49 protein-coding genes are annotated in these 41228 nt (G+C 74.9%); 24 read left to right on the top strand and 25 right to left on the bottom strand.

Annotation, left to right across the window (positions count from 1 at the left end):
* Window positions 1-117: 117 nt before the first annotated feature.
* From AL2_RS26780 to AL2_RS37710, 6 genes are all read right to left on the bottom strand, one after another.
* Complete coding sequence (locus AL2_RS26780; RefSeq protein ID WP_067638287.1) at window positions 118-369, bottom strand: hypothetical protein; 252 nt, start codon at window positions 367-369, stop codon at window positions 118-120.
* 80 nt (window positions 370-449) lie between these two features.
* A complete protein-coding gene (locus tag AL2_RS26785; RefSeq protein ID WP_067638288.1) occupies window positions 450-1526 on the bottom strand; it encodes an NAD-dependent epimerase/dehydratase family protein in 1077 nt (358 codons plus the stop codon).
* A 116-nt stretch (window positions 1527-1642) separates the two neighbouring features.
* Window positions 1643-2422: a methylated-DNA--[protein]-cysteine S-methyltransferase gene (locus tag AL2_RS26790; protein WP_067638290.1), complete on the bottom strand. Its 780-nt coding sequence runs from the start codon at window positions 2420-2422 to the stop codon at window positions 1643-1645.
* Window positions 2419-3138: an RNA polymerase sigma factor gene (locus AL2_RS26795; protein WP_067638292.1), complete on the bottom strand. Its 720-nt coding sequence runs from the start codon at window positions 3136-3138 to the stop codon at window positions 2419-2421. Before AL2_RS26795 ends, AL2_RS26790 begins: the two co-directional genes overlap by 4 nt.
* A 37-nt stretch (window positions 3139-3175) precedes the next feature.
* Window positions 3176-3841, bottom strand: coding sequence for a response regulator (locus AL2_RS26800; protein WP_067638294.1), 666 nt, complete (start codon window positions 3839-3841; stop codon window positions 3176-3178).
* Window positions 3838-3987: an ATP-binding protein gene (locus tag AL2_RS37710; protein WP_157438386.1), complete on the bottom strand. Its 150-nt coding sequence runs from the start codon at window positions 3985-3987 to the stop codon at window positions 3838-3840. Before AL2_RS37710 ends, AL2_RS26800 begins: the two co-directional genes overlap by 4 nt.
* A 210-nt stretch (window positions 3988-4197) precedes the next feature.
* On the opposite strand from AL2_RS37710, the gene AL2_RS26805 reads away from it, so the two are divergent.
* Both AL2_RS26805 and AL2_RS26810 read left to right on the top strand, forming a co-directional pair.
* Window positions 4198-5907 carry a histidine kinase gene (locus AL2_RS26805; RefSeq protein ID WP_067638296.1) on the top strand — a complete coding sequence of 570 codons (1710 nt, stop codon included), beginning with the start codon at window positions 4198-4200 and terminating at the stop codon, window positions 5905-5907.
* Complete coding sequence (locus tag AL2_RS26810) at window positions 5904-6569, top strand: response regulator (RefSeq protein WP_067638298.1); 666 nt, start codon at window positions 5904-5906, stop codon at window positions 6567-6569. Before AL2_RS26805 ends, AL2_RS26810 begins: the two co-directional genes overlap by 4 nt.
* A gap of 21 nt (window positions 6570-6590) precedes the next feature.
* Here AL2_RS26810 and AL2_RS39865 read toward each other — a convergent pair whose 3' ends face one another.
* From AL2_RS39865 to AL2_RS26825, 3 genes are all read right to left on the bottom strand, one after another.
* Window positions 6591-7229 (bottom strand): NADPH-dependent F420 reductase, encoded by a 639-nt coding sequence (locus AL2_RS39865; protein WP_067638300.1) that lies wholly within the window; start codon window positions 7227-7229, stop codon window positions 6591-6593.
* A gap of 180 nt (window positions 7230-7409) precedes the next feature.
* Window positions 7410-8195: a phosphatase PAP2 family protein gene (locus AL2_RS26820; protein WP_067638364.1), complete on the bottom strand. Its 786-nt coding sequence runs from the start codon at window positions 8193-8195 to the stop codon at window positions 7410-7412.
* Window positions 8196-8307: 112 nt separating this feature from the next.
* Window positions 8308-8976, bottom strand: a complete 669-nt coding sequence (locus AL2_RS26825) for a DedA family protein (protein ID WP_067638302.1) — start codon at window positions 8974-8976, stop codon at window positions 8308-8310.
* 259 nt (window positions 8977-9235) lie between these two features.
* On the opposite strand from AL2_RS26825, the gene AL2_RS26830 reads away from it, so the two are divergent.
* Window positions 9236-9874, top strand: coding sequence for an HAD family hydrolase (locus tag AL2_RS26830; protein ID WP_157438387.1), 639 nt, complete (start codon window positions 9236-9238; stop codon window positions 9872-9874).
* 34 nt (window positions 9875-9908) lie between these two features.
* On the opposite strand, the gene AL2_RS39870 is transcribed toward AL2_RS26830, so the two are convergent.
* A complete protein-coding gene (locus tag AL2_RS39870; protein ID WP_281181620.1) occupies window positions 9909-10895 on the bottom strand; it encodes a tyrosine-type recombinase/integrase in 987 nt (328 codons plus the stop codon).
* Window positions 10896-11009: 114 nt separating this feature from the next.
* Here AL2_RS39870 and AL2_RS26840 point away from each other — a divergent pair, with 114 nt between their 5' ends.
* The 8 genes from AL2_RS26840 (at window position 11010) to cydC (ending at window position 20121) form a co-directional block, all read left to right on the top strand.
* Window positions 11010-11465, top strand: coding sequence for a hypothetical protein (locus AL2_RS26840; protein ID WP_067638306.1), 456 nt, complete (start codon window positions 11010-11012; stop codon window positions 11463-11465).
* Window positions 11466-11500: 35 nt separating this feature from the next.
* Window positions 11501-12232, top strand: coding sequence for a DUF72 domain-containing protein (locus AL2_RS26845; RefSeq protein WP_067638308.1), 732 nt, complete (start codon window positions 11501-11503; stop codon window positions 12230-12232).
* 564 nt (window positions 12233-12796) lie between these two features.
* Complete coding sequence (locus tag AL2_RS26850; protein WP_168444845.1) at window positions 12797-13387, top strand: TIGR03086 family metal-binding protein; 591 nt, start codon at window positions 12797-12799, stop codon at window positions 13385-13387.
* Between the two features lie 167 nt (window positions 13388-13554).
* The gene (locus AL2_RS26855; protein ID WP_245666965.1) at window positions 13555-14640 is read left to right on the top strand and encodes an MFS transporter; all 1086 of its coding nucleotides are present in this window, start codon (window positions 13555-13557) and stop codon (window positions 14638-14640) included.
* A gap of 123 nt (window positions 14641-14763) precedes the next feature.
* Window positions 14764-16017: a cytochrome ubiquinol oxidase subunit I gene (locus tag AL2_RS26860; protein WP_067638314.1), complete on the top strand. Its 1254-nt coding sequence runs from the start codon at window positions 14764-14766 to the stop codon at window positions 16015-16017.
* Between the two features lie 25 nt (window positions 16018-16042).
* Window positions 16043-16789: a cytochrome d ubiquinol oxidase subunit II gene (locus AL2_RS37715; RefSeq protein WP_245666966.1), complete on the top strand. Its 747-nt coding sequence runs from the start codon at window positions 16043-16045 to the stop codon at window positions 16787-16789.
* Between the two features lie 18 nt (window positions 16790-16807).
* Window positions 16808-18409 carry a thiol reductant ABC exporter subunit CydD gene (gene cydD / locus AL2_RS26870; protein WP_245666967.1) on the top strand — a complete coding sequence of 534 codons (1602 nt, stop codon included), beginning with the start codon at window positions 16808-16810 and terminating at the stop codon, window positions 18407-18409.
* A gap of 17 nt (window positions 18410-18426) precedes the next feature.
* Window positions 18427-20121 carry a thiol reductant ABC exporter subunit CydC gene (gene cydC / locus AL2_RS26875; protein WP_157438388.1) on the top strand — a complete coding sequence of 565 codons (1695 nt, stop codon included), beginning with the start codon at window positions 18427-18429 and terminating at the stop codon, window positions 20119-20121.
* A gap of 7 nt (window positions 20122-20128) precedes the next feature.
* Here the strand turns inward: cydC and AL2_RS39455 are convergent, their stop codons facing one another.
* The 9 genes from AL2_RS39455 to AL2_RS26920 all read right to left on the bottom strand — a co-directional run bounded on the left by AL2_RS39455 (window position 20129) and on the right by AL2_RS26920 (window position 24450).
* The gene (locus AL2_RS39455; protein WP_245666968.1) at window positions 20129-20623 is read right to left on the bottom strand and encodes a gas vesicle protein K; all 495 of its coding nucleotides are present in this window, start codon (window positions 20621-20623) and stop codon (window positions 20129-20131) included.
* Complete coding sequence (locus AL2_RS26885; RefSeq protein ID WP_067638318.1) at window positions 20620-20823, bottom strand: gas vesicle protein; 204 nt, start codon at window positions 20821-20823, stop codon at window positions 20620-20622. The genes AL2_RS39455 and AL2_RS26885 overlap by 4 nt, the downstream gene beginning before the upstream one ends.
* Window positions 20820-21722: a GvpL/GvpF family gas vesicle protein gene (locus AL2_RS26890; RefSeq protein WP_067638320.1), complete on the bottom strand. Its 903-nt coding sequence runs from the start codon at window positions 21720-21722 to the stop codon at window positions 20820-20822. Before AL2_RS26890 ends, AL2_RS26885 begins: the two co-directional genes overlap by 4 nt.
* The gene (locus AL2_RS26895; RefSeq protein WP_067638321.1) at window positions 21719-22162 is read right to left on the bottom strand and encodes a gas vesicle protein; all 444 of its coding nucleotides are present in this window, start codon (window positions 22160-22162) and stop codon (window positions 21719-21721) included. Before AL2_RS26895 ends, AL2_RS26890 begins: the two co-directional genes overlap by 4 nt.
* Before the next feature lie 6 nt (window positions 22163-22168).
* Window positions 22169-22429 (bottom strand): gas vesicle protein GvpO, encoded by a 261-nt coding sequence (gvpO, locus tag AL2_RS26900; RefSeq protein ID WP_067638323.1) that lies wholly within the window; start codon window positions 22427-22429, stop codon window positions 22169-22171.
* Between the two features lie 11 nt (window positions 22430-22440).
* Window positions 22441-22692: a gas vesicle protein GvpG gene (locus tag AL2_RS26905; protein ID WP_067638325.1), complete on the bottom strand. Its 252-nt coding sequence runs from the start codon at window positions 22690-22692 to the stop codon at window positions 22441-22443.
* Window positions 22693-22697: 5 nt separating this feature from the next.
* Window positions 22698-23486 carry a GvpL/GvpF family gas vesicle protein gene (locus tag AL2_RS26910; RefSeq protein ID WP_067638327.1) on the bottom strand — a complete coding sequence of 263 codons (789 nt, stop codon included), beginning with the start codon at window positions 23484-23486 and terminating at the stop codon, window positions 22698-22700.
* On the bottom strand, window positions 23483-23920 hold the full coding sequence (gene gvpJ / locus AL2_RS26915; RefSeq protein WP_067638329.1) for a gas vesicle protein GvpJ: 438 nt from the start codon (window positions 23918-23920) through the stop codon (window positions 23483-23485). The genes AL2_RS26910 and gvpJ overlap by 4 nt, the downstream gene beginning before the upstream one ends.
* Before the next feature lie 200 nt (window positions 23921-24120).
* Window positions 24121-24450 carry a hypothetical protein gene (locus tag AL2_RS26920; RefSeq protein ID WP_067638331.1) on the bottom strand — a complete coding sequence of 110 codons (330 nt, stop codon included), beginning with the start codon at window positions 24448-24450 and terminating at the stop codon, window positions 24121-24123.
* 304 nt (window positions 24451-24754) lie between these two features.
* On the opposite strand from AL2_RS26920, the gene AL2_RS26925 reads away from it, so the two are divergent.
* The 8 genes from AL2_RS26925 (at window position 24755) to AL2_RS26960 (ending at window position 30492) form a co-directional block, all read left to right on the top strand.
* A complete protein-coding gene (locus AL2_RS26925) occupies window positions 24755-25369 on the top strand; it encodes a hypothetical protein (RefSeq protein ID WP_157438390.1) in 615 nt (204 codons plus the stop codon).
* A complete protein-coding gene (locus AL2_RS26930; RefSeq protein WP_157438391.1) occupies window positions 25366-25632 on the top strand; it encodes a monovalent cation/H+ antiporter complex subunit F in 267 nt (88 codons plus the stop codon). The genes AL2_RS26925 and AL2_RS26930 overlap by 4 nt, the downstream gene beginning before the upstream one ends.
* A 24-nt stretch (window positions 25633-25656) precedes the next feature.
* A complete protein-coding gene (locus tag AL2_RS26935) occupies window positions 25657-25950 on the top strand; it encodes a monovalent cation/H(+) antiporter subunit G (RefSeq protein ID WP_067638336.1) in 294 nt (97 codons plus the stop codon).
* Window positions 25951-25957: 7 nt separating this feature from the next.
* Window positions 25958-26326: a Na(+)/H(+) antiporter subunit B gene (locus tag AL2_RS26940; RefSeq protein ID WP_245666969.1), complete on the top strand. Its 369-nt coding sequence runs from the start codon at window positions 25958-25960 to the stop codon at window positions 26324-26326.
* Window positions 26323-27036, top strand: a complete 714-nt coding sequence (locus AL2_RS26945) for an MnhB domain-containing protein (protein ID WP_067638338.1) — start codon at window positions 26323-26325, stop codon at window positions 27034-27036. Before AL2_RS26940 ends, AL2_RS26945 begins: the two co-directional genes overlap by 4 nt.
* Entirely contained in the window at window positions 27033-27386 is a 354-nt protein-coding gene (locus AL2_RS26950; protein ID WP_067638339.1) for a sodium:proton antiporter, read from the top strand. Before AL2_RS26945 ends, AL2_RS26950 begins: the two co-directional genes overlap by 4 nt.
* Window positions 27383-29200 carry a complex I subunit 5 family protein gene (locus AL2_RS26955; protein WP_218003713.1) on the top strand — a complete coding sequence of 606 codons (1818 nt, stop codon included), beginning with the start codon at window positions 27383-27385 and terminating at the stop codon, window positions 29198-29200. The genes AL2_RS26950 and AL2_RS26955 overlap by 4 nt, the downstream gene beginning before the upstream one ends.
* A gap of 158 nt (window positions 29201-29358) precedes the next feature.
* Window positions 29359-30492: a glycoside hydrolase family 183 protein gene (locus tag AL2_RS26960; protein ID WP_067638341.1), complete on the top strand. Its 1134-nt coding sequence runs from the start codon at window positions 29359-29361 to the stop codon at window positions 30490-30492.
* Between the two features lie 7 nt (window positions 30493-30499).
* On the opposite strand, the gene AL2_RS26965 is transcribed toward AL2_RS26960, so the two are convergent.
* Together AL2_RS26965 and AL2_RS26970 are read right to left on the bottom strand one after the other, a co-directional pair.
* Window positions 30500-31129 carry a hemerythrin domain-containing protein gene (locus tag AL2_RS26965; protein ID WP_067638342.1) on the bottom strand — a complete coding sequence of 210 codons (630 nt, stop codon included), beginning with the start codon at window positions 31127-31129 and terminating at the stop codon, window positions 30500-30502.
* Between the two features lie 79 nt (window positions 31130-31208).
* Entirely contained in the window at window positions 31209-31637 is a 429-nt protein-coding gene (locus tag AL2_RS26970) for a VOC family protein (protein WP_067638344.1), read from the bottom strand.
* Window positions 31638-31738: 101 nt separating this feature from the next.
* Here AL2_RS26970 and AL2_RS26975 point away from each other — a divergent pair, with 101 nt between their 5' ends.
* On the top strand, window positions 31739-32734 hold the full coding sequence (locus AL2_RS26975) for a helix-turn-helix transcriptional regulator (protein ID WP_067638346.1): 996 nt from the start codon (window positions 31739-31741) through the stop codon (window positions 32732-32734).
* Here the strand turns inward: AL2_RS26975 and AL2_RS26980 are convergent.
* A complete protein-coding gene (locus tag AL2_RS26980; RefSeq protein ID WP_067638348.1) occupies window positions 32731-33231 on the bottom strand; it encodes a MarR family winged helix-turn-helix transcriptional regulator in 501 nt (166 codons plus the stop codon). The genes AL2_RS26975 and AL2_RS26980 overlap by 4 nt on opposite strands.
* An 80-nt stretch (window positions 33232-33311) precedes the next feature.
* Window positions 33312-34067 (bottom strand): helix-turn-helix domain-containing protein, encoded by a 756-nt coding sequence (locus AL2_RS26985; RefSeq protein ID WP_067638351.1) that lies wholly within the window; start codon window positions 34065-34067, stop codon window positions 33312-33314.
* A 219-nt stretch (window positions 34068-34286) separates the two neighbouring features.
* Here AL2_RS26985 and AL2_RS26990 point away from each other — a divergent pair, with 219 nt between their 5' ends.
* Both AL2_RS26990 and AL2_RS26995 read left to right on the top strand, forming a co-directional pair.
* A complete protein-coding gene (locus tag AL2_RS26990; protein WP_067638353.1) occupies window positions 34287-35237 on the top strand; it encodes an ATP-binding cassette domain-containing protein in 951 nt (316 codons plus the stop codon).
* On the top strand, window positions 35234-36007 hold the full coding sequence (locus tag AL2_RS26995; protein ID WP_067638355.1) for an ABC transporter permease: 774 nt from the start codon (window positions 35234-35236) through the stop codon (window positions 36005-36007). The genes AL2_RS26990 and AL2_RS26995 overlap by 4 nt, the downstream gene beginning before the upstream one ends.
* A gap of 86 nt (window positions 36008-36093) precedes the next feature.
* Here AL2_RS26995 and AL2_RS27000 read toward each other — a convergent pair whose 3' ends face one another.
* Window positions 36094-37206, bottom strand: coding sequence for an ABC transporter substrate-binding protein (locus tag AL2_RS27000; RefSeq protein ID WP_067638357.1), 1113 nt, complete (start codon window positions 37204-37206; stop codon window positions 36094-36096).
* A gap of 222 nt (window positions 37207-37428) precedes the next feature.
* Window positions 37429-38007, bottom strand: coding sequence for a CPBP family intramembrane glutamic endopeptidase (locus AL2_RS27005; RefSeq protein ID WP_067638359.1), 579 nt, complete (start codon window positions 38005-38007; stop codon window positions 37429-37431).
* A 180-nt stretch (window positions 38008-38187) separates the two neighbouring features.
* Here AL2_RS27005 and AL2_RS27010 point away from each other — a divergent pair, with 180 nt between their 5' ends.
* Together AL2_RS27010 and AL2_RS27015 are read left to right on the top strand one after the other, a co-directional pair.
* Window positions 38188-38628: a helix-turn-helix transcriptional regulator gene (locus tag AL2_RS27010; protein ID WP_067638360.1), complete on the top strand. Its 441-nt coding sequence runs from the start codon at window positions 38188-38190 to the stop codon at window positions 38626-38628.
* A gap of 217 nt (window positions 38629-38845) precedes the next feature.
* Window positions 38846-41228 (top strand): ATP-binding cassette domain-containing protein (locus AL2_RS27015; RefSeq protein ID WP_067638362.1); only part of this gene is annotated, 2383 nt, incomplete at its 3' end.

A 41228-nucleotide genomic window follows, 5' to 3' on the forward strand; every position in this document is an offset into this window, starting at 1 on the left:
ACACCAGCCACCGCCGCCGCGTCCGCGCGTCCGGCGGCTCCGGCGGGCGGAGCGCGACGTCACCCGGCGCGGACGAGTCCGGCGCCGGGTGACGCGAGGGTGACGGCGGGAGGAGGGTCAGCCGCCGAGGCTCTCCAGGGCGACGTCCAGGCGCTGGGCCAGGGCCTCGATCTGCTCCTCGTTGGCGCCGGTGTCCAGTTCGGCGATGACGGCGTCCCGCGTGGTGATCACCAGGGCGTCCTCGGGCCCGCCGCCGCGGCTGGGATCGGCGGGGACGACGGTGGCGCGTCCCCCGACGACGACGAGCGCGGCGTCGCGGTCGGCGGAGGCCAGCAGGGTGTGCAGGTGGTCGGAAGTGATCGTCGGCATCGGGTGGCCTCCAAGCGTGCGGTGGACTGCGGTGGACGGTGACGTCGGACGAGCAGGTCGGGGTCTCGGTCGGGGTCTCGTCAGGGTTTGCGGCCCGCGCCGGTGGCGAACTCGCGGGCGCGGGCCGGGCCGCCGGTGCCGGGCGCCAGCGGCGGCGTGTCGCGCCCCGAACCGGCGCGCAGCCCCTCCAGGAACTCGGTGAAGGCCTGGCGGGCACTGTGCTCGGGCGTCCAGCCCAGCTCGGTGCGGGCCCGCGACGTGTCCATGACGGGGATCTGCATCGCCAGGTCGAACAGGCCGGGCGAGGCGGGCACCAGGTGCAAATTCCACGCGGCGGCGATCGCGGCCCGCACCCCGCGCTCGGGGACCCGGACGGTGCGGGCGCCCAGCACGTCGGCGAGCTCGGCCGCGTCCATGACGGGGTCGGCGGCGAGGTTGAACGCGCCGCGGACGTCGCGCGTCGCGGCGAGCCGGAACGCCTGCCCGGCGTCGGCGGAGTGCAGGAACTGCATCCGCAGGCCCGGCATGTCCGGCACGACCGGGATGATGTCGGGGCGGGCGAGCCGGCCGGGCAGCAGCGGCCCGGCGAACAGCCGCCGCTGCTCGCTGGCGCTCTGCCGCTCGAAGATGAACCCCGGCCGCATCCGCACCACGCGGCAGCCCGGGGCGGCGGTCTCGAACGCGTCCAGCAGCCGCTCGACGTAGGCCTTCTCCCGGGAGTAGGCGGCGCCGGGCCAGCCGTGCGTCGGCCACGACTCGTCCACGGCCCGGTCCTTGGGGCCGGGGGAGTAGGCGCCGACGGACGAGGAGTACACCAGCGCCGGCACCCCCGCCTCGGCGACGGCGTCGAACACCCGGCCGCTGCCGATCACGTTGGCGTCCCAGGTGACCGCGGGCCGGTGCGTCGGCTGGAACAGCCACGCCAGATGGATCACGACGTCGGCGCCGCGCACCAGCGGGACCAGGTCGCTGTCGGTGACGTCGGCCTCCGCCCACTCGATCTTGCCGGTGCCGGCCGGGTCGGTCTCGCGCGCCGCGCCCGGCCCGGGCTCGCGGCGCGCGAGGCCCGTGATGGCGGTGACGGCCGGGTCCGCGGCCAGCGCGCGCAGCGTGCTGGTCCCGATGTTGCCGGTGGCGCCGGTGACGACGACGCGCATGGCGATCTCCCCTTCGTCGGCGGTCCTCGGTGCGGGACGCAGGCGTCCCCGCAGGTGGACGGCCCATTCCCGGACTGCGCCGATCTATGCGCACGCCGGCGGGAGCGCCCCCGCGGTCAGGCGGGCTGGGCGTCGCCCGGACGGCAGTGCAGGCACGGCCGGTACCCGGCGGCCCGCGCCGCGGCCAGGTCACGGAACCCGCGCCGGTGACCGGCGGTGATCCGGCGCGCGTCACCGCACGTCGGGTAGCACACGATCCCGGTGGTGTCGGAGCCGACCAGCCGCACCCCCCGCCGCGCCAGCTCGGTGACCTCGTCGACGTCGACGTCCTCGGCGCGCAGCAGCCGCTCCTTGGCGTCCGCGCCGAACACGTAGTCGCCGAGCGAACCGTCCGAGCGGGTGACGCGGTGGCAGGGGATCAGCAGCGGGACGGGGTTGCGCCCCAGCGCCGACCCGACCGCGCGGACCGCCTTGGGCCGTCCCGCCAGCCGCGCCACCCACGCGTAGGGGCGGGTCTGCCCGCGCGGGATCCGCGCCGCGGCGCCCAGCACGGCGGCCTCGAAGTCGCTGAGGCCCCGCAGGTCCAGCCGCAGACCGCCGAGCCGGCCGGTGCGCAGCGCGGGCACCAGCCCCGCGGGCGGACGGTCGGCGGGCAGCAGCGGCCGCGCGAACCGGTCCCGCCACGCCTCGGCGAACTCCCGCTCGCCCATCCCGGCGCGCAGATAGGCGACGCCGTGGTCGGTGAAGGCGACCTGCAGGTCGCCCAGCGGGCCGGGCACGCGGGCGCGGCGGGCGGCGATGCGGTCGAGCAGCGCCGGCGGCGCGTCGGCGGCCAGCCCCGCCAGTTCCCGGGTCAGCGGGTCGTGCGCCTCACCGGCCGGATCGGTGCGGGTCATCGGATCTCCCCTCTCCGACTTCGAGGGCCGGGGGCGCGCGGCGGCGCCCCGTGCGGGTCCTCACGCCGGTCCTCGTGCGGGTCTTCCTGCGGGCTTTCGTGCGGGGCGGGACGGGGCAGGGCGCGCAGCCGTCGCAGCCGCGCCAGCCCCCGGGACACATGCGACTTGACGGTCCCCTCGGGCACGCCGAGGACGACGGCGACCTCCGCGACGGGCAGATCCGCGACGTGCCGCAGCACGACGGCGACGCGCTGGGCCTCGGGCAGCTCGGCCAGCAGCGCCGCCAGCTCACGGCCGGTCTCGTGGCGCACGGCGGCCTCCTCCACCCCCTCGCCCGGATCGGGCGGGTCCGGGGCGTCCTCGACCGGGCCCGCCGGCGCCGGGCGCCGCGCCGCCGACCGCAGGCTGTTGCGCCACACGTTCGTCAGGATCGCCAGCAGCCACGCCCGCGGCCGCAGCTCCGCGATCCGGGCCGCCTCGTACCCGGCCAGCGCCCGGTAGGCGCGCAGGAACGCCTCCGCCGACAGGTCCTCGGCCTCGGCCCACCGCCCGCACAGCCGCAGCGCCGTCGAGAACACCGCGCCCCGGTACGCCTCGTACAGGTCCGCGAACCCGGCGTCCAGGTCCCGCGCCAGCGACGCGGCGATGTCCGCGCCCGCCGCGTCGCCCGCACCCCCGGCCGGGGTGCGGGGGAGAACTTCGTCCGTAACCGTCACTTCCGTTCAACACCGCGCCCGCCCGACCCGTTGCGGTTCAGCCGAGCCAGCCGGGACGGATCACGCCCGTCTCGTAGGCCAGCACCACCAGCTGCGCGCGGTCCCGCGCCCCCAGCTTGGCCAGGATACGGCTGACGTGCGTCTTCGCCGTCGCCGGCGACAGCACCAGCCGCCCGGCGATCTCCTCGTTCGACAGGCCCGCCGCGACCAGTTCCAGCACCTCCCGCTCCCGGTCGGTGAGGGAGTTCAGCTCCACCGCGGGCGGCGGCGCGGCGATCCGCGACGCGAACTCGGCGATCAGCCGCCGCGTCACCGTCGGCGCCAGCAGCGCGTCCCCCCGCGCCACCACCCGCACCCCGTGGATCAGCTCCGGGGGCTCGGTGTCCTTCACCAGGAACCCGCTCGCCCCCGCCTTGATCGCCCCGTACACGTAGTCGTCCAGGTCGAACGTCGTCAAGATCACCACCCGGACGCCGGCCAGCCGCGGATCGGCGATGATCCGGCGCGTCGCCTCCAGCCCGTCCAGGACCGGCATGCGGATGTCCATCAGCACCACGTCGGGCCGCAGCTCGCCCGCCCGCGCCACCGCCTGCTCCCCGTTCCCGGCCTCGGCGACGATCTCGATGTCGTCCTCGCCCTCCAGGATCGACCGGAACCCCGCCCGCACCAGCGTCTGGTCGTCGGCCAGCATCACCCGGATCACGCGCCCTCCTCCATGTCCGCCACCCCGTTCGCCGCCCTTTCCGCCACCTGGCCGTCCAGCGGCAGCCGCGTCCGCACCCGGAACCCGGCCCCCGAGCCCGGGCCAGGGGTCAGCTCCCCGCCGACCGACGCCGCCCGCTCCCGCATGCCCCGCAACCCGTTCCCCTCCGCCGCCGGCGCGACCCCACCGGCCGGGCCGCGCTTCAGATCCCGCAGGCCTACCGGGGTCCGGACGCGGGGGCGCCGTCACGGGCCCAACCGTAGTTCAGCCCACCCCGCCCCCGCGATCTTCACCACCGCCCGAACCCTGACTTTCGTCAGTAACACCGCATTTCACTCGCCACTAGCGTGGAGCCCGTGAACGACTCCGCGGCCGCCCGGGCACGCCACACCGCCGCCCGCACGGCCGCCCGCACCGCCCGCGCCCTCCGCCCGCACGCGCTGCGCACCGCGATCCGGCGGCCCACCCGCGCCGCGCTGGCCAAGGACGCCCTGCTCTACGCCGTCCTGGCGTTCCCCACCGCCGTCACCATGATCTCCCCCCTCCGCCCCGGGCAGGCGTCCTGGTGGCTCCAAGGCGCCGGCCTCGCCGCCCTCGCCGCCGCCGTCGCGGTGTGCCGCACCCATCCCACCGCCGCGCTGCTCACCGCCATCTCCCTGACCGCCCTCCACGGCAACTTCGCGTTCGCCATGCCCGTCCTGTCCTACCTGACAGGCCTGCGGACCCGCCGCGCACAACCCGTCCTGTGGGGATTCACCGCCGTGCTCATCGGCGGCGTCCTCCTGTCGATCGCCCGCGGCCTGGCCGTCACCACCTGGTTCCCCTCCACCGTCTGGCTCGTCCTGCTCGGCGTCCTGCCCTGGCTCGTCGGCCGCTACTGGCGCCAGCACCAGGAACTCCTGCGCGCCGGCTGGGAACGCGCCGAACGCCTCGAACACCAGCAGCGCATCATCGCCGAACGCGAACGCCTCCGCGAACGCGCCCGCATCGCCCAGGACATGCACGACTCCCTCGGCCACGAACTCGCCCTCATCGCCGTCCGCGCCGGCGCCCTCCAGGTCGCCCAAGGACTGGACGACCGGTACCGCGCCGCCGCCGCCGAACTGCGCACCGGCGCCGCCGACGCCACCGACCGCCTCCGCGAGATCATCGGCGTCCTCCGCGAAGACGCCGGCGAAGACACGGGGGAGGACCCGGCCGCACCCGTGCGGCCCACCCGCGAAACCATCCCCGACCTCGTCGACCGCGCCCGCGCCTCCGGCGTCCCCGTCCACCTCACCGGCACCCTGCCCGACCTCGCGCCCATGGCCGCGCTCACCGCGCACCGCGTCGTCCAGGAGGCCATCACCAACGCCGCAAAACACGCACCCGGCGCCGCCGTCACCGTCACCCTCACCGGCCCCGGCGACGGCACCGGCACCGTGACCGTCGCCAACGACCCGCCGCCCGGACACCCCCCGCCGCTGCCCGCCGGCGGACGCGGCCTCACCGGCCTCACCGAACGCGTCCGCCTCCTCGGCGGCACCCTGCACGCCGCACCCGCCCCCGGCGGCGGCTTCACCGTCACCGCCGACATCCCGAACACGGCACCGGCGCCACGCCCACGCCAGCAGGCGCCGCCCACCACGCCGGGGGAGTGGCCCTCCGAATCCGCCCGCCACCTCGCCCGCGAACGACTCCAAGTCCGCCGCGGCCTCATCACCGCCATCACCGTCCCCGCCGCGCTCATGGCCCTCCTCGGCGCCATCACGGCCGGCTACCACGTCTGCGCCGCCCTCAACTCCGTCCTCCCGCCCGCCCACTACGCAGCCCTGCGCATCGGCACACCCCAGCACCAGGTCGAGCAGAACCTGCCCCGGATGGAGACCACCGACTCCGGCGTCGTCCACGCCGTCGTCCCCGAACCCGCCCACGCCGACTGCCGCTACTACCGCCCCGACGCCGACCTCCTCGGCGTCTCCCGCATCTACCGCCTGTGCTTCAGCGGCGGCCGCCTCACCGCCAAGAACAGCTACGACACCAGCCGGCTCAGCACCGCGCACCGCACCGACCAGGAGAACGAGTGATCAGGGCCCTGCTCGCCGACGACGAGACGATGATCCGCGCGGGCGTCCGCGCCATCCTCACCGCCGACCCCGGCATCGACGTCGTCGCCGAGGCCGCCGACGGCCGCGAGGCCATCGACCTCACCCTCCGCCACCGCCCCGACGTCGCCCTCCTCGACATCCGCATGCCCCGCCTCGACGGCCTCGCCGCCGCCGCCGAACTGCACCGCGCCGCCCCCGCCACCGGCATCATCATGCTCACCACCTTCGGCGAGGACGACTACATCGCCCGCGCCCTGTCCGGCGGCGCCAGCGGCTTCCTCCTCAAATCCGGCGACCCCCGCGAACTCATCGCCGGCGTCCGCGCCGTCGCCGGCGGCGCCGCCTACCTGTCCCCGCAGGCCGCCCACCGCGTCATCACCCAGATCGGCGGCGGCCTCGCCGGCGGCGCCCGCGCCCGCCGCCGCACCGCCGGCCTCACCCCCCGCGAACGCGACGTCCTCGCCCTGCTCGGCGCCGGCCTCCCCAACGCCGAGATCGCCGCCCGCCTCCACCTCGTCGAAGGCACCGTCAAGGCCTACGTCAGCGCCATCCTCACCCGCCTGGACGTCCGCAACCGCGTCCAGGCCGCCGTCCTCGCCCACGAAGCCGGCCTCGTCGACCGCACCGCCGGCACCCCCTGACCCGCCCCGCCGCGGCCCGCGTCAGCGGTGCACACCGAAATTGAACGACGGCGTGCCCAGCCGCCCGAACAGCACCAGCCACAACGACACCAGCTGCTCCACCGCCCGAGCCGTCGACAGCGGCCCCAGATCCACGATCCGCTCACCCGGCCACCCGAGACCGCCCAGCAGCTCCGCCGCCACCTTCTTGGCGCCCTCGTCGTCCCCCGACACGAACACCACATGCTCACCCGGCACGGACGACGGCCGCACCATCACCGCGCTCGTCATCGTGTTCAGCGTCTTCACCACCCGCGCGCCCGGCAACGCCTCCTGGATCCGCTCGGCCAGGCTCAGCCCGCCCGGCGCCATGACCGCCGGCGGGAACCCGGCGGAGAAGTCCAGCGGATTCGCCACGTCCACCACCACCCGGCCCGCGAGATCACCGGCGGCCCCCAACGCCTCCAGCGACGCCGCCCCGTTCGTGGCGTTCACCACCACCTCCGCGTCCCGGCACACGCCCGCGAAATCCCCATGCCGGCCGCCGTGCTCCCGCGCCCACTCCACCGCCCGCGCGTTGTCCGCAGTCCGCGACCCCACCGCCACCTCGTGCCCGGCGCCCACCAGCGCCGTCGCCAGCCCGCGCCCCACCTCGCCCGTCCCCAGCACCGCGATCCGCATCCCCGTCCGCCTTCCATTCGCCGTCACACCCGTGCGAACCCATGCTCAGCGGACGACCCCGGCACCGTCCAATACCCACGGTGATAACCAACGGCTATGAAACCCCGCCCCGAAGACGCGCAACGGCCGCCCCCGGCGGCGACACAACACCACCAAGGACGGCCCGGCCGGCCCCTCCGGCTAGCGGAGAGGACCAGGGCGGCGCGTCACGCCGCCCATCACATCCGGCATCGTCACCGACGCCTCATCCAGAGGAGCGTCCATCGGAGCGGCACCGGCCGCCACGCCCATACCGGCGTGCCGCACCGGCAGCCCGAGCGGCCCGCCCATCCCCGGCGAGCCCGCCGCACCCGCGCCGGACGCCACCGGACGCGCACCCAGCAGCACCGCACCCGCCGCCACGCCCCGCAACGACTCCACCAGCGGCCCCAGCACCCGCACCAGCACCAGCGCCACCAGCGGAGCCACCACCACCCCCACCAGGAAACCCGCCGCCACATCATGCGGGTAATGCACGCCCACGAACACCCGCGAGAACGCCATCAGCGCCGCCAGCGGCAGCACCAGCGGCGCCATCGCCCGCCACGCCACCACGATCGCCGCCGCAGACGCCGCCGCGATCGTCGCGTGATTACTCGGGAACGACCAGTCGCCCTGCGGCGGGCACGCCGCGATGTGCACCGCCCCCGCCACCGCCCGGCACGGCCGCTCCTCCTCGATGAAAGTCTTCGACACCTCACTCACCAGATACGCCGACACCACCGCGAACGGCGCCGCCAGCGCCAGCCCCATCGCCCGCGCGTCCAGGCCCCGCGCCCGCCACCAGCCCACCACGAACAACACGGCGAACAGCAGCAGCCCGCCATCGGTCCCCACGTCCGCCGCCTCATGCACCCAGGACGGCGTGCCCTGCGCGAAATCGGTGATGTCCCGGTACAGATCGGCGCTGAAATCCGGCGCTCCCATGCTCTCCCTCACGCTCACGGGCGACCTACGCCCGACACCCTTGAGACACCGGGCCGACCGCCGAAGTTCACCCTACGGCCACCTTCACCAGAAGCCTGTCACTTTCCCGCCATCACCCGCCGGACAACGGCCCCACCCGCGCCACCGCGTCCCCCTCCCGCCGCCGCTCCCGCTCCACGACGGCCGCACGACGGCGCCGCCGAACGAAACGCGCACCCTCCACCACACCCGCCACCGACAACGCCGCCCCCAGCCCGACCACCACACCCTTCAGCGGGTCGTCCTCGAACGCCACCCCGCCCACATAACCCAGCAACGCCCCGTACAACCCCCACGACACCGCCGCCACCCCCGCGAACACCGAGAACCACCGCAGCCGGTAACCCACCGCCCCCATCGTCACCGTCACCGCCGTCCGCCCACCCGGCACATACCGCGCCACCACCAGGATCAGCCCGCCCCGCTCGGCCATCGTCCGCCGCGCCCAACCGAACGCCGCATGCCGCCGCGACCCCGCCCGCAGCCCCCGCACCAGCCGCCCACCCGCCCGGCGCCCCAGCAGAAACGACACATGATCACCGGCGAACGCGCCCAGCGCCGCCGACACCACCACCGCCGCCAACTCCGGCTCACCCGACGCCGCATACACCCCCGCCGTGATCACCAGGCTCTCGCTCGGCACCACCGGGAAGAACCCGTCGATCGCCGCGACCGCGAACAGCACCAGGTAGAACCACGGCGACGTCACCGCCGTGTCCACCACACCCAGAAACCCGTCCATGCCCAGGACGCTAGAAAACGATCACCACCCAGCGGATCCCGCGAACGGCCACCACCACCCCCGACTTTCGACGGGGGCCCACCGGCGCCCCCTGCCGAGGACGTACGACCCGCCCCTCATACCGAAGGACGACCCGCCACCCCACGGTCGTCCCCGCCCGCCATCTGGGCCGCAGCCCTCATCTCTGACGCGCCAACCGGCCCTCCGCACCGAAAACCGTTCGCGGTGCAGCCTCCACGTCCGGCACACTCCACACCCTGTGGGACACCTGCACATCTTCGACATGGACGGCACCCTCCTCGCCGGCACCACCGCCAACCTCGAAATCGCCCGCCACCTCGGCACCCTCCCCGAACTCCACGAACTCGAGGCCCGCTTCACCGCCGGCACCCTCGACACGCGCGGCTTCTCCATCGAGATCCACCGGCTCTGGCGCCACCTCACCCCCGACGTCGTCGCCGCCGCCTACACCGCCGCCACCTGGCTCACCGGCATCGCCGACGTCTGCGCCGACATCCGCACCCGCGGCGAACACTCCGCCGTCATCACCATGTCGCCCGACTTCTTCGCCCGCCACCTCACCGACCTCGGCTTCGACGACGTCGTCGCCTCCCGCTTCCCGCCGATGCCCTTCACCGGCACCCTCGACCCCGCCGGCATCCTCACCCCCGCCGACAAGGTCCGCATCGCCGAGGAACTCCGCGCCCGCCACGGCCTCAGCACCGCCCAATGCACCGCCTACGGCGACTCCATGTCCGACGCGCCCCTCTTCAGGCACCTCGCCAACACCGTCGCCGTCAACGCCGACCACCACCTCGCCGACATCGCCGCCCTCGACTACCGCGGCACCGACCTCACCGAGGCCTACGCCCTCGCCCGCACCCTCCCCGCCATCTGACCGTCCGGGGGAACGCGGCAGGGGAGCGGGCCGGTCAGCCGCCCCCGCGCCCCTCCACCGGACCCAGCAGCGGATGCACTCGCATCGCCGCCTCCAGCTCACCCGGCAGCTCGTCCCGGTAACGGCCCAGCGTCGACAGATCCGCGTGCCCCAGCACCCGCCGCACCGCGTCCATGTCCGTCGCCGCCGCCAGCAGATGCGTCGCCGTCGTATGCCGCAGCCCGTGCGGCGTCACACTCCGCCGCCGCACCGGCTCCACCCGCTCCAGCACCCGGTCGATCACCCCCTGCACATCACCCCGCGCCAGCCGCCGCCCCCGCCACGACAGCAGCAGCGCCTTCGGCTCCCGCCCCCGGTCCAGCAGCCGCCGCCCGTCCGCCAGGTACGCGTCCAGCACCTCCACCACCGGGCGGGGGAGCGGCACATCACGCGTCCGCCCGCCCTTACCGAAGATCCGCCAGTACCGCGTCCCCCCGTTGACGAAGAAGTCCTCCGTGTTCGCCGCCGTCAGCTCCGACACCCGCGGCCCCACCGCCGCCAGCAGCAGCACGATCAGCCCGTCCCGCAGCTCCGTCCGCTGATCCCGCCGCCGCGCCGCCACCGGCTCCTCCGCCAGATCACGCGCCGCCCCCAGCAGCCCCTCCGCCTGCTCCACCGTCAGCGAGCGCCGCTCCGCCCGCAGCCCGCCCCGCTGCTTCGGCCGCACCGTCACCGCGTCCATCGGATTCAGCTGCACCCACCCCGCCACCACCGCATACCGGAAGAACGCCGACACCGAACGCCGGAACCGCGCCTGCGACGCCGCGCTCTGCGACGGCGCACCCCCCGGCTCCGCCGTCCGCACCCGCCGCCGCTCATCCGGCTTGCGCGCGAACCGAAGCAGCACCTCGTCGACGTCCTCGCCCGTCAGATCGTCCAGCACCCGCTCCGCACCCGCCAGCGCGGCGAACGTCACCACGTCCCGCGCGTACACCTCCGCCGACGCCGGCGCCAGCGCACCCGTCGACGTCTTCGCACGCACCAGCTCCCCATACCGATCCACGCACTCGGCCACCGTCAGACGCTGAACACCGGAAGGACGCACCCGCCGGACGCTACCGCCCGCCGCCGACACAACGCCCGTAAGATCGGCACGATGACGGACCGCGCACTGTTCGACCAGGTCGGCGAGATCATCCGGGGATCGACGCCGCCCGCCCTCGGACGCCCCCACGTCCAGGTCCGCCACAACGGCGTCAAAGCATGGTTCGGCGACCCCGCACCCCAGCGCGAGCACTACGAGGCCCAGGTCATCCCCGCCGACCTGGCCCCCGGCGCCCGCACCCACGCCGTCGAGATCGGCTTCCACGCCGAACACCGCGACGAGCCCGCCAACGAGGCCGCCCTCACCCGCCTGCTCACCACCGAGCCCCGCTGGCGCGCCGAACTCGGCGACGACCCCGCCACCGGGCCCTTCCTCGGCCGCGGCACCTGGCGCCGCATCTCCGAGACCTGGCCCGACCTCGACCTCGACGGCCCGGACGTCGCGTTCGACATCGGCGTCCGCCTCGTCGACTACATCCGCGTCCTCGAACCCCACCGGCGGGTATGACCGGCGGCACGCGCCGCCGGGGGAGAGGAGGGCCGATGCTGATCGGCACATCGGGATGGCAGTACGCCGACTGGCGCGGCGTCCTGTACCCGCCGGGCGTCCCGCAGCGGCGCTGGCTGCACCGCTACAGCGAAATCTTCGGCACGGTCGAGAACAACAACGCCTTCTACCGGCTGCCCGGCCGCGAAACGTTCGAGCTGTGGCGCGGCAACACCCCGCCCGGTTTCGTCATGGCGGTGAAGGCCAGCCGCTACCTGACCCACATGAAACGCCTCATCGAACCCGCCGAACCGGTCGCGCGCCTCATGAACGCCGCGGCCGGCCTCGGCTCCAAGCTCGGGCCGGTCCTGCTGCAGCTCCCGCCGACCCTGCGGGCCGAGCCGGGCCGCCTCGCCGCCTGCCTGGAGGAGTTCCCGCAGGACGTCCGCGTCGCCGTCGAACCCCGGCACCCCACATGGTGGACGGACGAGACCCGCCGCGTCCTGGAGGACCACCGCGCCGCCCTGTGCTGGACCGACCGGCTCGGCCGTCCCCAGACGCCCCTCTGGCGGACCGCCGGGTGGTTCTACCTGCGCTTCCACGAAGGCCCCGCCGAACCCTGGCCGCACTACGACGACGAGACCCTCGAGAGCTGGGCGGACGAGCTCGCCGGCGCCGACGACGCCTACGTGTACTTCAACAACGACCCCGGCGGCGCCGCAGTCCGCAACGCGCTCCGCTTCGCCGACCTCACCGCGGCGAACGACACACCACCCCAAACGGACTAAATGGTACAAACCAGACAGAATTCAGCTTCTGTCCGGTTTGTCATCCGGAGTGGTACAGCCTCCGTCGGAGGAGGGGCGGCACCACTGCGCCGCCACTTATGCCATAGCTGCGGTGACCTGCCGCCGGTTCCGGCAGACCAGGCGCATGAACGACTCGTCCCAGTGCGTGAAGTCGTTCCCGGCCGGGTCCACGGTGAAGACCGTTTCACGCTCGGTTCCGCGGAACACGGTCCGTGACGATGCCCGGAGGCTGCACAGAATGGTCGCGGCGTCACCGGGGTGTCGGGGCGCAGCGGTCCAGCGTCACGACGCGACCCGGATTGTCGGCGGCAAGCGCGCGCGTGCGCGAAACGCAGAACACGCGTTCCGTGCCCGGATTGCTCCGTTTCCAGCAGGTCTGATCGTTGGTCGATAATGTACATTATGTTAAGTAGAGCAGATGGGACGCTGCGGAAGCAGAGTCCGCCCTCGGCGTACGGCGATGTACGGCGCGGGCGGGGCGACTCCGAAGGCTCCCGGGTTTCATTGGCCGGGATTGCTCGTTACGTTGGCGGGGTCCCTGCGATGGTGACCGATCCCGGTGGTGTCGGCATGGTTCCTGAGGCTTTTGTTCGGGCGTTGGACGGGTTCGAGGCGGTCCTGGGCGGGGTGCCCGCGGATCGGTGGTTGTCGCCGTCGCCGTGCCAGGGGTGGGCTGCGGTCGATGTCGCGGGGCATGTCACCGCCGGGCTGCTGGTGATCGAGATGCGGGCGGCCGGGCGGCCTCTCCCCCAGGACGATCCGGATTGGCGGGAGGTCGCCGGTGCGGATCCGGTGGAGTCGTGGCGTGCGGTGCGGGCCCGGATGATGGCGGAACTGACGCCCCAGGCGCTGGACCGGACGATTCCGCTGGCGTTCGGGGACGTCACGACGCTGCGGGAGTGGATCGAGGAGTATCCGTTGGAGCTCCTGGTGCACACGTGGGATCTGGCGCGTGCCACCGGCCAGGCTGCGGAGTTGGACGCGGATCTGGTGCGCGCCGCTCTGGGGACGGCGGAGCGGATGGTGCCGCGCGGGCGCGAGGTGGGAAAGGTGGGGCCGGAGGTCGGTGTCGGGGACGGTGTCTCTGAGCAGGCGCGGCTGCTGGCGTTGTTCGGGCGGGATCCCGCGGCCTGAGCCACTCCCCTCCCCCGGGCGGTTTTTCGGGTGCGCGGACGTGACGCGGCGGCTAGGGTGCGGGTATGCGTCGACGACATTGATCTTCACCTGAGGCGGGGCTCGCGCGGAGGCTGTATGTCTACGCGTTCCTTGAGGATTTCGTCCTTCTCTATCCGGTTTATTCGGTGTTGTTCGCTGATACCGGCCTGTCCCCCGCTGCGATCTCGTCGCTGTTCGTGATCTGGTCGGTTACGACGTTCTCGCTGGAGTTGCCGTCCGGTCTGTGGGCGGATCTGGTCTCGCGCCGGCTGCTGCTGGTGGCCGCTCCCCTGCTCGCGGGGACGGGTTTCTGTTTGTGGTCGTTCTTCCCCTCGTATCCCGTGTTCGCCGCGGGTTTCGTGTTGTGGGGCGCCGGGTCGGCGCTGCGTTCGGGGACGATGCAGGCTCTGGTGTACGGGGAGCTGGAGCGGGCCGGGGCGGCGGGCGCGTACGCGCGGCTGATCGGGCGGTCGGAGGCGGTGTCGCTGCTGGCGGTGGTCGCGGCGTCGGCGGTGGCGTCGCCGGTGCTGGCGGCGGGTGGCTACCGGGGGCTGGGTACGGCGAGTGCGGCGTCGTGCGTGCTGTGCGCGGTGGCCGGGTGGTTCCTGCCGGAGTCGCGGGGCCGCGACGCCGAGGAGGAAGAGGAGCCGTCGCTGGTTGCGGTGGTGCGCGAGGCGTGGGCGCAGGTGCGGCGGGAGCCGGCGGTGCGGTGGTCGCTGGTCCTGGTGATGGTGCTGGAGGGGGTGACGGCGCTGGACGAGTACGTGCCGCTGCTGGTTCGGTCGACGGGTGCGGCGGAGACGTCGGTGCCGGCGCTGGTGGCGGTGGTGACGGCCGGTGACGCGGTCGGCGGCTGGCTGGCGGGGCGGCGCGCCGGGTGGCTGGCTCCGGTGCTGGTGGTCGGTGCGGTGTGCCTGGCGGCGGGGTCGCTGAGCGGGCGTCCGGCCGGGCTGGCGGGGGTGGCGGTGGCGTTCGGGGTGTTCCGGTGGGCGATGGCGGCGGCGGACGCGCGGCTGCAGGCCCGGATCGGGGACGGTGCGCGGGCGACGGTGACGTCGGTGGCGGGGTTCGGTTCGGAGACGGTGGCGGTGCTGGTGTTCGCGGGGTGGGCGCTGGGGTCGCGGTGGGCGGACGCGGGGGTGCTGATGGGGGCGGCGTCGGTGCCGTACGTGGTGGTGGCGTTCGTGCTGGGGTCGGGGGCGCGGCGGGGGCGTGTACATCGGGGGATGTAGGCGGCGGGGGGCCGCTACGCCAAAGGCGCAGGGCGGTTGCACGCTCGCGCCCGATTCGCCGGTCGAGGGTGTGCGCCGAGGATCGTGGAGTCGTTTTCGGACCGATTCTTGGGGCGTGTGCCGATGGGTGGGGATCCGCTGATGCTGGCGCGGGTGCAGTTCGCGTTGACGGCCGGTACGCATTTCCTGTTCGTGGCGTTGACGTTGGGTTTGGCGACGCTGGTGGCGTTGACGCAGACGCGGGCGACGGTGTCGGGGAGTGCGGTGCATGCGCGGATGGTGCGTTTCTGGGGCCAGTTGTACGTCGTGAACTATGCGGTGGGGATCGTCACGGGGCTGGTGATGGAGTTCCAGTTCGGGTTGAACTGGTCGGGTCTGTCGCGGGTGTCGGGGAGCGTGTTCGGGGCGCCGCTGGCGCTGGAGACGATCGTCGCGTTCTTCGTGGAGTCGACGTTCCTGGGGCTGTGGATCTTCGGGTGGGATCGGCTGAACCGGTGGGTGCATCTGGCGCTGATCTGGGTGGTGACGCTGACGGCGTACCTGTCGGCCTATTTCGTGCTGGTGGCGAACGGGTGGCTGCAGCGTCCGGTGGGGTTCGAGATGGTGGACGGCACGGCGCGGCTCACCGATGCGGGGGCGCTGCTGGCGAATCCGACGGCGCTGCTGGCGTTCTTCCACGTCCTGTTCGGGGGCCTGCTGACGGCGGGTTTCTTCATGGCGGGGGTGAGTGGTTTCCATCTGCTGCGGCGGACGGCGGAGGTGGAGTTCTTCCGGCGGTCGATGCGGATCGGGTTGCTGGCGGTGATCGTGTCGGTGATGCCGGTGGTGGTGTTCGGCGGGATGCAGTTCCGGTACGCGCAGCCGACGAAGACGGGCGGGGACGGCGCGGCGGCGGCGGCGGTGGCGGGCTTCACGGCGCGGTTCGGGCCGGGCGATTACGTGGCGCCGGCGGCGGCGCGGGTCGGTGAGGGCTTGATGGTGACGATGTGGCTGCTGATGGTGCTGGTCGCGGTGGTCGCGCTGGTGAAGTTCCCGTTCGGGGGGTGGCTGGTGCGGGGCCGGGTCTTCCATGTGCTGGTGATCGCGGCGGTGCCGCTGCCGTATGTGGCGATGATCTCGGGCTGGGTGTTCCGGGAGGTGGGGCGGCAGCCGTGGATGGTGTACGGGGTGCTGAAGACCGAGGACGCGCTGTCGCCGGGGGTCGGGGCGGGGACGGTCGCGGTGTCGTTCGCGGTGTTCTCGGTGCTGTTCGCGGCGCTGTTCGGGGTGAACGCGTGGCTGCTGGCGCGGTTCGCGCGGCGGGGGCCGGGGGGTGCGGGGCTGGGCGCCTCTCCCCCGGTGGAGCCGGCCGCGGCGGTGCTGAATCCGACGTTCTGACGTGTGACGTTTCGACAGGAGCCTGATGATGGACTCTCTTGCGGTGGTGTTGCTGGCGGTGTTCTCCGGCGGGTATCTGGTGCTGGCCGGTGCGGACGTCGGGGTGGGGATGCTGCTGCCGTGGCTGGGCCGGGACCAGCGGGAGCGGCGGCTGGTGATCGCGTCGTTCGCGCCGTTCTTCCTGGGGAACGAGGTGTGGCTGGTGGCGGCGGCGGGCCTGGTGGCGGGTGCGTTCCCGGGGCTGGAGCACCGGCTGCTGGAGGAGCTGTATCCGGTCTTCGCGGTGCTGCTGGTCGGCTGGGTCGTGCGGGACATGGGGTTGTGGCTGCGGGGGCGGGTGGACGCGGCGGGGTGGCGGTCGGTGTGGGACGGCGCGATCGTGGCGGGCAGTTGGGCGCTGGCGGTGGCGTGGGGTTCGGTGCTGGGTTCGCTGCTGGGCGGCGGCGGGCTGAACGCCGGGAGTGTGCTCGGTCTGCCGCTGGCGGCGCTGTTCGCCTGGCATGGGGCGGGGTTCGCGCGGTGGCGGCTGCCGGTCGGGCTGGCGGTGCGGGCGGGCCGGTTCCCGGCGCGGTACGGGCTGTCGGCGCTGGTGATGGGGTGTGCGCCTGTGGTGGCGGGTGTGGAGGTGCCGTGGTCGGAGGTGGTGGCCGAGGGCGGCGGGCTGGCGTTGACGGTGGTGGGGACGGTGGTGGTGCTGCCGTTCCTGTTGGGGTCGCAGGCGCTGGTGTGGTGGACGTTCCGGGGGCGGGTCGAGGCCCCGTCCTACCTGTAGGGGGTTTGGGTGAGGGCGGTGGAGCGGCGACTGCTGCGGCTGGTGCCGCGGCGGGTGAGTGTGCTGCTGGGGGTGCTGGCGGCGGGGCAGGGCGTCCTGCTGATCGTGCAGGCGGAGCTGCTGGTGCGGGCGGTGGCGGGGCTGGACGCGGGCCCGCTGCCGTGGCTGGCGGGTGCGGTGGCAGGGCGGGCGGTGCTGGCGTGGGCGGTGACGCTGGTGGCGGGCCGGGCGGCGGCGCGCGCGAAGCGGGGGCTGCGGGAGGGGCTGCTGGAGGTCCCGGCGGGTGCGGCGGGGGCGCGGGTGACGCTGCTGACGCGGGGTCTGGACGCGGTGGATCCGTTCTTCACCGGGTATGTGCCGCAGTTGCTGGCGGCGTGCGTCGTCCCGCCGCTGGTGCTGGTGCGGCTGCTGGCGGCGGATTGGGCGTCGGCGCTGGTGGTGGCGGTGACGGTGCCGCTGGTTCCGGTGTTCGGGGCGCTGGTGGGGATGCGGGCGGCGGCGCTGACGGGTCGGCAGTGGGGGCTGCTGCAGCGGCTGGGCGGGCATTTCCGGGACGTGCTGGCGGGGCTGGGGACGTTGCGGGCGTTCGGCCGGACGGAGCATCAGTCGCGGGTGGTGCGGGAGCTCGCGGGTGAGCATCGCCGGGCGACGGTCCGGGCGCTGCGGGTGGCGTTCCTGTCGTCGCTGGTGCTGGAGCTGGTGTGCGCGCTGTCGGTGGCGCTGGTGGCGGTTCCGGTGGGGTTGCGTCTGCTGGACGGCCGGATGGTGCTGGCGGCGGGGCTGCTGGTGCTGGTGCTGACGCCGGAGGTGTATCTGCCGTTGCGGGCGCTGGGGCAGCGTTTCCATGCGAGTGCGGAGGGGGTGGCGGCCGCGGAGGAGGCGTTCGCGGTGCTGGACGCGCCCGGGGCCGCGCCGCGCGGCGGGGTCGTTCCGGCGGGGTCGGCGCCGGAGATCGTGCTGGAGGAGGTGACGGTCCGGTATCCGGGTGCGGCGGTGGCGGCGCTGGAGAGGGTGTCGCTGCGGGTGGCGCCGGGTGAGCGGGTGGCGGTGACGGGCCCGTCGGGTGCGGGCAAGTCGACGCTGCTGCTGGTGCTGGCCGGGTTGGTCTCCCCCGGTTCGGGGCGGGTCCTGGTCGACGGGGTGGATCTGGCGGATCTGGACCTGGCGGCGTGGCGGGCGCGGCTGGGGTGGGTGCCGCAGCGTCCGCACCTGTTCGCGGCGTCGGTGGCCGACAACATCCGTCTCGGTGCGCCGGGTGCGGGCGATGAGCGGGTGCGGGAGGCGGCGCGGGCGGCCGCCGCCGATTTCGTCGATGATCTGCCTCGCGGGTACGCGACGGTGCTCGGTGAGGGCGGTGCGGGGGTGTCGGCGGGGCAGCGGCAGCGGCTGGCGATCGCGCGGGCGTTCCTGGCGGGTGGTCCGGTGATGCTGCTGGACGAGCCGACGGCGCGGCTGGACCTGCACAGCGAGCGGGTTCTGGTGGACGCGGCGGCGCGGCTGCTGGCGGGCCGGACGGCGGTGCTGGTGGCGCATCGTCCGGCGCTGCTGCGGGTCGCGGACCGGGTGGTGCGGCTGGAGGGCGGCCGGGTGTGCGAGCCGGCCGGGACGGGGGCGGTGTGAGGGGCGTGTGGGGTGCGGTGCGGCCGCAACTGGTGCGGCTGGCGGGCGCGGGGCTGGCGGGTGCGGCGGCGGAGCTGTGCGGGCTGGGGTTGGTCGCGTCGGCGGCGTGGCTGGTCGCGCGGGCGGCGCAGCGGCCGGAACTGGCGGCGCTGTCGCTGGCGATCGTGGCGGTGCGGGGGTTCGCGCTGGCGAAGGGGTCGCTGCGGTATGTGGAGCGGCTGGCGGGGCATGACGCGGCGCTGCGTGCGCTGGCGGAGCTGCGGGGCCGGGTGTTCGACGCGCTGGCGGCGGCGCGCCCGTCGGCGCGGGGGCGGGTGCGGGATGGTGATGCGTTGTCGCGGATGGTGTCGGATGTGGATGCGGTGCAGGACCTTGTGCTGCGGTGCGTCCTGCCCGCGGTGGCGGCGGTGGCGTGCGGGGTGGCGGGTGTGGTGGTGTGCGCGGCGGTGTGCGTGCCGGCGGGTGCGGTGCTGGCTGCGGGCGTGTTCGCCGCGGGTGTGGTGGTGCCGGTGGTGGCGGCGGCCGCGGGCGGCCGTGCGGCGGTGCGGGCTGCGGCGGGGCGGGAGGAGCTGGCCGTGTGCGCGCTGGACGTCCTGGAGGGCGCGGCGGATCTGGCGATGTTCGGTGCTTCGGGCAGGTTCGCGGCGCGGGCGGTGGGTGCGGCGGGGCGGCTGGAGGGTGCGGAGCGGTCGGCTGCGCGGGTCGCGGCGCTGGTGGCCGCGGCGGGGTTCGCGGTGCAGGGCGTGACGGTGGCGGCGGTGGTGTGGGCGGGGTTGCGGGCGGGGGTGGACGGGGTCGGTGCGGCGGTGCTGGCGCTGACGGCGCTGGTGGCGGTGGAGTCGGTGCTGCCGCTGGCGGGGGCGGCGCTGCGGCTGCGGGAGGTGTGGCCGGCGGTGCGGCGGGTCGGTGCGGTGCTGTCCGCTCCCCCGGAGCTGGCGGTGTCGCGTCCGGTGGCGGTGCCGCGGGGCCCGCTGGGGGTGGAGCTGTTGGGAGTCCGCGTCTCCTACGGTGCCGGGGCCGCGCTGGACGGCGTGGACCTGCGGGTGGGGCGGGGCCGCCGGGTCGCGGTCGTGGGGGCGAGCGGTGCGGGGAAGAGCACGCTGCTGGCGGTGGTGTCGGGGGAGGTCGCGGTGGCGTCGGGCGCGGTGGTGCTGGGCGGGCGGGCGCTGGCCCGGTACGCGCCCGGGGACGTGCGGGCGGCGGTGCGGGGGCTGGCGCAGGACGCGCACGTGTTCGCCGGGACGGTCCGCGCGAACGTGCTGCTGGCCCGGCCCGGTGCGAGCGGGGAGCAGGTGGAGGCGGCGGCGGCGCGGGCGCGGTTCACCGAGGTGGTGGAGGCGCTGCCGGACGGGTGGGACACGGTGGTCGGCGCGGGCGGGCGGGGCCTGTCGGGCGGGCAGCGGCAGCGGCTGCTGCTGGCGCGGGCGCTGCTGGCCGATCCCGCGGTGCTGCTGCTGGACGAGCCGGCCGAGGCCCTGGACGCGGGGGCGGCGGACGCGCTGACGCGGGACCTGCTGGAGGCGCCGGGCGGTGGGACGCTGCTGCTGGTCACGCACCGGCTGGCCGCGCTGGCGGCGGCCGACGAGGTGATCGTCATGGATCGGGGGCGGATCGTCCAGCGGGGACGGCACGGTGAGCTGCTGGCGGTGCCGGGCGCCTACCTGGATCTGTGGGAGGCCGAGCTCCTGGCGGGCGGGGTGAACGCGGGTTGAGGTGCGCTCAGTCGTCGGGGAGGAGGGGGCCGAGGGGCCCCAGGTCGAGGTTGAGGTCGTGGTCGTCGAGGTCGAAGTGGTCCTTGAGGCGGGTCATCGCCTCGTCCAGCCGCATCAGCGCCAGTCCGAGGTCCTCGACCTGCCGGTCGGTCAGGTCGCCGCCCTCGGCGCGGCGCAGCGCCTGCCGCTCCATCAGCTGCCGGATCAGCTCGACCAGCGTCAGGACGAGCTTCACCAGGTCCCGCTCGACGGTTTCGGGGTCGGCGCGCAGCCGCTGCATGGTGCGGGACGAGCGTTCCCGCAGGTCGCGCTCGCGGGCGGGTGCCGCCCGCACCGGCGCGCCGTGCGAGGGGGTGCGGCCGGCGAGGATGTCGTCGGTGAACGGGTCTCCCGCCGCGGGGTCGCGCACCGACACGTCCCCGGTCACCGGCCGCCGGTCCCAGGGGTCGTGGGGGGCGCGGTGGTCGTGGGGGGTGCGGGGCTCGTGGTCGGGTCGGGTCACGTGTCCTCCTCGGGCAGCAGCTCGTCGCGGACGGTGGTGATCAGGGCGCGCAGCGACACCTGCACCAGGTCGACGCCGGCGATGGAGATCACCAGGTCGCCGGTGATGACGACGCCGCCGGCCAGCAGCCGGTCGAGCAGGTCCACCAGCGCGATCCGCTGCATGGGGGCGTCGCCGCCGTGGTCCAGGACGGCCGTCACGCGTCCCCCGGGACGCGCGCGGGCGTGGTGTCGGCGGTGTCGATGAAGGAGTACGGCGGCCACGGCCCCGTCACCTCCACCTCGATGCCGGCCAGCCGCTCCCCGGCCGCCCGGGTCACCGCCAGGAATCCCGGCACCTGCTCCTCGTCCAGCAGGTAGGCGGCGTTGAGGATCTGCGCGCCGGACCGGCCCGACAGGCGCGGGTCCTGCGGCGGGTGGTGCCGGGACGCCACGGCGTGGTCGGCGAGTTCGGTGTGCACGGCGTCGGCCTGCTCGCCCGCCCGCCGTCCCGCGTCGGCGCGGCGGCGGCGCTCCTCCTGCCGGCGCCGCAGGTAGGCCGTCCCGACGCCGCCGGTGGCGGATTCGGGTCGGGGGCCGGTGAGGGGCTCGGCTCTGGGCGCGAGCCCCCCACCGGGATCCGTGCCGCCGGCGTCGGCGGAAGCGGGGGCGGGGGTGTCGCCGCGCATGGCCTCGGCGGAGGCGTAGGCCTTCACGCCCCACTCCGACCTGCCGGCGATCAGGTCGAGGATCTCGGTGAACCGCGCGCCCTGCGCGGCCAGCACCTGCGCGACGCGCTCGTCGTCGCGGTAGATCGTCGCGATCCGCACCGGCGCGGTCGGTGCGGCGTGCGCGGCCCGGTCCACCACGTCGTGGTGGGCGCGGGCGGTGGCCTCCAGCCACCCCAGGTCCTCCAGGTTGGCGCGCAGTGCCGCCTCCCCGTACTCGGCGAGCGCGACGGTGCTGACCAGCGCGGTCAGCCCGTCGGCGACCACGCCGCGCACGGGGGCTCCGGCGACGCCGGCGGCGCCGCCGAGCGCGGCGGGGTCCAGGCCGCGCGCCACCCCGTACAGGTAGACGGCGGTGTCGGCCGGGTCGCCGGCCGTCCGGGCAGCGGTCATGGTGTCGGCTCCTTCCCCCGCGCCGGCGGGGCCGCCTCGCTCGTCGCGCCGTCCCCTGCGCTCGCACCGGTGTCGCCGCCGTCGGGCGGGCCGGCCTCCAGGGCGGCGAGGCGCTCGCGCAGCCGCCGGTTCTCCTCCAGCAGTTCGCGGTCGGCGTCGCGCGCGCCGTCGGTCTGGTTCTGCCGGGCCTTGGACGACAGCGACGGGTCGTGCTCCCACCAGTCGATGCCCATCTCCTTGGCGCGGTCCACCGAGGCCACCAGCAGCCGCAGCTTGATGGTGAGCAACTCGATGTCGAGCAGGTTCACCCGGATGTCCCCGACGATCACGATCCCCTTGTCGAGGATGCGCTCCAGCAGGTCCGCCAGGTTGGCCGAGGTCCGCTCGCCGGCCATCGACCGTGCCGGGGACCGCTGCCCGGTCCAGGAGATCTCGCTCACTGCGTCTCAGTCCCTCTCCACTCGTCCGCGGGGGTAGCGGCGGGCGCGGCGGTAGGCGACCAGCTCGCCGTCCGCGTCCACCTCGGTGTCGTAGCAGGCGAGGATGTCGGCGGAGTCGGGGATGCGGCGGGTCTCCACGACCTCCACCGCGACGCGCCAGCCGTCCTCGCCGGTGCGCTCGATCCCCACCACGGACTCGGCGCTGCGGCCGGTCATGGCGGTGACGTGCTCGGCCGCGCGTTTGGCGGCCTCGGACGCGGACATCATCGGCGGCCTCCCTACCGGCCCGGCTGGTAGCCGCGGGCGCGGCCCTCGTTGAGCCGGCGGATGAGTTCCTCCTCGCGGACCGCGGCCTCGTCCTCGGTGATCTCGCCGTTGGCGACCTCGTCGGCGATCTGCTGCATCTCCGCGGCGATCCGGCCGGGGTCGTACAGCTGCGCCTCGGCCTGCTCGGTGAGGGTCTCGGCCAGCCACACCACGCCCTTGACGGGCGCGAGCGGCAGGGTCACCAGGCCGCTGAACAGTCCCATGGCCCTCACGCCTCCGGGACGAAGTCGTAGGGCGGCAGCGGCCCGATGAGCCGGATCCGGATCCGGTCGGCGTGCGCCTGGCCGAGTTCGTCCACGGCCTGCTCGAACTGCTCGCGCCGGTCGGCGGCCACCAGGAAGGAGGCGTCCAGGACGTCCTCCTCCCGGGCGGGCGTCTTGCGTGTGAACGCCTCCGCCGCCGGGGCCGCGGCGTCCAGCAGGATCTGGCCGTCGTGTTCGCGGCGCCGCTCCATCGCCTGCGCGATCAGCTCGCCGAGGCGGATCCGGTCGTAGTAGACGGCGTCGGCGGCGTCGGGCGGGACCTCCCGCAGCCGCCGCGACAGTTCGGCGATCTCCGGTTCGGCCGCCATGATCTCGCCGAGGACCTCGTCCTGGACGTAGGTGGCCTTCAGGCGCAGCTCGATCCGGCCCTCCAGCTGGTCCAGGACCTGCCCGAGGCGGTCGGAGTTGCCGGCGAGCAGTTCCTTCTCCACGGCCTCGCGGTCGGCGAGCGCGGCGCCGAACCGGAACGGCAGCACCACGGTGCCGGCGTCCACCAGCGCGTTCAGCACCCGCTGGTGCGCCACCAGGTCGGCGCGTTCGCCGAGGGCCCGGCCGGCCGGCAGGTCGCTGACGACGGCGGCGCACACGCCGCCGTCGCGCACCAGCGACACCGGCCGGTCGTCCAGGCCGTTCACATCGGCGGGCAGTTCGGCGTCCGCGCGGGTCACGCCGTACACGTACTGCGGGACGCGGACACCGGGCTCCTGGCCGCCGGGGGGTTGCGGCGTGGTCATTCTTCCTCGTCCTCCTTCTTGCGGGACGAGCGGCGCCGCGCGGGCTGCTTCTCCTCGTCGGAATCATCGGAGTCGCCGCCGAAGGTCTCCTTCAGCCGCTCCCCGGCGCCCTCCAGGGCGCCGCGGGTCTTCTTCTTCGCGCCCGACTCCTGCATGCCCTCCACGAACTGCGGCAGCCCCTGGGAGGTGCCGTCGTGGGCGATGTCGAGCCGGTTCACGGCCTCGGCGAACCGCAGGTAGGTGTCGACGCTGGCGACGACGATCCGCACGTCGATGGTGAGGATCTCGATGCCGACCAGCGACACCCGCGCGTACAGGTCGATGACCAGTCCCTTTTCCAGGATCAGGTCGACGACGTCGGCGAGGCTGCTGCCGGTTCCGCCGCGCTGGACTTGGTTGCTGCCCGAAGTCTGCTGGGCGATCGGCCCAGTCATGTCATCTCCTCGATCGGGGGTTTGCTCTGGGGGTTTGGCACGCCCCCCGGTGTACCCACACTGATCTCTCTAAACGGGCGATCCCGTTTCGGTTACCCGCTGGTCAAGCGGCGCGGGCCGGACGCGCGGGGTGCGGGCATGCCGGGACGCCCCCGGCGGGCCGGGGGCGTCCCGGGGCGAAGGCCGGCCGGGGCCGGCGGTCAGCGTTTGCGGGCGGTGATGCGGCCCACGACGACGCCGGCGACGGCGGCCGCCGCGACCGGCGCGGCGCGCAGGAACCGCCGCAGGTTCACCAGCTTGACCAGGGCCGTGGCCCGGCCGGGCAGGGCCGCGACCTGCCCGCCGGCGCCGGCGGCGGCCCGCCCGGCCGACTGCGCGGCCGACCCGGCGGCGCCGGCCGTCTCCTGCGCGCCTCCGGCGGCCTTCCCCGCGGCCTGCCCGGCCGCCTTGCCGGTCGCCGTGCCTGCCTTGCCGGTGGTCGCGGTCACCTTGTCCGTCCCGTTTCCGGGAACCGAGGGGGTGTTCATCATGTGTCCTTTCGTCGGGGGAATCGTGTCGGCCGGCTGGTCAGCCGCCGCGCCTGCCGGACGAGTTCGGCGGGCCCGTGCTCCTCGGTCGCCAGGAAGCACCCGTACCTGGTCATCGGCGCCTCCCCCTGTGCGGTCGGGATCGGTGTGCCGTCGGTTCGGTGCGCGTGGCCCGTACCGCGCTGTACCCGCGCGGGCCACGGCAAACATGCCCGCCGCCCGTCCCGAGGCCCGTGCGGGCGGCGCTGCGGGCGGCGGGACGGGCGGCGGGACGGTTGGAACCGTCGCTCCGGGTATGCCGGAGGTCATGCCCGCCCCAAGACGCGCCCCCGAGCCCGGCGCGCACCGCCCGCACGCGCACCGCATGCTGCTGCTGCGGCCCGGTCCCGCCCGCCGCGCCGCCGAGCCGCTGGCCTGGTGGGCGGGCCTGCTGGCGGTCTACCTGGGGCTGGTGTCCACGATCTCCGTCACCGAGATCACCGTCGCCGCGGTGGCCGCGGCGGCCGGTGCCGCCGCCGCGGTGGCCGCCCGCCGCGCCCTGCTCAGCACCGGCACCGCCCGCGACCTCGAGGGCGGGCGCGAACCCGCCGCCGACCGCGTCCCGGCCGTGCGGCCGGTGCCCCCGGCCCGGCTCGCCGCGCCGCTCGCGCGGCTGCCCGGCCAGGTCGTCGCCGACACCGCCCGGGTCATCGTGCGCGGCGCGGGCGGCGGGGACTGGACGGTCCTGGCCGTCGCGCCGGGCCCCGCCGACCGCGGCGCCGCCACGCTGCTGATGTCGGTGTCGCCGGGCACCTACGTCGGCGGCGTCGATCCCGAGCGGGGCCTGCTGCGGGTGCACCGCCTCGCCCCCGGCGCCTCCCCGTTCGAGCGGCGGCTGCGCGCGGCCGCGCTCGTCGGCGGCCCGGACGGGGAGGCGCCGTGACCACCGGCGCGGTCGGCACGGCGGTTCCCGCGCTCGCCGTCATGGCCGGCGGGCTGCTGCCGGCGCTGCTGGCCACGCTGCGCGGCCGTCCCGCCGGCCGGCTCGCCGGGCTCGTCGTCACCGGGCCGCTGGTCACCCTCGTGCTGGTGCTGCTGGCCGCCGCCTACGGCCGGCCCGCCTACCTGGACGTGGCGCTGGTGCTGGCGCTGCTGTCGTTCGCCGGGTCGCTGGTGTTCGCCCGGTTCCTGAGCCGGACCCTGTGAGAGCCACGTGGAAGGGGATTCCCGATGAGCCTTGACCTGCTCGCCGACGCGCTGACGTGGGCCGGTGCGGCCGTCGCGGTCGCCGCCGGGCTGCGGCTGCCCTTCACCCGCGGCGCCGCCGCCCGCCTGCACGCCGTCGCGCCCGTCACGGCGCTGGCCGCGCCGCTGCTGATCGCCGGGGTGGCGCTGCGGCCCTGGTCGTCGTGGCACGACGTCGCCAAGCTCGCCGTGATCGCCGTGCTGCTCACCGCGACCGGCCCGCCGGCCGTGGTCACCGCGGGGCAGGCCGTCGCACGCGCCGCCGGCGGATCGGAGTGAACCCGCCGTGACCCCTTCCCCCTTGGGCTCCCTGGCCCCGGACGCCCTGTCATTGCGGGCGCTGTCCCTGAGCGCGCTGTCCGGGCCGCTCGCCGACGCGCTGATCGTCACCGCCCTGGCCATGGCAGCGCTCATGGCCACCGCGGTCGTGCTGACCCGCGGCACCGTCCGGCAGGCGATCGTGCTGTCGGGCTACGGGATGGTCCTGGGCCTGCTGTTCCTCATCCTGCAGGCCCCCGACGTCGCCATGTCGCAGATCGCCGTCGGCACCGTCCTGCTGCCGCTCATCGTCGTGCTGGCCCTGCACGCCACCCGCCGCCACCGCGACACCGGCGGGGGCGGGGACGGCGGCGGGGAGCGGGAGGCGCGGCGGTGAGGGCGTCCGCGCGCACGCTGCTGTTCGCCGCCGGCGCCGCCGGCACCGCCGCGCTGTTCACCGCCGGGACCCTCGGCCTGCCCGGCTTCGGGAGCGCCCTGCACCCCTACGCCGACCGCGCCGTCCACCGGGCCGTCGAGCAGGGCACTCCCAACGCCGTCGCGTCGGTCACCTTCGACCAGCGCGCCTTCGACACCCTCGGCGAGGAGCTCATCCTGCTGTCGGCCGCGCTCGGCGCCGTCGTGCTGCTGCGCGCCGTCGGACGCGAGCGCGAGGACGACGGCGGCGCCCACCGGCACGGCCCCGCCGAGGTGTCGGACGCGCTGCGGATCATCGGGTACCTGCTGCTGCCCCTCACCCTGCTCGCCGGCGTCTACATCGTCGCGCACGGCCACCAGTCCCCCGGCGGCGGATTCCAGGGCGGCGTCGTCCTCGGCACCGCCGTCCACCTGCTCTACCTCGCCGGCGACTACCCCGCGCTGGAGCGGCTGCGGCCCATCCCGCTGCTGGAGTCCGCCGAGGCCGTCGCCGCCGCCGCGTTCGTGCTGCTGGCCCTGGCCGCCGCCGGGCAGGCCGCCGCCGGCCGCGTCCCCGCCCTCAACACCGCCGTCGGCGCCGAGGTCGGCTGCGCCCTGGTCCTGCTCACCGGCAAGTTCTTCGACCAGGCGCTCCTCGTCCGCGGCACCGGCCGGTCGAAGGAGTCCCCGTGAGCCCGCTCCCCTACCTGGCCGCCGGCTGGATCATGCTCGCCGGCATCTACGGGATCGTCACCAGCCGCGACCTCATCCACGCCGTGGTGTGCCTGTCGGTCACCCAGTCCGGCACCTACGTGCTGCTGCTGGCCATCGGCCACCGCTACGGCGCCACCGCGCCGGTGTTCTCCGACCGGCCGCCGCCGCCCGCCGCGGGCCCCGTCACCGACCCCGTCGTGCAGGCCATGACCCTCACCGACATCGTCGTCGGCGCCACCGTCACCGCGCTGCTGCTCGCCCTGGCCGTGCAGGTCGCCAAGCGGCGCGGCACCCTGGACCCCGGCGCGCTGCGCTCGCTCGAATCGTGATCCTGCAGGCCACCGTCGCGCTGCCGGTCCTGGTCGCCGCGCTGCTGGCCGCCGCCGGGCGGTGGCTGCCGCGGCCGGCCGTGGACGCCGCCGCGCTGCTGGCGGCCGCCGCCGTCACCGTGCTCACCGCGCTCACCCTCGCCCGCTCCGGCCGCGACCCCCAGGTCACCTGGCTCGGCGGGTGGGGGCCCGGCACCGGCGTCGGGATCCCGCTGGCCGCCGACCCCCTCGCCGCCGGCCTCGCCTGCGTCGCCGCCGCCCTCACCCTGGCCGCGCTGGTGTTCTCCTGGCGGTACTTCACCGAGATCCAGGCGATCTTCCACGCGCTGATCCTGCTGTTCCTGGCGTCGATGTGCGCGTTCGTGTACACCGGGGACCTGTTCGACGCGTTCGTGTTCTTCGAGCTGATGAGCGTCGTGGCGTTCACGCTGACCGGGTACCGCGCCGAGGAGCCCGCCACCGTCCACGGCGCCCTGAACTTCGGGATCGTCCAGTCGATCGGCGCCTATCTGTCCCTCGCCGGGATCGCCCTGGTCTACGGCCGCACCGGGCAGCTGGGCCTCGCCGCGATCGGGCGCCACCTCGCCGTCCCCGGCGCCGGGACCCGCCACGGCGGCGCCCCCATCACCGCGGCGTTCGTGCTGATCTGCACCGGCTACCTGGTCAAGGCCGCCGCCGTCCCCTTCCACTTCTGGCTCGCCGACGCCCACGCCGTCGCCCCCACCCCCGTGTGCGTGCTGTTCTCCGGCATCATGGTCGAACTCGGCGTGTACGGGGTGGCGCGGACGTACTGGGCGATGTTCGCCGGGCTCGTCCCGCTGCGCGCCGTCGCCGTCCTCGGCGCCGCCGCCGCGCTGCTCGGCGCCGTCATGTGCCTGCTGCAGCACCACATCAAGCGGCTGCTGGCCTACTCCACCATCAGCCACGTCGGGCTGCTGCTGGTCGGCGTCGCCGCCGGCACCCCCGGCGCGCTCGGCGGCACCGCCTACTACCTGGCCGGGCACGCCGGGGTGAAGGGCGCGCTGTTCCTGGCCGCCGGGGTGCTGCTGAACCGGCACGAGACCGTCGACGCGCGGGAGCTGCGCGGACGGGGCCGCGGCCTGCCCGTCACCGGCGCCACGTTCCTGGTGGGGGCGCTGTGCCTGGCGGGGCTGCCGCCGTCCGGGCTGTTCGCCGGGCACGCGGTCACCGAGCACGCCGTCCTGGAACTGGGCTGGTGGTGGTACCCGCCGCTGTCGGCCGCCGCGTCCGCGCTCACCGCCGGGGCCGTCCTGCGGGTCTGGCTCACCGTGTGGCGCGCGACCCCCACCGAGCAGGACGCCGGGGGGCCCGGCGGGGACAGCGGGCACGAGGATCCCGAGACGCCCGGCGGGCTCCGGTCCGTCCCCTGGACGATGATCCTGCCGGGCGCGGTGCTGCTGGCGGCCGGAGTGGCGGCGGGGCTGATGCCAGGCGGGCTCGTCTCGGGTGCCGCGCACCTGTTCGCGAGCCGGGACGCCTACGCCGGACTCGTCCTGGACGGGCAGGTCACGTACCCGCACGCGCCGCCCGCCGACCCGTGGACCGCGGCCGGCCTCGCCGGATCCGCCGTCACGCTGCTGCTGGCCGCGGCGGTCGCCGCCGCGGGCGTCCGCCGTCCCGCCGCGGCCCGTCCGCGCTCCGCGGCCCCGGCCGGCGGCGCCCGCGCCCTGGGCCGCGCCGCCGGCGCGGTCGCGGCCCGCCTGCATGCGCTGCACTCGGGCCACATCGGCGACTACGCCGCCTGGCTCACCGCGGGCGTCGCCGTCCTGGCCCTGCTCACCGCCCGCTTCTGAGCGGCCGCCCCCGGATCGGCCGGCCGCGGGATTTGATCGCGGACGGGTCAGGGGCCACGCTGTGAGGTCCCGACGCCGCCCTCCCGGGAGTCCCGCTGACCCGCAGCCGTCCCCGCAGCCGTCCCCGTCCCGCGACCGCCGCCATCGCGGCGGCGGGCGTGCTGGCCGCGGTCCTCGCGGCCGCCGGCGGCGGCACCCCGGCCCCGCCGCCGGGAGGGGCGCCGGGAGCGGCGCCGCCCGCCCGCGTCCTGTCCCGCTACGAGACCGCCGCGCCCGGCAACGCCATCGACCGCGACTGCGGCTACAGCGCGCCGCTGCCCGGACGGCCCGGCCGCAGCCTGTGGCTGTTCTGCGACTCGGTGTGGAAGGGCGCCCGCCCCGGGCTGTGGCTCGGCGCCACCGCCGCGACCGGGCCCGCCGTCCCCGGCCGCGTCCCCGCCGCCCTCACCGAACTCCCCACCCCCTCCGGAACCGCGCCCCAGCCGGCTCGCGGGCCGGATCGCGGGGCGGCGCGGCCGCCGCAGGGGCTGCTGGGCACGCCGCCCGGCCTCGTCCTGCCCGGCGGGCGGCCCTGCCACGTCCCCGGCACCGCCTACAGCGCCTCCTGGGTGTCGGGCGCCGCCCGCCCGCCCGGCACGGGCGCACTGCTGATCACCTACACCGACGTGTGCGTCACCGCCGCCGCCATCAGCACCCAGGGCTTCGGCCTGATCGAGTACCGGCCCGGCCGGGGGGCCCTCACCGGCCGCGCGACCCCCTTCACCGCGCCCGGCGGGCTGCCGTTCCAGCAGAACCTCGGCTCGCCCGTCTTCGCCCGCGGGCACCTGTACCTGTTCGCCGCCGGCTGCGACGCCCACGGGTTCGGCGCCTGCGACGGCGGCCGCGTCACCCTGGCCCGCGTCCGCGCCGACCCCGCCGCCTGGCGCGACCCGGCCGCCTACGAGTACCGGACGGCCACCGGATGGGCGCCCGACGCGTCCGCCGCGGCGAGCGTCGTCCCAGGCGCCGCGCCCTACGCCGTGCACGTCGCCGACTTCACGCGCCTCGGCAGGGGCCTGGTCATGATCGAGCAGCGCGGCCTGGACGGCCGGTACCGGCTCTGGCGCGCCCCCGCCCCCGAAGGGCCGTGGCGCCCGGCCGGGGGCGGCACCGTCGGCTGCACCGGCGGGACCGGGCTCGACCAGTGCCGCGCCCTCATCGGCCACCCCGAGCTGTCCACCCGCGACGCGCTGCTGCTGTCGTACTACGACCCGGGCGACGACCACGTCCGGGTCCGCGCCGTCCCCTGGTGACGCCCGGTCAGGTGCTCCACAGGCGGCGCTTGCGGTAGAGGGGCTCCCACATCACCCGGTTGCGCTCGCGCACCGGCCGGGGCAGCGCCGCCAGGAACCGGCTGCGGTCCACGGGCGCGATGGCGTCCACGACCCACGGGACGTACAGCGGCGCGTCCGCCGCGCAGCGGCCCTCGGCGTCGGCGGCCAGCGACCGCCACTGCCCGGCCCGCAGCACCGACTCGGCCAGCGGCAGCGCCGTCGCCTCCTCGTGCCGCAGATGCGCCTCCAGCGCCTCCCGCAGCGCCCGCACGGCCGCCACGCCGTCGCCGCCGCCCGCCAGGGCCGCGTCGACACCGGTGACCGGCGCGCCGATGCCGGAGTGCTCGGCGCGCATCTCCGCCAGCACGGCCAGGTCCGCCGGGCGTCCCGCGACCGCGCGCTCCACGCGCGGCCACAGCAGCCGGTCCTCCAGGTCGTGGTGCATGCGCAGCTGGTCCTTGAGGTTGTCCCAGCCGGCGCGCACGTGCGCGGCCCCGCCCTTGCCCGCCGCCACCGCCGCCGCGAGCCGGTCCAGGTCCCGGCGGAACGCGTCGTGCGCGGCGTACAGGAGGGCGTGGCAGGTCGTGTCGCGCGGCCGGACCACGAAAGTCTCCATGCACACATGACGGCCGTGACCTCCGCGGACGTGACGTCCCCGGCCGGGAAGAGACGCACCTCACAGCCGGGCGGCGCGGCTAGGCCGCCGGTGCGGCCTTGGCCAGGATCTCCAGGTAGTGCGGGTTGGACATCACGCCGAGGACGTTGCCGAACGGGTCGGTCACCGACGCGGTCGCGAACCCCGTCCCCTCGCCCCGCTCGGTGATCCTCTCGTGCTCGCGGGCGCCCATCGCCAGCAGCCGCTCCACCGCCGCCTCCAGATCGTCGACGTGCCAGTACATGATCGCGCCGCCCGGGGCGGCGGCCGGGCCGCCGGGGCGGAACCGCGCGTCGATCAGGCCCAGCTCGTGCTCGTAGTCGCCGACCCGGAACTCGTAGTAGCCGGCGCGGCCGTCCGGTCCGGGGACACTGAAGTAGGGCGGGACGCCCAGCAGCCCGGCGTACCAGTCCTTGGCGGCCTCCAGGTCGTCGGCCCACAGGCTGATGGTGGCGAATCCGCGCAGCATGGTTCCTCCGTTCGCGAAGCCCGGTCTCTCCGGCCCTCGGCACCGACGCTAGACCGCCGATAGGTCACCCAACGTCCTAATGGGCGGGCAGGATGGAGGGCATGCGCGACCCGTCCGGGCGGCTGCTCCGCCTGCTGTCCCTGCTGCAGACGCCCCGCGAGTGGCCGGGCGGCGAGCTCGCCGAGCGGCTCGGCGTCACCGCCCGCACCGTCCGCCGCGACATCGACCGGCTCCGCGAGCTCGGCTACCCCGTGCACGCCACCCGCGGCGGCGCCGGCGGCTACCGGCTCACCGCCGGCACCGCGATGCCGCCCCTGCTGCTGGACGACGACGAGGCCACCGCCATCGCCATCGGCCTGCGCACCGCCGCCGCGGGCGCGGTCAACGGCGTCGAGGACGCCTCGCTGCGCGCCCTGGCCAAACTGGAGCAGGTCCTCCCCCACCGGCTGCGGCCCCGTGTCGCCGCGCTCACCGAGGCCGCCGTGTCGCTGCCGCCGCAGGACGCCGGCCCGCCCGCCGCCGACCCCGGCGTCCTGGCGCTGCTGGCCGGCGCCTGCGTCACCCGCGAGCACGTCCGCTTCACCTACACCGCCGCCGGCGGCGGCGAGACCCGGCGGCTGGCGCAGCCGCACCGGCTCGTCGCCGCCGGCCGCCGCTGGTACCTGCTCGCCCACGACGAGGACCGCGCCGCCTGGCGCACCTTCCGCGCCGACCGCATCACCGGCCCGCACCGCACCGGCGTCCGCGGCCCCGAACGCGCGCTGCCCGGCGGCGCCGACCCCGTCTCCTGGACGATGGACGCCCTGGCCGGCGGATCCGGGGCCATCCGGGCGCGGCTGCTGCTGCACGTCCCCATCGCCGAGGCCGCCGGGCGGATCACCGCCTGGCACGGCGTCCTGGAACCGGCCGGCGACCGCACCTGCCTGCTGCACACCCGCTCGGACTCACTGCGGTTCCTCGCCCACCGCGTCGCGCTGCTGCCCGTCGACTACACGCTGCTGGACCCGCCCGAACTCGCCGGGCACCTGGCAGCCATCGCCGGCCGCGTCACCCGCGCCGTCCGGGACTTCCCGGCCCAGCCGGCCGAGCCGGTCTAGCCGAGGGAGGTGTCGCCGAGGGACTCCAGCAGCGTGCGCAGCGCCCCGGCCAGCCGCTCGCGCCCGGCCGGGCCCAGCGCGGCCAGCAGCCGGTCCTCGTTGGCGGCGTGCAGGGCGACCAGCTCGTCCACGGTCTCCAGGCCGCGCGGCGTCAGCCGGATCCGCACCGACCTGCGGTCGCCGCCGTCCCGGACCCGCTCGACCAGGCCCTTGGCCTCCATCCGGTCGATCCGGTTGGTGATCGCGCCCGACGTCACCATCGCCGCCTTCAGCAGCGCGCCCGCCGTCAGCTCGTAGGGCGCGCCGTGCCGGCGCAGCGTCGCCAGGACGTCGAACTCCCAGCTCTCCAGGCCGTGCGCGGCGAAGAAGCCCTTCAGCTCCCTGCCCAGCAGCAGCTGCGCCCGCGTGATCCGCCCGACGACGCCCATCGCGGACACGTCCACGTCCGGACGCTCCCGCGCCCACTGCGCCAGGATCGCGTCCACCGCGTCCGCCATCGCCCCTCCCCGGATCATCTCAACGTTGAGATTATCAACCGGCGCCCCGCCCGGTCGGCCGTGGCCGCCGGGACGGGCGTCTATCCGCGATCGGAGCCCGGCTCGGCGGCGCCGTCCGAGGCGGCTCCGGGCGGCGCGTAGAGGACGTCGCGGGCCTGCTCGGCGGCGCGGGCGAAGCGTTCCCCGACGTAGTCGAGGTAGCGGGCGATGTTCTCGAGGCGGACCGCGGCCGGGGTGCCGGGACCGAGCACGCCCACCCCCTGCCGCGCGACCTCGACCTGGTCGGCGATGTCGCGGGCGCTGGCCATCATCGACTGGTAGTAGAGGTCGTTGTCGACGCTGTAGCGCTCGCGCCGGCGTTCGTCGCGTTCCCGGCGGACCAGGGTGTGCCCCTCCAGCGAGGCGATCGCCTTGGAGATGGACGCCGGGCTGACCTGGAGCCGCTGGACGAGCTCGGACGCGGTGAGGCTGCCGGAGTCGGTGGTGTAGAGGCAGACCAGCACCCGCGCCATCATCTTGGGCAGGCCCGACCGCATCATGACGGTGGCGAACGCCTCCTCGTACTCGCGGACGGCCTCGGCGTCGCGCCCGTACGGCAGGGGCGCCGAGGCGCTCCCCCGGGACGCGGCGGGCGCCCGGCGGCGGGCGCGCCGCTCGGTGGCGCGGTGGGCCAGGTCGGCGCGGTACCCGGTGGGCCCGCCGTTGCGCATCACCTCGCGCGTGACCGTCGAGGTCGGACGGCCGAGCCGCCTGGCGATCTCCGCGTAGGCGAGGCCGTCGGCCAGCCCCGAGGCGATCTGCCGCCGTTCCTGCTGGGTGAGCCTGCCCCCTGGCATTCCGTTCTCCTTCGCGCTCCCTGATACCCCCACCATAGCGTTCACTTCTCATTCATTGCAACGCTTCGAGTGCTGTCTCGTTGCATTATCCGCATCGCTGTTGCAACACTTTTGACGCTATGACGTGCGTTTACGTAGGCATTATGCAACGACCGTGTTGATGAATCTATGAACGCAACGTAGCTTTTCCAGTATCAGAAACCTCTGAAGGAGCCCGCCATGACGACCCTGGCCATCGCAGCCGAGGGGCTGCGCAAGTCCTACCCCGGCAAGGACGGCGACAAGGTCGTGCTCGACGGCGTCGACCTGGCCGTCCCCGAAGGGACGGTCTTCTCCCTGCTCGGCCCGAACGGCGCCGGCAAGACCACCACCGTGCAGATCCTGTCCACCCTGATACCGGCCGGCGGCGGCACCGTCCGGGTCGCCGGCCACGACCTGGCCACCAGGCCGGACGACGTGCGCGGCGCGATCGGCGTCACCGGCCAGTACTCGGCCGTCGACAAGCTGCTCACCGGCGAGGAGAACCTGCTCCTCATGGCCGACCTCAGGCACCTGTCCCGCCGGGACGGCAGGCGCAGGGCCGCCGAGCTGCTCGACCGCTTCGACCTGGCCGACGCGGCGCGCAAGCCGGCGAGCGCCTACTCCGGCGGCATGCGGCGGCGGCTCGACCTGGCGATGACCCTGGTCGGCGACCCCCGCCTGATCTTCCTGGACGAGCCCACCGCCGGCCTGGACCCGCGCAGCCGCCGCACCATGTGGGACATCGTCCGCGAACTCGTCGCGGGCGGCGTCACCGTCTTCCTCACCACCCAGTACCTGGAGGAGGCCGACGAGCTCGCCGACCGCATCGCCCTGCTCGACCACGGCCGGCTGATCGCCGAGGGCACCGCCGACGAGCTCAAGCGGCGCATCCCCGGCGGCCACATCCAGCTCACCTTCGCCGGCGCGCACCTGCTCGACGCCGCCCGCCGCGCCCTCGGCACGGGGACCGCCGACCCTGACGCGCTCACCCTGCAGGTGCCCGGGGACGGCAGCGTCCGCGCGATCCGCGAACTGCTCACCCTCCTGGACGAACGCTCGATCGACATCGCCGAGATGAGCGTCCACACCCCCGACCTCGACGACGTCTTCCTCACCCTCACCGGCCGGCAGAAGGAGACCACCCGATGAGCACCCTCACCCTCGCCGCGCGCGACTCCGCCACCATGGTCCGGCGCCAGCTCAAGCGCCTTCTCCGCTACCCGTCGATGACCGTGCAGCTGATCGTCACGCCCGTCATCCTGCTGCTGCTGTTCGTCTACGTCTTCGGCGGCACCCTCGGCACCGGCCTCGGCGGCGGCCGCCAGACCTACGTCGACTACATCGTCCCCGGCATCCTGCTCATGGCGGCCGCCACCGCCGCCACCGGAACCGCCGTCATGGTCGCCACCGACATGACCGAAGGCATCATCGCCCGCTTCCGCACCATACGGATCTCCCGCGCCTCCGTCCTCACCGGCCACGTCGTCGGCAGCGTCGTCCAACAGCTCCTCGGCATGGCCGTCCTCATCGCCATCGCCCTGGCGATCGGGTTCCGCCCTAACGCCACCGCGCTCGAATGGCTGGCCGCCGCCGGGCTGCTCACCCTGTTCGCCGTGGCCGTCACCTGGCTCGCGGTCGCCCTCGGCCTGAAATCCCCGACCCCCGAGGCCGCCAGCAACGCGCCCATGCCCCTGATCCTGCTGCCCTTCCTCGGCAGCGGCTTCGTCCCCACCGACTCCATGCCCACCGCCCTGCGCTGGTTCGCCGAATACCAGCCCTTCACCCCGATCATGGAAACCGTCCGCGGGCTCCTCCTCGGCACCCCGATCGGCGGCAGCGGCGCCGCCGCCACCGCCTGGTGCGCCGGCATCGGCGTCCTCTCCTATCTCTGGGCGAAGAAGACCTTCGACAAGCCGTGACCACGCCCCGCCCGCCGAGGGCCGCCGGGTCCAGCGGCCCGGCCCTTCCCGCCCGCACTGAGGACGCGGGCGGGTCGGCGCGCCTCTCAGCCGGAGTGCAGGATCCGGAAGCGACCGGGTTCCGCCGGATCCCGGTCGACGACCTGGACGGGCGCCCAAGCCCATTGCCAGACGCTGACGCCCGGCGTGCGGGAGAACCGGATCGTGCCGCGGGTGCCCTCGACCTCGACGCGCGGCCACGATCCGGCGGTGCGCGCCCGGTCCGGGCCGTGAGACCGCAGCACCTCGGCGAGGACGGCGACCGTGTCGTAGCCCTCGAAGGCGACGAACGAGGGCGCCTGCCCCAGCCGCTCGCGCAGAGCCCTCTCCACCCGTGCGCCGAGCGGGCCGAGACGTTCCGGCAGGTAGCGCAGGAAGGGCACCCCGGCGCCGTCGCCGCCCAGTGCCGCCGCCCATCCGGCGAACTCCGGCTGCCCGGCCGGAGCACCGATCACGACGTCGGCGAGGCGCCGGTCGCGGCGGACGGACTCGACGATCGGCACGGCGGGCTCCGGGTGGCCGACCAGAAGCAGGAGGGCCGTCGCGCGCCCGCCGGCGAGTTCCTCGCACACGGCCGCGGGGTCGAGCGCGCCCATGTCGAGCTCGGTGAGGGCGCCGCCGCCTGCCGCGAGGTGCTCGCGCAGGATGCGGGCCCCCGACGCCCAGTACGCGCTCGGCTGGGTCGCCGCGGCGATCCGGCGGTGCCCCGCGCCGAGCAGGAAATCGGCGTAGATCCGCCAGCCGTGCGACTGCGCCGGGGCCAGGCGCGCGACACCTTCCGCCGGCCGTTCGGTGAGCGCGTCCAGGACGGCCGACGAACACAGGAACGGCAGGCCGAGGGCGTCGGCCCTGGCGGCCGCGGCGCGGGCGACGACGCTGTGGTACTCCCCCGCCAGGGCGGCCACGCCCAGGCCGGCCAGTTCGTCCACGGCCGCCGTGGCCCGCCGGGGATCGGCCGCGGTGTCGCGGACCACCAGTTCGAGCGGTCTGCCGGCGATCCCGCCGGCGTCGTTGACCTCGCCGGCGGCCAGTTCCAGTCCGGCGAGCAGGTGCCGGCCCGCATCGACCCAGCCGGGCCGGGTCAGCGGGACCAGAGCGCCGATCCGGACGGCCGGGCCGCCGGGCCGCTCCGCACCAGGCGGCGATGGTGGCGTTCTCATACGTCGGCGTCTCCCGTGTCGCGCAGTGGCGGGGCCAAGCACAGTGGCACTGCCCAGTAGTACACGTTCCCGGGGCGGCGGCTCAGGTGTCCGCCGGGTCCGGGGCCGTCCGCGCGGGGACGGCGGAGGGCCGGCGGGCGGTCACCGCCAGCGTCATGGCGATGATCGCGACGCGCAAGACTAGCGACAGCACGCTGCCCTCCGGGCCGTACGCGCCGCCGGTCAGCCAGTCCGCGCCCTCGGTGACCGGGCGCAGCAGCGCCCCGCTGAAGGACGTCTCGTCACTGATCGGGAAACCGGCCACCGGGCCCTGCGCGAAGTTCCAGGCGAATTGACCCCGCCGAGCGCGTTGCTCAGGACCGAGACGGCGGTGGCGTCCGGGCTTCCGGTGATGTGGACGAGCCCGAACACCGCGCCCGCGCCCAGCAGCGCCACGGCCGGGCGGCGGGTCAGCCGCGCCAGGCCGCCCAGCATGAGCGCCCGGTACACGACCTCCTCGCCCACCGCCGCCGCGGCCAGGACGGCGGTGGCGTAGGCCAGCTTCGCGGCGTCGAACCGCACGTCGTGGACGCCGGTGGGGGTCAGCGCCACGACGGCGGCCACGGTCGCGGCCATGCCGGCCGACCCGATCGCCAGCCCGGCCGACCCGATCGCCAGCCCGGCCGCCAGCTCGCGGCCCGCCCCGCCGCGCATTCCGAGCCCCAGCGGCGCGCCCCGCCGTAACCGTCCGTGCAGCGCGGCGGCCGCGCTCACCGCCAGAATGATCAAGAACAGGACGCTGATCACCATGTCCGCGTTCATGGCGCTCCCAGGTGGGGTTCGGGCTCGGACGCTCCTCACTCTCCGCCGCCGCCCCTCCCCCTGCCATGCGGCCAGGCCCGCGGAAGGCGTCCTGCCGCCGTGTGGTTCCGGGCCGCGGTGGTCACGGGCCCGCCGCTCCACCCGGTCTCTTTGTCGTAGTGGTGTGGCACGATTTCTGAGATGAGCAGCAGATCTGACGAGGCGCAGCACCTGCGCGACCTCGCCCGGCTGCGCCGGGTCCGGGACCGCATCGACCGCGAGTACGCCCAGCCGCTCGACGTCGAGGCGCTGGCCCGCGGAGTGCACATGTCGGCCGGGCACCTCAGCCGCCAGTTCCGCCGCGCCTACGGTGAATCCCCCTACGGCTACCTGATGACCCGGCGCATCGAACGGGCGATGGCGCTGCTGCGGCGCGGCGACCTCACCGTCACCGAGGTGTGCTTCGCGGTCGGCTGCGCGTCGCTGGGAACCTTCAGCACCCGCTTCGCCGAACTGGTCGGCATGCCGCCCGGCGCCTACCGCCGCCAGGTGGCCGGCGCGACGGCCGGAATGCCGTCCTGCGTCGCCAAGCAGGCGAGCCGGCCGGTCAGGAATCGAGAAGCGCCGGCCGGCCTGCGATGACTAGCGTGTCCGCCGAGGACGCCGTCCCGCGCCGCGGCACCTCCCCGGCGTCCTGCCGCGGGAGCCGGGAGCGGGCCGCCGTCCGGCGGGGGCGCGGGGCGCCGCCGAGAGGTGACGCGGGCCCTGACGGACGAAGTGCAGGAAAGCCATGGGTACGGGGCGGGACTGGTGAGAGCCAGGCGACGTCGACGCAGACCGCGAAACAGATGGAGACATGATGAGCATGGCCACGGGGACCGGCGCGCAGCCGCCTGCGCCGCACGCCGCCGACAGCCACGACCTGATCCGGGTGCACGGGGCGCGTGAGAACAACCTCAAGGACGTCAGCATCGAGATCCCGAAACGGCGGCTGACGGTGTTCACCGGCGTCTCCGGCTCGGGCAAGAGCTCGCTGGTGTTCAACACGATCGCCGCGGAGTCGCAGCGGCTGATCAACGAGACCTACAGCACGTTCGTGCAGGGCTTCATGCCGACGCTGGCGCGGCCCGAGGTCGACGTCCTCGAAGGGCTGACGACCGCGATCATCGTCGACCAGCAGCGGATGGGCGCCGACCCCCGCTCCACCGTGGGCACCGCCACCGACGCCAACGCGATGCTGCGCATCCTGTTCAGCCGGCTCGGGAAGCCCTACATCGGGCCGGCCAAGGCGTTCTCGTTCAACGTCGCCTCGATCAGCGGCGCGGGCGCGGTCACCGTGGAGCGCGGCGGCAAGCAGGTGAAGGAGAAGCGCACCTTCAGCATCACCGGCGGCATGTGCCCGCGCTGCGAGGGACGCGGCTCGGTCACCGACTTCGACCTGACCGCGCTGTACGACGACGCCAGGTCGCTGCGCGAGGGCGCCCTCACCATCCCCGGCTACAGCATGGACGGCTGGTACGGCCGGATCTTCATGGGCTCGGGATTCCTCGACCCCGACAAGCCGATCCGCGAGTACACCGGCACCGAGCTGCACGACCTGCTCCACAAGGAAGCCACCAAGATCAAGGTCGACGGCATCAACGTGACCTACGAGGGGCTGATCCCGCGGATCCGCAAGTCGTTCCTGGCCAAGGACCGGGAGGCGATGCAGCCGCACATCCGCGCGTTCGTGGACCGGGCGATCACCTTCACCGCCTGCCCCGACTGCGGCGGCACCCGCCTCACCGAGGCGGCCCGCTCCTCCAAGATCAACGGGATCAGCATCGCCGACGCCTGCGCGATGCAGATCAGCGACCTCGCCGCGTGGGTGCGGGAACTGGACGAGCCGTCCACCGCGCCGCTGCTGGCGACGCTGCAGCACACCCTGGACTCGTTCGTCGAGATCGGGCTCGGCTACCTCAGCCTGGAACGGCCGTCCGGGACGCTGTCGGGCGGCGAGGCGCAGCGCACCAAGATGATCCGCCACCTCGGGTCGTCGCTCACCGACGTCACCTACGTCTTCGACGAGCCGACGATCGGGCTGCACCCGCACGACATCCAGCGGATGAACGGCATGCTGCGGGAGCTGCGCGACAAGGGCAACACCGTCCTGGTCGTCGAGCACAAGCCGGAGGCGATCGCGATCGCCGACCACGTCGTCGACCTCGGCCCGCACGCCGGCACCGGGGGCGGCGAGGTGGTGTTCGAGGGGACCGTCGAGGGCCTGCGCGCCAGCGACACCCTCACCGGGCGGCACCTGGACGACCGCGCCTCCCTCAAGCCGTCGGTGCGGGCACCGTCCGGGGCCCTGGAGGTGCGCGGCGCGAGCACCCACAACCTGCAGGACGTCGACGTCGACATCCCCCTCGGCGTGCTCGTCGTCGTCACCGGCGTCGCCGGTTCCGGCAAGAGCTCGCTGATCGGCGGGTCGGTGGCGGGACGGGACGGGATCGTCACCGTCGACCAGGCCCCCATCAAGGGGTCGCGCCGCAGCAACCCGGCCACCTACACCGGGCTGCTCGACCCGATCCGCAAGGCCTTCGCCAAGGCCAACGGGGTGAAGCCCGCCCTGTTCAGCGCCAACTCCGAGGGCGCCTGCCCGAACTGCAAGGGCGCCGGCGTCGTCTACATGGACCTGGCGATGATGGCGGGCGTCGCCACCACCTGCGAGGAGTGCGACGGCAAGCGGTTCCAGGCGGCGGTGCTGGAGCACCACTTCGGCGGCCGCGACATCAGCGAGGTCCTCGCGATGCCGGTGACCGAGGCCGAGGCGTTCTTCGGCTCCGGCGAGGCCCGGATCCCGGCCGCCCACAAGATCCTGCAGCGGATGGCCGACGTCGGGCTCGGCTACCTGCGGCTCGGCCAGCCGCTCACCACCCTGTCGGGCGGCGAGCGGCAGCGCCTGAAGCTGGCCACCCAGATGGGCGACAAGGGCGGCGTCTACGTCCTGGACGAGCCCACCACCGGCCTGCACCTCGCCGACGTCGAGCAGCTGCTGGGCCTGCTCGACCGGCTCGTGGACTCAGGCAAGTCGGTCATCGTCATCGAGCACCACCAGGCCGTCATGGCGCACGCCGACTGGATCATCGACCTGGGCCCCGGCGCCGGTCACGACGGCGGCCGGATCGTCTTCGAGGGCACGCCCGCCGACCTGGTCGCCGCCCGCTCCACCCTCACCGGCGAGCACCTGGCCGACTACGTCG

The organism is Actinomadura latina NBRC 106108, from assembly GCF_001552195.1.
Classification (GTDB): Bacteria; Actinomycetota; Actinomycetes; order Streptosporangiales; family Streptosporangiaceae; genus Spirillospora; species Spirillospora latina.

What these genes read in the sequence shown, in the direction of transcription:
- AL2_RS26780 (WP_067638287.1), bottom strand. Translation starts at nt 369, where the DNA reads ATGCCGACGATCACTTCCGACCACCTGCACACCCTGCTGGCCTCCGCC.
- AL2_RS26785 (WP_067638288.1), bottom strand. Translation starts at nt 1,526, where the DNA reads ATGCGCGTCGTCGTCACCGGCGCCACCGGCAACATCGGGACCAGCACG.
- AL2_RS26790 (WP_067638290.1), bottom strand. Translation starts at nt 2,422, where the DNA reads ATGACCCGCACCGATCCGGCCGGTGAGGCGCACGACCCGCTGACCCGG.
- AL2_RS37710 (WP_157438386.1), bottom strand. Translation starts at nt 3,987, where the DNA reads ATGCGGGAGCGGGCGGCGTCGGTCGGCGGGGAGCTGACCCCTGGCCCG.
- AL2_RS39865 (WP_067638300.1), bottom strand. Translation starts at nt 7,229, where the DNA reads ATGCGGATCGCGGTGCTGGGGACGGGCGAGGTGGGGCGCGGGCTGGCG.
- AL2_RS26820 (WP_067638364.1), bottom strand. Translation starts at nt 8,195, where the DNA reads ATGGGAGCGCCGGATTTCAGCGCCGATCTGTACCGGGACATCACCGAT.
- AL2_RS26825 (WP_067638302.1), bottom strand. Translation starts at nt 8,976, where the DNA reads ATGGACGGGTTTCTGGGTGTGGTGGACACGGCGGTGACGTCGCCGTGG.
- AL2_RS26840 (WP_067638306.1), top strand. Translation starts at nt 11,010, where the DNA reads ATGACGGACCGCGCACTGTTCGACCAGGTCGGCGAGATCATCCGGGGA.
- AL2_RS26845 (WP_067638308.1), top strand. Translation starts at nt 11,501, where the DNA reads ATGCTGATCGGCACATCGGGATGGCAGTACGCCGACTGGCGCGGCGTC.
- AL2_RS26850 (WP_168444845.1), top strand. Translation starts at nt 12,797, where the DNA reads ATGGTGACCGATCCCGGTGGTGTCGGCATGGTTCCTGAGGCTTTTGTT.
- AL2_RS26860 (WP_067638314.1), top strand. Translation starts at nt 14,764, where the DNA reads ATGGGTGGGGATCCGCTGATGCTGGCGCGGGTGCAGTTCGCGTTGACG.
- AL2_RS37715 (WP_245666966.1), top strand. Translation starts at nt 16,043, where the DNA reads ATGATGGACTCTCTTGCGGTGGTGTTGCTGGCGGTGTTCTCCGGCGGG.
- AL2_RS26890 (WP_067638320.1), bottom strand. Translation starts at nt 21,722, where the DNA reads ATGACCGCTGCCCGGACGGCCGGCGACCCGGCCGACACCGCCGTCTAC.
- gvpO (WP_067638323.1), bottom strand. Translation starts at nt 22,429, where the DNA reads ATGATGTCCGCGTCCGAGGCCGCCAAACGCGCGGCCGAGCACGTCACC.
- AL2_RS26905 (WP_067638325.1), bottom strand. Translation starts at nt 22,692, where the DNA reads ATGGGACTGTTCAGCGGCCTGGTGACCCTGCCGCTCGCGCCCGTCAAG.
- AL2_RS26910 (WP_067638327.1), bottom strand. Translation starts at nt 23,486, where the DNA reads ATGACCACGCCGCAACCCCCCGGCGGCCAGGAGCCCGGTGTCCGCGTC.
- gvpJ (WP_067638329.1), bottom strand. Translation starts at nt 23,920, where the DNA reads ATGACTGGGCCGATCGCCCAGCAGACTTCGGGCAGCAACCAAGTCCAG.
- AL2_RS26920 (WP_067638331.1), bottom strand. Translation starts at nt 24,450, where the DNA reads ATGATGAACACCCCCTCGGTTCCCGGAAACGGGACGGACAAGGTGACC.
- AL2_RS26925 (WP_157438390.1), top strand. Translation starts at nt 24,755, where the DNA reads ATGCCCGCCCCAAGACGCGCCCCCGAGCCCGGCGCGCACCGCCCGCAC.
- AL2_RS26935 (WP_067638336.1), top strand. Translation starts at nt 25,657, where the DNA reads ATGAGCCTTGACCTGCTCGCCGACGCGCTGACGTGGGCCGGTGCGGCC.
- AL2_RS26965 (WP_067638342.1), bottom strand. Translation starts at nt 31,129, where the DNA reads ATGGAGACTTTCGTGGTCCGGCCGCGCGACACGACCTGCCACGCCCTC.
- AL2_RS26970 (WP_067638344.1), bottom strand. Translation starts at nt 31,637, where the DNA reads ATGCTGCGCGGATTCGCCACCATCAGCCTGTGGGCCGACGACCTGGAG.
- AL2_RS26975 (WP_067638346.1), top strand. Translation starts at nt 31,739, where the DNA reads ATGCGCGACCCGTCCGGGCGGCTGCTCCGCCTGCTGTCCCTGCTGCAG.
- AL2_RS26980 (WP_067638348.1), bottom strand. Translation starts at nt 33,231, where the DNA reads ATGGCGGACGCGGTGGACGCGATCCTGGCGCAGTGGGCGCGGGAGCGT.
- AL2_RS26985 (WP_067638351.1), bottom strand. Translation starts at nt 34,067, where the DNA reads ATGCCAGGGGGCAGGCTCACCCAGCAGGAACGGCGGCAGATCGCCTCG.
- AL2_RS26990 (WP_067638353.1), top strand. Translation starts at nt 34,287, where the DNA reads ATGACGACCCTGGCCATCGCAGCCGAGGGGCTGCGCAAGTCCTACCCC.
- AL2_RS26995 (WP_067638355.1), top strand. Translation starts at nt 35,234, where the DNA reads ATGAGCACCCTCACCCTCGCCGCGCGCGACTCCGCCACCATGGTCCGG.
- AL2_RS27000 (WP_067638357.1), bottom strand. Translation starts at nt 37,206, where the DNA reads ATGAGAACGCCACCATCGCCGCCTGGTGCGGAGCGGCCCGGCGGCCCG.
- AL2_RS27005 (WP_067638359.1), bottom strand. Translation starts at nt 38,007, where the DNA reads ATGAACGCGGACATGGTGATCAGCGTCCTGTTCTTGATCATTCTGGCG.
- AL2_RS27010 (WP_067638360.1), top strand. Translation starts at nt 38,188, where the DNA reads ATGAGCAGCAGATCTGACGAGGCGCAGCACCTGCGCGACCTCGCCCGG.